This is a genomic window from Variovorax sp. Varisp36 (assembly GCF_047304235.1).
GTDB lineage: Bacteria > Pseudomonadota > Gammaproteobacteria > Burkholderiales > Burkholderiaceae_C > Variovorax.
This window is the reverse complement of record NZ_JBGLYU010000016.1, coordinates 1-54527: the sequence shown is the minus strand read 5'-3', so window position 1 is coordinate 54527 and position 54527 is coordinate 1. Positions and strand designations below refer to the sequence as shown.

The following is a 54527-nucleotide window of genomic DNA, read 5'->3' as shown; positions in this document are numbered from 1 at the left end:
GGACATCAAGGTCGACCAGTGGCGCCAGAACGATGTGGTGGCCTTCTACGGCCGCCCCTATGAAATCACCCGCGTCAGCTCCTTCGACGGTGTCGTCTGGACCTGGCGCTACAAGGCCGTGAACGAGCGCCGCATGCTGTACATCTACATCGATCCGACCGGCGTGGTCCGGCGCTATCACACGGGGGACGATCTCGAGCTCGATCGGATCCGCGATTGAGCCGCCTCAGAGTCGTTTTCGCGGGCACGCCCGAGTTCGCGCGCGTCGCGCTGGAGGCCATTGCCGCCGCCGGCCATGACGTGGTGCTGGTAATGAGCCAGCCCGACCGGCCCGCCGGCCGCGGCATGAAGCTGCAGGCGTCGCCCGTCAAGCAATGCGCGGTCGCCAACAATTGGCCCGTGGCCCAGCCGCGCAGCCTGCGGCTCGATGGCAAGTACCCCGACGAAGCCTCGGCCGCGCGCGACACCCTGCTGGCCGCCAGGCCCGACGTGATGGTGGTCGCGGCCTACGGCCTGATCCTGCCCCAGTGGGTGCTCGACCTGCCGGTGCACGGCTGCCTCAACATCCATGCGAGCCTGCTGCCGCGCTGGCGCGGCGCCGCGCCGATCCACCGCGCCATCGAGGCCGGCGACGCACGGACCGGCATCACCATCATGCAGATGGACGCCGGGCTCGACACCGGCGACATGCTGCTGCGCGAGGCCGTCGACATCGGCGACGACAACACCGACCGCCTGCACGACCGGCTGGCCGAACTGGGCGCAAGGATGATCGTCGAGGCGCTTGCGGATATCGGCGCGCTCGTGCGCGCGCCGCAGCCAGCCGAAGGCGTCACCTACGCCAGCAAGGTCGAGAAGCACGAGGCGCTGATCGACTGGGCCCAGCCGGCCGACGCCATCGTGCGCCGCATCCGCGCCTTCGACCCCTTCCCCGGCGCCAACAGCCCACTCGATGGCGAAACCATCAAGCTCTGGGCGGCCCATGCGGTGCCGTCACCCATGGCATCGGCCGCGCCAGGCACGATCCTCGCCGTCAGCGATGCCGGCGTGGCCGTGGCGGCGGCTGGCGATTCGGTTGTCGCCGTCACCGAACTCCAGCGGCCGGGCGGCAAGCGCCTCGCCGTGGCCGATTTCCTGCGCGGCTTCGACCTGAAGCCCGGGCAGGTGTTCGGCTGATGTTTCTCTCGCAAAGCATCCGCGGCCGACCGGAATTCCGCATCGGCATGCGCGACATGTCTCCGGTGGCGCTCGGCATCGGCGCCTGGGGGCTGATGACCGGCGTGGCCATGGTCAAGTCGAACATGAGCGTGCTCGAGGCCGTGGCGATGACCCTGCTGGTCTACGCGGGCAGCTCGCAGCTCGCGGCCATTCCGCTGTTGTTCGCGGGCGCGCCGGCCTGGGTGATCCTGGCCACGGGCTTCTGCGTCAACCTGCGCTTCGTGGTGTTCAGCCTGCACCTGCGCCCCTACCTCATGCACATGCCGCGCTGGCGCCGCATGCTGCACGGCTACCTTACGGCGGACATGAGCTACGCGCTCTTCACCAAGAAGTACCCGAAGCCACCGCTGACCATCGCCGAGCAGGAAGCCCAGGAGGCCTACCTCACCGGCAACTACTTCGTCACCTGGTGCGCCTGGATGGGCATGAGCCTGCTGGGCGTCGCGCTGGCCAACTTCATTCCGCAGAAATGGGGCCTGGGCTTCGCGGGCGTGCTGAGCCTGGTGGCCATCGTCTGCTCGATGGCGACCACGCGGCTGCGCGTGCTGGCCGGGCTGATCGCCGGCGCCACGGCCGTGGCGGCCTATGCGCTGCCGCTGAAGCTCAACATCGTGGCCGCCATCGGCGTGGCCGTGCTGCTGTGCTTCTGGCTCGAAAAGCAATTCGGCCTCGATCCCACGGCGGAGGACGACAAGTGAGCGCGACCACGGACTGGTGGACCCTGGGCGTGATCGTCGGGCTTGCGCTCGTCACCGTGCTCACGCGCTGCTTCTTCTTCATCCTCGACCGGCCCTGGGGCCTGCCCGATTGGGCGCACCGCGCGCTGCACTACGCGCCGGCCGCCGCGCTCGCGGGCGTGATTGCGCCCGAGATCGTCATGACGCAGGGCCACCTCATCACCACGCTGCACGACGCCCGCCTGTATGCGGCGGTGGTCGGCGCCGCGTACTTCTACTGGCGGCGCGGCGTGCTCGGCACGATGCTCGCGGGCATGGCTGTGTACCTGCCGCTGCACCTCGGGCGGGGGGGGGCCGCGCGCGGCGGGCCCCCCCCCCCCCCCCCCCGCGCCTCCCCCTCGGGGGTGGAGTTACACGTAGCGAAGCGAAGTGAAAAGCCGGGGCTCTCGGTTCGTCAATCGAGCTTCACGCCGGCCGTCTTGATGATGTTGCCCCAGCGCCCGCTCTCCGCGCGAGACAGCTTGTAGAAGTCCTGCGGCGTCCCCGGCAGCGCCTCGAAGCCGAAGTCCGCGAACAGCTTCACCACCTTCGGCGCCTTCATCGCCTTGTGCAGTTCGGCGTTGAGCCGCGCCACCGCTTCCGGCGGCATGCCGGCCGGACCGATCAGGCCGTGGAAGGCATAGGCGTTGACGTCGGGAAAGCCGGCCTCGACGAAGGTCGGCACCTCGGACAGGGCGCCCGCGCGCTGCGGCAGCGCAATGGCCAGCACCCGCACCTTGCCCGACTTGATGATCGGCAGGCCCGAGGCCAAGTCCAGCATCATCGTCGGCACCTGGCCGCCCATCACGTCGGTCATGGCCGGCGCGGCGCCCTTGTACGGCACGTGCGTGATGCTCAGGCCGGCCTTCTGCTTGAAGAGTTCCATCGCCATGTGGTGCGGCGAGCCGTTGCCGGGCGAGGCGTAGCTCACCTTGTCGGGGTTGGCCTTCACGTAGCGCACGAACTCCGCCACGTTCTTCGCGGGAAAGTCGGGGTGCACCACCAGCGCCACCGGAAAGCGGCCGATGGTGCCGATGTAGGTGAAGTCGCTCGCGGGCTTGTAGGGCAGCTTGGCGAACATGTGCTCGTTGAAGAGCAGCGCGGCGTTCTCCGCCTGCATGATGGTGTAGCCGTCGGGCTTGGCCTGCATCATCACGCCCACGCCGATGTTGGTGGAAGCGCCCGGCCGGTTGTCGATGATGAGCGGCTGCCCGAGCGACGGCTGCATCGCCTCGGCCAGCGTGCGCGCGAGGTTGTCGGTGCCGCCGCCGGCCACGTAGGGCACGATCCATTTGATCGGCTGGGCGGGATAGGCCGCCGGCTGCGCCGATGCGAGGCCGGCGGCCAGCGCGAAGGCCGAGGCCAGCAGGGGAAGAAAAAATCGCTTCATCGTCTCTTGTCTCCGTTGCTTGTTTTGAAATAGTTTCAGGTCATTCGCCGCGCAAGATTTGCCATAGCTCGCGGTCGCGTTCGGCGGTCCACACCACCGGGTGCTCGATGCCGCGCAGCTCGTCGTAGGCGCGCGAGACATCGAAGGGCAGCACGTGCTGGAACACCGGCCAGTCGCCGAAGCGCGGTGTCATCGCCGCCTCGGCGCGCGCGAAGCAGCCCTTGAGCGTCTCGCCCGCCGCGATGCCGGCCTTCACGCTCTCGAGCAGCGTCGAGAGGAATGCCTTGGTGAGCCCGATGGCCTCGACGCATGCGGCCTCGTCCTGCAGCACGGCGCCACGGCCGGGCACCAGCACGCGCGGCTTCAGAGCCGCCACCGCGTCGAGCGTGCCGGCCCAGTCGCCGATGTAGGCGTCGCCGGCATACACGCCGCAGCGGTTCTCGACCACGTCGCCCGAGAAGAGCACGCCGCAGTCGGGCAGCCACGCGACCGCGTCGCCGCCCGAATGGCCGCGGCCCAGCGACATCAGCCGCAGCTCGCGGCCGCCGCCCAGCGGCAGCGTGGTCTCGCGATCGAAGACCGTCGTGGGAATGGTCAGGCCCGGTATTTCCTCGACGCCCGCGAACAGGCGCGGAAAGCGGCCGACCTCCGAATCGAAATCGGCCTGGCCGCGCGTGCGAATCCAGTAGAGCGTGCCGCTGCTGGCGACGATGTCGCGCACCTCGTCGAAGGCGCTCGCGCCCATCACGCGCACCGCGTGGTAGTGCGTGAGCACGATGGTGCGGATCGGCTTGTCGGTCACCGTGCGGATGGCTGCGAGGAAGTCGCGCGCCATGCGCGGCGTGGGGCGCGTGTCGATCAGCACCACGTGCTCGTCGCCGACGACGAAGCCGCAGTTGGGATCGAAGTCGCTGATGTAGCCGTAGGCGCCGGGCCCGAGCTGCTGCAGCCGGGGCTTCTGCTCGCGCGTGTCGGAGGCGGATGCGAAGGAAACGGTCGTGGTCATGGGGTGTTGTCGTCGTCCGTTGTCGTCGTGGGTTCTTCTTCGGCTGCCGCGCGGATGCAGGCGAGCAGCACGTCCTGGTCGGCGCACTGGTTGGCCAGCAGCAGCACGAGGCGCGCGTTGAGGTCGGCGCTCTGCGCCTCGCTGCGGCCTTCGTGGGCGGCGAGCAGCGCGGCGTAGAAGCCGTCGGGGTCGGGGATGCGGGGCTCGGTGATCATGGGTTGCGCTCGTTGGCGGCCAGTGCGGTGCGCACGGCGGAGGCGATGGCCTGGGGCGTGGCGTTCGCCAGCACGGCGGCTCGGTAGGCGTCGGGACGCACGAGCACGAAGCTGCCCGCGTTGCCAGCGCCGAGATGGGCCGCGAGCTTCTCGTCGGCCTGCAGCGTGGGCAGGCCGCTGTCGCCGCCCACGGCCAGCAGGCGCAGCGGCAAGGAGGCCGTGGCGTCGAGCGCCGCCATCGCCTGCCCGCGCGTCGGCGCGAACCACAGGCCGATGCAATGCGTGCCCTCGGCCAGCAGCTGCATCAGCGTGGTCTCGCGGCCGTCGGACCAACACAGCGGCAGGTTCTGCACCGAGCGCGCGCCTTCGGGCAGCAGCGGCGCGGCGGGGTAGTCGTTGGCGACCGACATGCGGCCGGTGTTCACCAGCGCCCGCGCGAAAGGATGGCGCGCCGCCAGCGCGACCACGGCGCGGCGCAGCGTGTGCTCGGCCGGCGAGCGCGGCGCGAGGAAGCGCGCCGAGCGGCTCGTCACCTGCAGGTTCTGCTTCGCGGCGGGCTGGCGCTCGGCGTCGTAGCTGTCGAGCAGCGCGTCGCCGGCCTTGCCCTGCGCGACCAGCGCGAGCTTCCAGCCGAGGTTGGCCGCGTCCTGGATGCCGCTGTTGCCGCCGCGCGCGCCAAAGGGGCTCACCACGTGCGCCGCGTCGCCGATGAAGAACACGCGGCCGTGGCGGAAGCTGTCGAGCAGGTGGTCGCGGTAGCCGTAGGGGCCGATCCAGACGAACTCGAACTCCACGTCCGGCCCGAGCTGCTCGCGCAGCCGCGCCCCCGCCACCTCGGGCTTGCTGATGTAGGCGGTGTCGCAGTCCTCGGGCATCTGGTAGTCGATGCGCCACACGCCGTCGGCCATCAGGTGCTGCCACACGCCGCGGCCTTCGTTGAAGGGCGCATCCACCCAGGTCCAGCGCTCGGTGGGCAACGGCTTCTTGAAGCGCACGTCGCTGATGCACCAGCGGTCGGTGCTGCGCGAGGAGTGCGTCTCGATGTCGAGCTGCGTGCGGATCGCGCTGTTGGCACCGGTGGCGTCGATCAGCCGGTCGGCCTCGATGGTGTAGCTGCCGGCAGGCGTCTCGACTTCCAGGCGCACGCCGTCGGCGAGCTGCTCCACGCGCGTGACGCGGTTCTTCCAGCGCAGGTCGGTCAGTCCCAGTTCGATGATGCGCTCGACCAGGAACCACTCGATGTAGAACTGCTGCAGGTTGATGAAGGGCGGCTGCCTGGAGACGCTGTTGGCCTGCAGGTTGAAGTTGTAGACCTCCTGCTCGCCGGAGAAGGTGCGCCCGAAGGACCAGGTGATGCCCCTGGCCGCGATGCGCTCGTAGATGCCCAGGCGCTCGAAGATCTCCAGGCTCTTCTGCGCGTAGCAGATGCCGCGCGATGAGGCGCCGCGCACGCCGACGGTGTCGTCCTCGTCCAGCAGCACGGCGCGCACGCCGCGTTGCGCGAGGTCGCAGGCCAGCGTGAGGCCCGAGGGGCCGGCGCCGACGATCACGATCGGATGGCGCGCGGGCTTCGTGTTGCCCAACTCGGGCGGCGGGGTGAAGGGCCAGGCCGGCAGCTCGTAGGCCGGCGCGAAAGCGAAGTTTTCCATGCGTGCCCTACAGCGCGTGCGCGAACTCGGCGATGGCATCCGCCGCCTTCGGAACCAGCTCCGGCTGTCCCGCGAGATAGTGGTTGCCGCCGACGATGTCGACGTTGCGGATGCGCGAGCCGCCCGCGGCCATCCACGCACCGCGCGTGCTCGGGAAGGTGGACTGGTCGCCCGTGTAGGTCAGCAGCAGCTTCGGCACCGTGGTGCGCGCGAGATTCGTCGGCCCGTCGGCCTGCGAGCGCGAGGACCATTGCGAGAGAAAGGCCGTGAGCGAGGTGGTGCGCCCCATCGCGTTGGCCGAGTAGTTCACCTGCCGCGCGTCGCCCCACACGCTGCCGGGCAGGCGGTCGTTGGCGTCGAGCGAGAGGTCCACGCAGCGCGGATCGGCGTGCGTGCGGTAGACGATGAAGGTCTGGTCGCGCGGCGCGCCGGGCGTGTTGCGCAGCAGCGCGAGGCGGTCGAGGCACCACTGCTCGATGCGGTCGAGCCGCGCCTTCTGCGCGGCGCTGAAGCGCGCAAGGAAGTCGCTGTCGTAGGGCACGCGGTGGCGCGCGTCGTACATGTCGAGCTCGGGGTCGACCGAGAGCGGGTCGTGCTCGTCGGTGACCGAGGGGTCGATCCAGTCGCGCATCAGCCGGGTGCGGCCCAGGTGCGCGGCGCACAGGGCGATGCCGTCCACCGGCGGCAGGTCGCTCGGGTGCAGGTGCGTGGGGTCACCGTCGGGCAGGTGCGTGGCCGTGAGTTTTTCGGCCTGCGCCTGGTAGAAGGCCGAGAGCGCTGCGCCGCCCGAGTTGCCGACGAGGAACACCTTCTCGTAGCCGGCCGCGCGCAGGTACTGCACGCCTGCGCCCAGGTCCTGGATGGCGCGCTCCATCAGCAGCACGGTGTCGTTGCCCACGAAGCGCGAGTTGAGGCCCATGCAGCAGATGCCGCGCTCGGCCAGCGGGCCGATCAGGTAGTGGCCCATGAAGTTGCTCGTGGGGTGCATCACGATGGCGGCAATCTTCTTCGGGCCCTGCGGCGCGCGATAGGCGCCGTAGATGCGGGGGCGCAGCAGCTGCAGGCCCGACTGACTCTCCATGGCCGCGCCGGGCTTCACGTCGATGACGGCGAGTTGCAGATCAGGCATTCGATGCACCCCTCGCAGCACGCAGCTCGGCCTTGCGCGCGGTCCATGCATCGAGGTCCGCATGGGCGCGCAGCGCATGCGCGTCCATCTCGGCCTGCGGCACGGTCGGCGTGGTCAGCTCCACGCGGATGCCGTTGGGGTCGAAGAAGTAGATCGACTCGATGATGTGGTGGTCGGTCACGCCCAGCACCTCGACGCCCGCGCCTTCGAGCCGCGCCTTGGCGGCCAGCAGGTCGGCCACCGAGTCCACGCGCAGCGCGATGTGGTTCACCCACGAGGGCGTGTTGGGCGAGGGCAGCGCGGCGACGTCGTCGCCGAGATCGAAGAAGGCGATGTACGAGCCGTCGCGCATGCGGAAGAAGATGTGCACGTAGGGGCAGTACTCGCCCGTGCTCGGCACGTGGTCGCTCTTGATGACGTGGGCCAGCGGCAGGCCCAGCAGGTCTTCGTAGAAGCGGCGGGTTTCCTCGCTGTCGCGGCAGCGCCAGGCGAAATGGTGCAGCCCGCGCACGGGTGGTGGGGTCGGCATGGCTCGTGTTCTCCGGTAAGCCCCCGATTGGGCGATGCGGCGTCTTATGATGCAATCGAAATTAATTCATCAATTGATGAAATAACCATATATATGAACCTGACCCTGCGCCAGCTGCGAGCCTTCGCCGCCGTGGCCGAAAGCGGCAGCTTCACCGCCGCGGCGCAGCAGCTGCACCTCACGCAGTCGGCACTCAGCGTGCTGGTGCGCGAGCTCGAACGCGAAATGGGCGTGCAGCTGCTCGACCGCAACACCCGCAGCGTGCAGCTGTCCGAAGCCGGGCGTGAGTTCCTGCCGTCGGTGCACCGCCTGCTCGGCGACCTGACGAGCGCGGTGGCCGGCGTCACCGATCTTCGTGACAAGAAGAAAGGCTTGTTGCGGCTTGCGGCGCCGCAACTCATGGCCTGCACGCTGATGCCGCGCGTGATCGCGGTCTATCGCGCGCAGTACCCCGACGTCGATGTGCGCCTGGCCGACACGCTGCCCGAGAGCCTGCTGGTGGGCGTGATGGCCGGCGACGTGGAGCTGGCCGTGGGCCAGGACGTGGCCATGGACGGCGCCATCGAACGCCGCACCCTGTTCCGCGACCGCCACTGGCTGATCTGCCCGCCCGACCACGCCTTCGCCAAGCGTCGCAAGGTGCGCTGGCACGAGCTCGGCCCCTACACTTTCATCGCTCCCACACGCGACTTCCGCCAGCGCGTGCTGCCCGAACTGGCGCCGGCCGAGCGCGACTACATGCTGCGTCCCGGCACGCAAGAGGTGTCGTACATGACCACCGCGCTTGGGATGGTGGCCTCGGGGCTCGGGCTCACGGTGTGCCCGACCTACTCCGCGCCGCTGGTGCGCGCGCACGGCCTGCAGATGGTGCGGCTCGAATCGCCCGACTTCCACCGCGAGGTGTGCGTCTACAGCGCGGCGCGGCGCAGCCTTTCGCCGGCCGCCACGGGTTTTGTCGAGATCCTCGAACAGTTCGCCAGGGCGCAGCAAAAGGCCTGAAAAGCATCGGCCCGCGGTAACAGCCGCTCAGGGCGGCGACGGGGCCAAATCTACAATGCAGGCCGACCCGTCTTCCACCTCCTCCAGACCCATGAACGTCATTCGATTCACCGACCTCTGCGCACAGGGCAAGGCCGCCGGCCAGCGCGTCTTCATCCGTGCCGACCTCAACGTGCCGCAGGACGACGCCGGCAACATCACCGAAGACACGCGCGTGCGCGCTTCCGTGCCCTGCATCCAGCTGGCGCTCGACGCCGGCGCGGCCGTGATGGTCACCTCGCACCTGGGCCGCCCGACCGAAGGCGAGTTCAAGCCCGAGGACTCGCTGGCCCCCGTCGCCAGGCGCCTGGGCGAACTGCTCGGCCGCGATGTGCCGCTGGTGGCCAACTGGGTCGACGGCGTCGACGTCAAACCCGGCCAGGTCGTGCTGCTCGAGAACTGCCGCGTCAACAAGGGCGAGAAGAAGAACGACGAGGCGCTGTCCCGCAAGCTCGCCGCGCTCACCGACATCTACGTGAACGACGCCTTCGGCACCGCCCACCGCGCCGAAGCCACCACCTACGGCATCGCGCAGTTCGCCAAGGTGGCCGCGGCGGGCCCGCTGCTGGCGGCCGAGATGGACGCCATCAGCAAGGCGCTGGCGCAGCCCAAGCGGCCGCTGGTGGCCATCGTGGCAGGCTCGAAGGTCAGCACCAAGCTCACCATCCTCAAGAGCCTGTCGGCCAACGTCGATCAGCTGATCGTCGGCGGCGGCATCGCCAACACCTTCATGCTGGCGGCCGGCCTGAAGATCGGCAAGTCGCTGGCCGAGCCCGATCTGGTCGGCCAGGCCAAGGCGGTGATCGAGGCGATGCGTGCGCGCGGTGCCGACGTGCCGATCCCGGTGGACGTGGTCACGGCCAAGACCTTCGCGGCCGATGCGGCCGCCACCGTCAAGGATGCGAACGACGTGGCCGACGACGACCTGATCCTGGACATCGGCCCCAAGACCGCCGCGATCCTGGCCGCGCAACTGCGCGAAGCCGGCACCATCGTCTGGAACGGCCCCGTGGGCGTGTTCGAGTTCGACGCGTTCGCGGGCGGCACCAAGGCCATCGCGCAAGCCATCGCTGACAGCAGCGCCTTCTCGATCGCCGGCGGCGGCGACACGCTCGCGGCCATCGCCAAGTACGGCATCGAGAAGCAGGTCGGCTACATCTCGACCGGCGGCGGTGCCTTCCTCGAAGTGCTGGAAGGCAAGACCCTGCCGGCCTTCGAAATCCTGGCCAAGCGCGCGGCGGGTTGATCCCGGCGGGCGGGGAATCTCACGAGGGTGACTTCCGTCAGACACACAAAGTGTATACAGTAGCGAATACAAAACGGAGACTACCTTCATGAGCACGGACCGCATCCCCCGCCACGCCACCAAGATCGTTGCCACGCTCGGTCCGGCGTCCAACACGCCGGAACTGCTGGAAAAGATGATCCTGGCCAAGGTCAGCGTGGTGCGGCTGAACTTCAGCCACGGCACGGCGCAGGACCACATCGACCGCGCCGCAATGGTGCGCGAAGCCGCCCGCAAGACGGGCCGCGAAGTGGCCATCATGGCCGACCTGCAAGGCCCCAAGATCCGCGTCGGCAAGTTCGCGCAGGGCAAGGTCTGGCTGGAGCCGGGCGCCAAGTTCGTGCTCGACGCCTCGCGCACCGAGCCCGGCGACGCCGATGCCGTGGGCCTCGACTACAAGGACCTGCCGCGCGACGTGAAGCCAGGCGACAGGCTGCTGCTGAACGACGGCCTGATCGTGCTCACGGTGGACGCCGTCAAGGGCGAGGCCGTGCACACCACCGTCAAGCTGGGCGGCGAGCTGTCGAACAACAAGGGCATCAACAAGCAGGGCGGCGGCCTCACCGCCCCCGCGCTCACGGCCAAGGACATGGAGGACATCAAGACCGCGATGAGCTTCCAGGCCGACTACGTGGCCGTGAGCTTCCCGAAGAACGCCACCGACATGGAGATGGCGCGCCAGCTGTGCAACGTGGCGGCGGCCGAGTTCGGCCACAAGCCCGGCATGATCGCCAAGATCGAGCGCGCCGAGGCCATTCCGAAGCTGGAGGAAATCCTGCGCGCCAGCGACGGCATCATGGTCGCGCGCGGCGACCTCGCGGTGGAAGTCGGCAATGCCGCCGTGCCGGCGCTGCAGAAGAAGATGATCCGCATGGCGCGCGACATGGACAAGGTGGTGATCACCGCGACCCAGATGATGGAGTCGATGATCACCAACCCCGTGCCCACGCGCGCCGAGGTCAGCGACGTGGCCAACGCCGTGCTCGACGGCACCGACGCCGTGATGCTCTCGGCCGAGACCGCCTCGGGGCGCTATCCGCTCGAAACCGTGCAGGAGATGAGCCGCATCTGCGAAGCCGCCGAAGGGGCCGAGGACAAGACGCTCGACGCCGACTTCAGCGGCAAGACCTACAGCCGCATCGACCAGTCGATCGCCATGGGTGCGCTGTTCACGGCCCACCACCTGGGTGCCAAGGCCATCGTGGCGCTGACCGAATCGGGCGCCACGCTGCTGTGGATGAGCCGCCACCGCGCGCACATTCCCATGTACGCGCTGACCTCGCGGCTGGCCACGCAGCGCAAGCTGGCGCTGTACCGCAATGTGCGCCCGCTGCTGATGGACTCGCAGACCGACCGCGACACCGCGCTCGAACAGGCCGAGGCCCATCTGAAGAAGCGCGGCATCGTGCAGAGCGGCGACGTCTACGCGATCACCTGCGGCGAACCCATGGGTGCCCCGGGCGGCACCAACATGCTCAAGATCTGCAGGGCGAGCTAGGCACTCCCCCAGGCTTCGCGCCCTCGCCGGGGGCAACACCTGCGGCCCGGCAAAGCCGGTTCCGCGGTGTTCCTGGCGCTCAACCGTTTCTGAAGAGGAAGCTGTAGGCGTTCAGGGCCGGCACGCCGCCCAGGTGCGCGTACAGCACCTTCGAGCCGGCCGGGAATTCGCCCAGCCGCACCTTCTCGATCATCCCGTGCATCGACTTGCCCTCGTACACGGGGTCGGTCAGCATGCCTTCGAAGCGCGCGCACAGGCGGATGGCCTCCAGCGTGCCGTCATTCGGCAGCCCGTACTCGGGGCCGCCGAAGCGGCGGTCGAGCACCACGTCCTTTTCGGTGATGTCGCGGCCCAGCTCGACCAGCTCGGCCGTGTTCTTCGCAATGCGAAGGATCTGGTCGTAGGTCTGCTGCGGCTTGGCCGAGGCGTCGATGCCGATCACGCGGTCGGCGCGGCCGTCGGCCGCGAAGCCCACCACCATGCCGGCCTGCGTGCTGCCGGTGACCGAGCAGACCACGACGTAGTCGAACTTGAAGCCCAGCTCGGCTTCCTGCTGGCGTACTTCCTCGGCGAAGGCCACGAAGCCGAGCCCGCCGCGCGGGTGTTCCGAGCAGCCCGCGGGAATCGGGAACGGCTTGCCGCCGGCCTTGCGCACGCTTTCCATCGCGTCTTCCCAGCTCTTGCGGATGCCGATGTCGAAGCCCGCCGCATCGAGCCGCACGTCGGCACCGAGGATGCGTGACATCTCGATGTTGCCGACCCGGTCGTAGACCGCATCCGAGTAGTTGACCCAATTTTCCTGCACCAGCACGCATTTCATCCCGAGGTGCGCGGCCACGGCGGCGACCTGCCGCGTCTGGTTCGACTGGATGCCGCCGATGGACACCAGCGTGTCGTAGCCGCCCTCGAGCGCCTCGGGAATCAGGTACTCGAGCTTGCGCGTCTTGTTGCCGCCGAAGGCCAGGCCGCTGTTGCAGTCCTCGCGCTTGGCATACAGGTCGACCTTGCCGCCGAGGTGTGCGCTCAGCCGCTTCAGCGGGTGGATCGGCGAGGGGCCGAAGGTCAGGGCGTGGCGGGGAAACTTCTTGAGGTTCATGACGGAGGCTCCAGTGCGTTGAGGCCTTCGATCGTAGGAAGAACGGCTCGCAACGTGCTTGCGAAATTTTCTGGATTCGATCGACAAAAAAATGCACGATGACCAGATTGAATGTTTTTATTCGGTAGAAAAAGTAATGAACACAACAAAATTGCGTATTCCGTCGGAGCTGGATCGCACCGACCGTGCCATCCTTCGCGCCCTGCAGCGCGACGCCTCGCTGTCGAACGTGGCACTGGCCGCCAAGGTCAACCTCAGCGCCGCCGCCTGCCTGCGCCGCGTCGAGCGGCTCAAGGCGGCGGGGCTCATCAAGGGCATCGTCGCGCTGCTCGACCCCGACGCGCTCGACCTCGGCATGCTCGTGATGATCGGCGTGGTGCTCGACCGCTCCACGCCCGATTCCTTCGCCGACTTCGAGAAGGCCGCGCAGAAAGTGCCGGGCTGCCTCGAATGCCACGTGGTCACGGGCGAGTTCGACTACTTCATGCTCGTGCGCACGCGCGACAGCGACAGCTTCAACCGCCTGCATGCCGAGCAGCTGCTGTACTTGCCGGGCGTGCGGCAGATCAGGACCTTCGTGGTGCTCAAGCAGGTGCTGTCGACCACGCAGCTGCCGATCTGAGGTGCGGGCGCCAAATCGGCGTCAGTGCCGTCCCACAAGGGGGCTCGGTAGAATTGCGGCAGTTTTCTCTCGTCTTCCCGCCTTCTTCTTCCCCTAATTCCAGCGAGGTATTTCCCCATGGCACTCGTCTCGATGCGCGAACTGCTCGACCATGCCGCAGCCAATGGCTACGGCATTCCGGCCTTCAACGTCAACAACCTCGAACAGGTCCAGGCCGTGATGGAGGCCGCCAAGGAAACGGGCGCGCCCGTCATCCTTCAAGCCAGTGCAGGCGCGCGCAAGTACGCCGGCGAAGCCTTCATCAAGCACCTGATCCAGGCCGCCATCGAGCAGTACCCGAACATCCCGCTGGTGATGCACCAGGACCACGGCCAGAGCCCGGCCATCTGCCAGGGCGCCATCGACCTGGGCTTCTCCTCCGTCATGATGGACGGCTCGCTGCACGAGGACGGCAAGACGCCGGCCTCGTTCGACTACAACGTCGACGTGACCCGCAAGGTGGTCCAGCTGGCACACAAGGTCGGCGTGACCGTCGAGGGCGAGCTGGGTTGCCTGGGTTCGCTCGAAACCGGCCTGGCCGGTGAAGAAGACGGCATCGGCGCCGAAGGCGTGCTCGACCACTCGGCCCTGCTGACCGACCCGGAAGAAGCCGCCCAGTTCGTCAAGGCCACGCAGCTCGACGCGCTGGCCATCGCTATCGGCACCAGCCACGGCGCTTACAAGTTCACGCGCAAGCCCACGGGCGACATCCTGTCGATTTCGCGCGTGAAGGAAATCCACGCCCGCCTGCCCAACACCCACCTGGTGATGCACGGCTCGTCGTCGGTGCCGCAGGACCTGCTGGAAATCATCCGCAAGCACGGCGGCAACATGAAGGAAACCTACGGCGTGCCGGTCGAGGAAATCCAGGAAGCCATCAAGTACGGCGTGCGCAAGATCAACATCGACACCGACATCCGCCTGGCCATGACCGGCGCGGTGCGCAAGTTCCTGGCCGAGAACCCCGAGAAGTTCGACGCCCGCGAGTGGCTCAAGCCCGCGCGCGAAGCCGCCAAGCAGATCTGCAAGCAGCGCTACATCGAGTTCGGCTGCGAAGGCCAGGGCGCCAAGATCAAGGGCGACAGCCTGCAAGTCGTCGCTGCCAAGTACGCCAAGGGCGAACTGGCGCAAGAAGTCATTTAACCAAGCTCGCCCCCAGGCTGCGCGCACTTCGTGTCGCTTCGCCTACCCCCTACCGGGGGCGGCCGTGCGCGGCGGCCCTCCCGAATGATTGGGGGCTTTTTTCGCGATCTGCGGGCCACCGTCGATGGTGGCTTTTTTCTGCGCGCACAATCCGAATTCCGCTATCCCGTTTTCACCGCAACTGCCTCATGACCACCGTCCACACCTCCTCCATCCAGAGCCTGCCCCTGCTTGCGCGCGGCAAGGTGCGCGACAACTACGCCGTCGGCGAAGACCGCATCCTGATGGTCGCGAGCGACCGGCTCAGCGCCTTCGACGTGATCATGGGCGAGCCCATTCCCGGCAAGGGCGAGATCCTCACGCAGATGGCGCTGTGGTGGTTCGACCGGCTCGGCCAGCTGTGTCCCAACCACCTGACCGGTGATGCGCCCGAGAGCGCGGTCACGCCCGACGAGGTGCCGCAGGTCACGGGCCGCTCGATGCTGGTCAAGCGGCTGAAGCCGATCCCGGTCGAGGCCGTGGTGCGCGGCTACCTCGCCGGCAGCGGCTGGAAGGAATACCAGGAGAGCCGCTCGGTCTGCGGCGTGCCGCTGGCCGAAGGCCTGACCAACGCCAGCAAGCTGCCGCGCCCGATCTTCACGCCCGCAGCCAAGGCCGCGGCCGGCGAGCACGACGAGAACATCAGCTACGAGCGCGTGGTCGAGATCGTCGGCCCCAAGCTGGCCCAGCAGATCCGCGAGACCAGCATCGAGATCTACGAAACCGCCGCTCAGATCGCGCTGGCCAAGGGGATGATCATTGCCGACACCAAGTTCGAGTTCGGCCTGGACGAAGCCGGCACGCTGGTGCTGATGGACGAGGTGCTCACGCCCGACAGCTCGCGCTACTGGCCGGTCGAGGGCTACGAGGCCGCGCTGGCCGCCGGCACCAACCCGCCGAGCTACGACAAGCAGTTCGTGCGCGACTGGCTCGAAGCCACCAAGATCAACGGCAAGCCCTGGGACAAGACGCCCCCGGCGCCGCGCCTGCCGGCCGAGGTCATCGAGAAGACGGCGGCCAAGTACCGCGAGGCGCTGGAGCGCCTGACGGGCTGATTCCGGGCTTTTTCTTCTTTCAGCGCCCGCTGGTGCTCAGCGTTGCCACGGCGCGCCCGCTGGCGTTGAGCAGCGCAAGGCGTTCGGGGCCCGCAAGGCTGTAGCTCGCGGTGCTCTGCAGGGCGGAAATGAACTGCGCCTCGTTGGCGCCGCGTGCCGGGTCGGCGCAGGCCATGCGGGTCGAGGCCAGCTGGCCGATCTTCAGGGAGATGCCGCTGCGCGTGAACGTGCCCGAAAGGCGATTGCAGCCGCCCGAGCCGCTGAGGCGTCCGCTGCTGCGGTCGAACTGCACCTGCGCGCCGCTGCCGGGCGCGACGGGCTCGTCGCCCAGCTGAACCAGTTGCCAGGCGGGCCCTTCGATCGGCTCGTCGAGGCTGATGCCGCTCCCGCAGCCGGCCAACGCGGCCAGCAGCGCCGTCGCGGCGAGAACGGGGGGCGCGGTGCGGCGGGCGAGGCGGACGAAGGAACGCATGGCTGGTCTTTCCTTTTCGAATTTGCAACAAGTTGAATCGGGCGTGATCGTATGCGACGAGGCGCCGCTCGCCAATGCCGCTGCGTTCACAGGGAGGCCATGAAAAAAGCGGCCCGCAGGCCGCTTTCGCATCAGCTCAGCACCACGCTGCTCAGGCGGCGCCGGTAGGTTGCCACCACCGGATCGTCCGGCGGAATCTGCCCGTCGGCCACCTTCACCTTCGGCGGCTCGATCACATCGAGGATCGCGATGTAGGTCTTGCGGGCGAGGTCTTCGTTCCAGGTCTTGTCGCGCATCAGGATGTCGAGCAGCTCGTCCATGGCGTCGGTCCAGCGCTGCGCGGCCATCAGCAGGCGGGCGCGGCCGAAGCGAGCGTCGAAGTCGCGCTTGTTGGCGGCGATCTTCGCCTCGAAATCAGCCATCGCGGGCGCCGTGCCTGCAGGTGGTGCTGCGAAATCGATAGCGTCCATCCAGCGCTGCAGCGCATCGAGGCGGCGCACCAGCGTGGTCTTGGCGATCACCGGCGCAAAGGCCACCTTGGCGTCGTCGTGGCGGCCTTCCTGCAGCAGCAGCTTGATGTAGTCGAAGCGGGCGTCGTCGTTGGCCGGGTCGGTGGCCACGGCGTGCTGCAGTCTTTCGAGGGCGCCCCCGGTGTCGCCTTCGGCCAGAGCTTCCTGCGCGGCGGCTTCCTCCGAGGCGGCCTCGGCCTCGTCGGCGCCCGGCACGTGCTTGTCGAGGAACTCGCGGATCTTCTCGGCCGGGATGGCGCCGACGAAGCCGTCCACCGGCTGGCCGTCCTTGAACATCACGCAGAACGGGATGCTGCGCACGCCGAACATCTCCGACAACTGCGAAGAAATCTGCGGCACCTCGTCGGCGTCGAGCTTGGCCAGCGTGAAGCGGCCGGCGTACTCGACCTCGAGCTTTTCGAGCACCGGGCCGAGCTGTTTGCAGGGGCCGCACCATTCGGCCCAGATGTCCAGCAGCACCGGCGTGGCGACGGAGCCTTCGATCAGTTCGGCCTGGAAATTTTCGAGAGTGATGTCGATCATCGGAACCAACTGAGGGTGAAACGTAAAATTGAAACCATGAACGAAACCATTCAGGTCGGTGTAGTGATGGGCTCGAACTCCGATTGGGAGACGATGCGCAACGCGGTCGAGATTCTCCAGCAATTCGGAATCGGGCACGAAGCCAAGGTGGTCTCGGCCCACCGGATGCCCGATGCGCTGTTCGCATACGCCGAAAGCGCCGCCGGGCGCGGGCTCACGGCGATCATCGCGGGCGCGGGCGGCGCGGCGCACCTGCCGGGCATGCTGGCCTCGAAAACCACGGTGCCGGTACTCGGCGTGCCGGTGGCCAGCCGCCACCTGCAGGGCGTCGATTCGCTCTACAGCATCGTGCAGATGCCCAAGGGCGTGCCGGTGGCCACCTTCGCCATCGGCAATGCCGGCGCGGCCAACGCGGCGCTGTTCGCGGTGTCGATGCTGGCGGTGAACGATCCGGCTCTGCGCGCGAAGCTCGACGCCTTCCGCACGGCGCAGACCGCCGCCGCCGAGGCCATGACGCTGCCGCCGGCCCCCGCCGCGGAGACGCCCCCCGTTTCTCCTTTCTCGCCGCAAGGCGGAGGTGCCCTGTGAGCCAGAACGGCGACCTGCCCATTCTTCCGGGCGCCACGCTCGGCGTGCTCGGCGGCGGCCAGCTGGGGCGCATGTTCGCCCACGCGGCCCAGCGCATGGGCTACTTCACGGCGGTGCTCGACCCCGACACCGACAGCCCCGCCGGCCGCGTGAGCCACCATCACATCCACACCGACTACGACGACATCGACGGCCTCGCCCGGCTCGCGGGCCTGGCCGACGCGGTGACGACCGAGTTCGAGAACGTGCCGGCGCCCTCGTTGGAGCACCTCGCGGTCGCACGGCCGGTGTCGCCCGGCGCCTCGGCCATCGCCATCGCGCAGGACCGCATCGCCGAGAAGGCCCATTTCACCCGCTGCGGCGTGCCCTGCGCGCCTTACGCGGCCATCGAGACCGCGGCGCAGCTCGCTGCCGTCGACGACGGCCTGCTGCCCGGCATCCTGAAGACCGCGCGGCTGGGCTACGACGGCAAGGGCCAGCAGCGCGTGAAGACGCGCGCCGAACTGGTCGATGCCTGGCAGGCCACGGGCTGCGTGCCCTGCGTGCTCGAGAAGATGCTGCCGCTCGAATTCGAATGCTCGGTCATCCTCGCGCGCAGCCGCGACGGCCAGATCGTGCACTTCCCGCCGCAGCGCAACCTGCACCGCGACGGCATCCTCGCCGTCACCGAGGTGCATCCGCAGAACATGCCGAAGACGGTGGCGCAGGGCGCGGTCAATTCGGCCAAGAGCATCGCCAACGGTTTGGACTACGTCGGCGTGCTGTGCGTCGAGTTCTTCGCGCTGGCCGACGGCTCGCTGGTCGTCAACGAGATGGCACCGCGCCCGCACAACAGCGGCCACTACACGATGGAAGCCTGTGACGTGTCGCAGTTCGAGCTGCAGGTGCGCACGCTCGCCGGCCTGCCGCTGGCCGCGCCGCGCCAGCACAGTCCCGCGATCATGCTGAACCTGCTGGGCGACCTGTGGTTCCCCGCGGGCGATGACAAGTCCGCCAAGCCCGAATCGCCGCGCTGGAGCGAAGTGCTTGCGCTGCCGGGCGTGCATCTGCACCTCTACGGAAAGATCGACCCGCGGCGCGGCCGCAAGATGGGCCACCTCACGCTCACCGGCGCCACGCTCGAAGCCGTGCGCACCACGGCCTCGCAGGCCGCGCAGCTGCTGGGCCTGCCGGCGGTGATCACCGCCGACCTCGCATGATCCTCGACGGCCGCTCCACCGAAGCCATCGCCGAGGCCACGCGCGTGCTGCGCGCGGGCGGGCTGGTCGCGTTCCCGACCGAGACCGTCTACGGGCTGGGCGCAGACGCGAGCAGCGACATGGCCGTGGCCGGCATCTTCAAGGCCAAGGGGCGGCCCGCCGACCACCCGCTGATCGTCCACGTGGCGGCCGGCATCAAGGGCACCGAGTCGCTGTCGCGCTTCGCCCAGCCGCTGCCGCTTTTCGCGCAGAAGCTCGTGCAGGTCTTCTGGCCCGGTCCGCTCACGCTGATCGTCACGCGCCAGCCCGGCGTGGGCGCGGCGGCGGCGGGCGGGCAGGACACCATCGGCCTGCGCTGCCCTTCGCATCCCGTGGCGCAGGCGCTGCTCGAAGCCTGCGCCGAGCAGGGCGTGCCCGGCCTCGCGGGGCCGAGCGCCAACCGCTTCGGCCGGGTCAGCCCGACCACGGCGCAGCATGTGTTCGACGAGTTCGGCGATGCGCTGCTGGTTGTCGACGGCGGCGCGTGCGAGGTCGGCATCGAGTCGACCATCGTCGACTGCAGCCGCGGCGCGCCCGTGCTGCTGCGGCCGGGCGTGATCACGCGCGCGCAGATCGAGGCGGCTTGCGGCGAGAAGCTCGCCGACCGCGAAGTGCTCGAAACACCCGACCCGCGGGCCTCGGGCACGCTGGAGGCGCACTACGCCCCGAATGCCAAGGTGCGCCTGATGGACGCCAAGGCCATCCAGGCCGGCCTCGACGTGCTGGGCGCCAACGCCGCGCACATCGCCGTCTGGTCGCGAGCCCCGATGCGCAGCCGCTCGCAGCGCGTGCTGCTGCGGCGCATGCCCGACGACGCGGCGGCGAGCGCCCAGCTGCTGTTCGCGGTGCTGCGCGAGTTCGATGCGCAGGGTGTCAAGCTGATCTGGGTCGAGTCGCCGCCCGACACGCACGAGTGGGAAGGCGTGCGAGATCGCTTGCAGCGCGCATCTGCGGCCTGATCCAGGCTAACCCCTGCGGTCCGGCAAAGCCGGTTCCGCGGTATTCCTGGAAGGGGCCGGCTCTTCCTTTGCTCAGCCGCCGGCGGCCAGCACGCCCTGGAAGAAGCCTCGCGCCGATGCCAGGCAGAACGGCGGCGCCAGCGTGCCGTGGTACGCGAGCATGACCGCCTGCGCCTTGTCGGACGCGCTGCCCGGCGTGTTCTGCGCCAGCAGGTCCTTGGCCTGCGCGAAGCCGGCGCGCGCGGTCGAGTAGGCGTCGATCGCGGCCGAATCCTCCAGGTCCACCACTGCCAGCGCGGCGGCCGGCACGCCCTTGGCGCGGAAGTAGCCCGAGGTGGCGCGGGTGCTGAGGAAATTCACCGTCGGGTCGTTGGCGCCGCCGCACATCAGCATCGGCCGGGTCGGCACCCAGTTGCGCAGGTCGTTGGCGACGGCCGCCTTGCGGAAACCCGTCGCCGGCTTGCAGTCCAGCGGCGAGGTCGTGCTCAGCGACGCCGCTGTGGCCGGCAGTGCGTTGCCGGGGCAGGGCGCGGCCAGGATGTCGCCGGCCGCTTGCGTCAGGAAGCTCTGCTTGATCAGGTTGTTGGCGCCGTAGAAGATCGACAGCGAGGGGCTCACCGGCCCCGGCGTGGCATTCGCCGGGAACAGCGCCAGCTGCGGCAGCTTGCCGCTGGAGAACAGCGTGCCGGGCGTCAGGCTCGGCAGCAGGGTGTCGATGCCGGTGGCGTACTGCGCTTCGTAGATGTCGCTGGTGGCGTTGTAGACGTTGCCGAACTGCTGCTGCCAGCTGGTCGACAGCAGCGGCACGAACAGCGTGGAGCCCAGCGCCGGCCAGCCCAGGTAGGTGTAGTCGGACAACAGGCTGATGGCCGAGGGCGCCGACAGCGGCGCCGAGGCCGTCACCGTCTTGCCCGTTGCCTGCATCTCCCGGTGCGCCGCCATCGCGACATAGCCGCCCTGCGAATAGCCGGTGATGAACAGCGAGCCGGCGTCGTTCGCGTCGATGCCCGAGAAGGTCTTGCGCGCGGCCGTGAGCGCGTCGACCATGTCCTTGCCCTGCTGGTCGCCGTCGAGGTACGGGTGGTAGGGCAGCGTCGACTTGTCGTAGCCCGCGTAGTTGGGCGCCACCACGATGTAGCCCTGCGCCGCGAACATGGCGGCAATCATCAGGCCCTCGCCTGCGGCCGGCTGCGTGCTGTCGGTCCACTTGGCGAGGTTGTAGGCCTTGGCGGCGGTGGTGCCGTGGGCATAGAGCACCACGGGCCGCTGGCCGCCGCAGGCCACGTCGGTGCCCGTGGGCACCATGATCGCGGCGGTGGCGTTGGTCGCCTCGTTCTTCGCGCCGATGGTGCGGTATTCGAGGTAGCGCACGTCGATGCCGCACTTGGGCGTGCCGGCCACCTGCAGCACCGACCTGCCCTGGTCGCTGGCCTGGAGGTTGGCCTTGAACTGGTCGGCGGTCAGCTTGGCCGTCTGCTCGGGCGGGTTGGTGACCACCGAGCCCCGGCCGGTGTCGGTTACGGGCGGCGGAAAGCCAACGCCGATGCCTACTCCGCCACCATCCCCGCCGCCGCAGGCGGACAGCAGCAGCAAGGTTGCGCTTGCGAGCGCCGTCCAGGCGGCTGTCTTGCGCATCAGGACGAACGAGTGGGGGCGTGGCTTGGTCAAGGCATGTCTCCTGCGTTGGATTTGTACTGAATAGAACGGCCGTCCGATTCTGTGCAGTGCCATGGCCGCGCGCAAGCGGCATTTGCCATCAGAAGATTTCAGTACCTGGCAGGGTCGCGCAGGCCCGCCACCTGCCGTCAGTTGTCCTGCGAGGCCCAGTCGACCAGTGCGTCGAACGCGGCGCGCGCCGCCCCCGCGTTCTCGCCGTTGGCGATGGCCACCAGCACGTGGCGCCGGCCGCTCGCACCGTCCACGTAGCCGGCCACGCCGGAGGCATCGCGCAGCGTGCCCGTCTTCAGGTGGGCCGAGCCGCCCGAGCGCAGCGTGCGCTTCTTCAGCGTGCCGTCCACGCCCATGGCGGGCAGCGAGGACATCAGCTCCGGCATCACCGGCGAACGCCATGCCACCTGCAGCATCTTGCCGAGCGCAGCCGCGCTGATGCGCTCGTCGCGCGACAGGCCCGAGCCGTTCTCGAACACGGGCTGCGCCTCGCCCGTGCCGATGCGCTCGCGCCACCACTGGCCCAGCGCCGCGCGCGAAGCCTCGAAGGTGCCGCGGTTTTTCTGCGTGAGCCCGATCGTGAGGAACAACTGCTGCGCCATCACGTTGTTGCTGTACTTGTTGATGTCGCGGATCACTTCGGCCAGCGGCGGCGACTCGAACTCGAAGGCCGGCTTCAGCCCCGCCGGCGCGCGCCCTTCGCGCATCTGCCCGCCCACGCGCCCGCCCATCTCGGCCCACATGCCGCCGATGGCCCGCATGGCGTAGGTGCGCGGGTCGCCGTAGGCCACGGCCCAGCTCTTCTCGCCGCAGGCGGCCGGAAAGCCGCCGTTGAAGCGGATGCGGTTCACGTCGCTGAAGTCGGGCCGCAGCGCGGCGCGCCAGTCGCCGCATTCGCCGGGCACGAGCGCCACGGTCGGCGGCATCGCCACGCTCGCGAGCGGGGGCTCGTAGCTCACGCGCGCGATCTGGCCCGCGCGGTCGGGCGCGAAGCTCATGTTGACCGACTTGAAGTTCACGAGCAGCGCATCGGGCGAAGCGTTGTAGGGCCGCAGCGGCTCGCCGTCGAAGGCCGACGGGTCGCCCTCGACCGTAGTCTCGAACGCGCTGCGGTCGATCACGATGTCGCCGCTCACCGTGGTGATGCCCAGCCCCTGCACGTGGCGCAGCAGCAGCCACACGCGCTCCAGCACCAGCTTGGGGTCGCCCTGGCCCTTGATGTACAGGTTGCCGTTGAGCACGCCGTTGTTCACCGTGCCGTCGACATAGACCGGCGTGGTCCAGCTGTAGGCCGCGCCGAGCAGGTCCAGCGCGGCGTAGGTGGTCACCAGCTTCATGATCGACGCCGGATTCACCGGCGCCTGGGTGCGCCAGGCCAGCCGCGGCGGGCGTGTGCCGTCGGCTTCGGCCACCAGCATGGTCACGGATTCGCGCGGCACCTTGGCGCGGGCGAGGGCGGCGTCGACCTGGGTCGGGAGGGCCTGCTGGGCGGATGCGCCGGCCGAGGCCAGCGTTGCGAGCGTCAGTGCGAGGGCGGCGCGGCGGAAGGCAAAAGGCATCCGCCGATTATCCCGGCGGGAACAGGTGCAGCTTCGCGTGGTACAGCAGCATGACCGTCTTGGCGTCGGCGATGCGGCCGTCGGCCACCATGGCCAGCGCCTCGTCGATGCCGAGCTCCAGCACCTCGATGTCCTCGCCCTCTTCCGCCAGCCCGCCGCCTGCGCCGATGCGCATCGAGGACTCGTACGGCGCGACGAAGAAGTGCAGCTTCTCGGTGACCGAGCCCGGGCTCATGAAGCTCTCGAAGATCTTCTGCACCGCGCCGAGGCGGTAGCCGAGCTCTTCCTCGACCTCCGCGCGGATGCGCTCCTCGGGCGCGGCGTTGTCCAGCAGGCCGGCCGCGGCTTCGATCAGCAGGCCGTCGTGGCCGTTGACGAAGGCCGGGTAGCGGAACTGCCGCGTCAGCAGCACGCTGCGCTGCGCGAGGTTGTAGGGCAGCAGCGTGGCGCCGTTGCCGCGGTCGTAGGTCTCGCGGTGCATCCGCTGCCACTGGCCGTCGTTGCGGCGCCAGTCGAAGGCGGTGGTGCGCAGCGTGTACCAGTTGTCGGAAAGGAGGGTGACTTCGTGCACCCGGACGCGGTCTTGGATGGTCATGGCTGCGAGCATACGTGCATATTCGTGCAAAAACAATAAAAAACGTGCAGTCCATCGGCCACGCCGGTACCATCGGGCAATGCTCACCAGCCAGCGCAAGCAACACATCCTTTGGGTCCTGAAGCGCGACGGCAACGTCGTCGCGAAGGCGCTCAGCGACGAACTCGGCCTGTCGGAAGACACCATCCGCCGCGACCTGCGCGAGCTGGCGGCCGAAGGTTTGCTGCAGCGCGTGCACGGCGGTGCGTTGCCGGTCGCGGCGGCCGAAGCCGACTTCGCGCGGCGCCAGCAGCTCGCGCCCGACGAAAAGGTGGCCATCGGCCGCGCGGCCGCGCGCCTCGTGAAGCCGGGGCAGGTGGTGTTCATCGACGGCGGCACCACCGCCGTGCAGCTCGCGCGCCACCTGCCGGCGAGCCTGCAGGCCACCGTGGTCACGCACAGCCCGTCGGTGGCCGTCGAGCTGGTGGCGCATGCCGGCATCGAGGTGGTGCTGATCGGCGGGCGCCTCTTCAAGCATTCGGTGGTGGCGGTCGGCTCGGCGGCAATGGCGGCCATTGCGCGCATCCATGCCGACACGTACTTCATGGGTGTCACCGGCGTGCACGCCGAGGCGGGGCTGACCACGGGCGACCTGGAAGAGGCCGAGATCAAGCGCGCGCTGATGGCGTCGGCGGCCGAGACGGTGGTGCTGGCCTCGTCCGAAAAGATCGGGGCGGCGTCGGCGTGGGTGGTCAACCCGGTGGCCTCGGCCACCAGCCTGCTGGTGTCGCCGGACGTGCCGGCCCGGGCGCTGGCGCCGCTGCGCAAGGCGGGGCTGGCGATTCTGCGCAGCGATAACGGCGCGTGAGCCCGGGAATTGGCCGCCCCTCGATAATCGGCGGATGCCCCTCGCCTTACCCAAGCTGCTCGCCTTCGACACCAGCACTGAGCACCTGTCGGTGGCCGTGCTGCACGGCGACACGCTGCACGCCCACAACGGCGTGGGCGGCGCGCAAGCATCGACCACCCTGCTGCCGCTGATCCAGCAACTGCTGGGCGAAGCCGGGCTCGCGCTGGGCGAACTCGATGCCATCGTCTTCGGCCGGGGCCCCGGCTCTTTCACCGGCCTGCGCACCGCCTGCTCCGTGGCGCAGGGGCTGGCCTTCGGCGCCAACGTGCCGCTGCTGCCGGTCGACACGCTGCTCGCCGTGGCCGAAGAAGCGCGCCACGCCTTCGGCGCGAAGCAGGTGGTCGCCGTGCTCGATGCGCGCATGGACCAGCTTTACGCCGCGCGCTACGACTTCGAGGCCGACGGCCCGCTCGGCGGAAACGACGAGCCCCTGCTGCTGTCGCCCGAGGCACTTGAAGTGCCCGCCGGCTGGGCGCTCGCCGGCAATGCCTTCGCGGCCTACGGCCCGCGCCTGGCCCCGGCCGCCGCCCGCCACGACGCGCTGCCGAGCGCCACCGCGATGCTGCGGCTCGCCCCCGCGCTGCTCGCGGCCGGGCGCACCGTGCCGGCGGCACAGGCCTGGCCGCTCTATGTTCGCGATAAAGTGGCGCAAACCACCGAAGAGCGCGCCGCCATCAAGGCGGCCGCAGCCCATTGATCGCATGAGTGCCGTCCTCCAGCCCGTCGAAGCCCGCCTCGAACCGCTCACCGTCGAGCGGATCGATGCCGTCTGCGCGGTCGAGCAGACGGCCTACAGCCATCCGTGGACGCGCGCCAACTTCACCGACTCCATGGCCGTGGGCTACCACTGCCAGTGCCTGCTCGCGCCCGGCATGGCGCCCGGCGTGAGCTCGCCGCTCACCCAACTGGGCGAGACGCTGATCGGCTACTTCGTCGCCATGAAGGGCGTCGATGAAGTGCACCTGCTGAACATCACCGTCGCGCCGGCCTTCCAGCGCCAGGGCTGGGCGCCGCTCATGCTCGAGGCATTGGGCGGCTGGTCGCGGGCCGAGGGCGCGCAGTGGCTCTGGCTCGAAGTGCGCCGCAGCAACCAGCGCGCTCTCGACATCTACCTGCGCAACGGTTTTCGCAGCGTCGGCGTACGCAAGGGCTACTACCCGGCGCACGACGGCAAGCGCGAGGACGCGGTCGTCATGAGCCTGCGCTTGAATGAAACAGGCAGCGCCTGGGGAGCCTTGCGATGAGCGCGGTGCAGACATTGAAGCTCGACGCCCGCCAGCGCGCGATGCTCGACGAGATGGGCGTGAAGGTCTGGTGGCCGGTGCCCGAGGCCGCCGAGGCGGCGCCTGGAACGGCTTCCGCAGCAGCCACCGAAGAGGTGGCGGCGGTCGTCCGCGAGCGCGTGCAGGCTGAAATGCCGGTGGCCGCACCGCCGCCGCCCGCGGCCCGGTCCGTCGCGGCACCCGTGCCGCCCCCCGCACCGGTCGTTCGCCCGGCCGCTGCGCCACTGTCCGGAGGCGCCGCCGTGCTGGTAGAGGCGCCCTGCCGTCTCTATGCCGACGCCGGCACCGAATCGACGCAGGGCGGCTGGCTGGTCGTGGCCGACATGCCGCCCGAGCCCGACGGCCGCCACGGCGAACCCTTTGCGGGCGACGCCGGCCGCCTGCTCGACAACATGCTGCGTGCGCTGAAGCTGCACGACGGCAAGACCCCCGTGCACCTCATGCGCACCCACCGCGGCGTGGCCGCCGGCCAGCCCGGCAGCCCGCGCGCCATGGACGAGGCCTTCGACGAGCATGCCGCGGCGCTCGCACCGCGCATCGTGCTGGCAATGGGCCCGCTGGCCGCGCAAAGCCTGATGCGCAGCGGCGACCCGCTGGGCAAGCTGCGCGGCCGTGCCGTGCCGCTGGCTTCCGCCGGCGGCGCATCGGTGGTGGCGACTTATCACCCCGCCTACCTGTTGCGCAATCCCGCCGACAAGGCACGCGCCTGGACCGACCTCTGCCTGGCCGCTGAACAGGGCTAACCCCCAGGCTTCGCGCACTTCGTGTCGCTTCGCCAACCCCCTTGCAGGGGGCAACACCTGCGGCCCGGCGAAGCCGGTTCCGCGGTGTTCGCAGGCAGGTGGCGGGCGAGTGCGCGGGCATCCTTAAAATCGGACCCCATGACTTTCCTCGACAAGCTGGCCGCCGCACAGCAAAAAAACGGTTCCTTGCTCTGCGTGGGGCTCGATCCGGAGCCGGCCAAGTTCCCGGGGCATCTCAAGGGCGACGCCAGCCGCATCTATGACTTCTGTGCGCGCATCGTCGACGCGACGGCCGACCTGGTCATCGCCTTCAAGCCGCAGATCGCCTACTTCGCGGCGCACCGCGCCGAAGCCCAGCTCGAGCAGCTGATGGAGCACATGCGCCGCAATGCGCCCCACGTGCCCGTGATCCTCGACGCCAAGCGCGGCGACATCGGCTCCACCGCCGAGCAGTACGCCCTGGAGGCCTTCGAGCGCTACGGCGCCGATGCGGTGACGCTGTCGCCCTTCATGGGCTTCGACTCGGTGGCGCCGTACCTCAAGCACGAGGGCAAGGGCGCGTTCCTGCTGTGCCGCACCAGCAACCCCGGCGGTTCCGACCTGCAGGGCCAGCGGCTTGCGGATGTCGAGGGGCAGCCCTTCCTGTACGAACACGTTGCTCGCCTGGCGCAAGGCCCGTGGAACCTCAACGGCCAACTCGGACTGGTGGTGGGCGCGACCTACCCGGCGGAAATCGAGCGTGTGCGCGAACTCGCGCCAACCGTGCCGCTGCTGATTCCGGGCGTCGGCGCCCAGGGCGGCGATGCGGCCGCCACCGTGCGCGCCGGCTGGCGCGCCGATGCGCCGATCATCGTGAACTCGTCGCGGGCGATCATCTACGCGTCGTCGGGCGATGACTTCGCCGATGCGGCGAAGAGCGCCGCGCGCACGATGCGCGACACGCTCGAAGCCGCCAAGTAAGGCTCGCCCCCAGGCTGCGCGCACTTCGTGTCGCTTCGCCAACCGCCTACCGGGGGCAACACCTGAGGCCCGGCAAAGCCGGTTCCTCGGTGTTCCTGGATTGAGCCTCAGGCTCGGCGGAGGCGGGTAAAGGCTTCGAATTCCCAGTTCCGCATCCCCAGCAGCAGCGTGTAGCCCTCGCGGTCCTTGGCGGCCAGCTTCTGGTCGGTCTGGTGCTGCTGGGCGAAGTCCTGCGCCACGCGCTGCAGGCGTTCCAGGAAGGCCGGCGCCAGCGAGCGGCTGATCTGGCCGTGCACCAGCAGCAGGCCCTCGGCCGGGCCGTCGAAGCCGCCCTTGTAGTAGTCGAGCACCACGTTCTCGCGGAAGAACTCCATCACTGGGCCATGCGGCCGCCAGCGGAAGGTCTTGGCGAGCTTCAGGCGATACCGGTTGAGCGGGCGCAGCTCGATGATGCCGATGCGGTCCAGCTGAGCCAGGAAGCCGATGCACTCGGCCTCGCTCACGCGGTAGGCGGCCACGATCTGCTCCAGCGTCCACTGGCTCAGCACGCTGATGGCCACCAGCAGCAGCTTCTTGTCCCTGACCACGGCCTTTTCCTGCTCGTGCGTCAGCTCCTTCAGCAGCGGCTGGGCGTCGGCCACGCGGCGCGCCAGTTCGGCGAAATCGATCTTCAGCGCGCGGCAGATGGCGTCCACGCGCGACAGCGGCATGTCGCTCTTGGCCAGCATCCGCTTGACGCTGGATTCGGCCATGTCGAGCGACCGCGCCAGGTCGGCGTAGGTCATGCGGGCGCTCTTGAGTTCGTTCTTGAGGGCTTGGACGAGATCGACGGTGGTGCTCATGGCCCGGAAGCGTACACGGGCGCCTGCAAGTATCAATTGGAGATACCGGCAGGAGTGAATTAGTGTCTCGTATCGATTTTCGATGCCTGTGGAGCGGCCCGCGCCTAAATTCGCGGCCCGTACCGATCCACCCACCGAGGACCGCCATGCTCCTGTCTCTTGCCAGCCGACTCAGCCGCCGCGAACGCGGATTGCTTTTCACCTTCGCGCTGCTCACTCTGGTCGCCTTCTTCGGCCCCGCGCTGCCCGCCGCCGAGGTCGCCATCGCCTCGGTGTTCGCCGACAACCGCGCCTGGCACGGACTGCCCAACGCCATGGACGTGCTGAGCAACATCCCCTTCGTGGTGATCGGCCTGTGGGGCCTGTACCGGCTCAACCGCATCGACCGCTCGCACCAGGAGGCGCTGTCGCAGTTCCCGCTGGCCCCGCCCGCCAGCGATCCGCCGGACAACACGCTCGACTGCGCCTGGCTCTTCTTCGCCGGCCTGATCGCCACCGCCGCGGGCTCGGCCTTCTTCCACCTCGTGCCCGACGCCCCCCGGCTCGCCGCGGACCGCGCCGGCATGGCGGTGGCCTTCGCCGGGCTGATCGGTGTGGCGGTCTGCGAGCGGGTGAGCCAGCGCGCCGGCTGGCCCGCCGCCTGGTTCGCGCTGACGGCCGGCCTGCTCTCGGCCGAGGTGTTCCAGGAGACCGGCAACGTCATGCCCTGGGCGCTGGTGCAGTTCGGCGGCATGGCGCTGGTGGTGACACTGGCGCTGGCCACGCCGATGCGCAAGTCGGTCGGGCTGAAGCTGGGCTGGGTCATCTTCTTCTACGTGCTGGCCAAGGCTTTCGAACTGGCCGACCACCAGATTTATGAATTCACGCGGCACACGGTTTCGGGCCATACGCTGAAGCATCTGACGGCCTCGCTCGCCGGGCTGCCCGTGGTGCTCGCGCTCCACAAGCTCGAAATGCGCTGGGAAGCCGCACTACGGCACAATCCGGGCGCCGCCGCCGTGGCCGCCTGAGGAGCACTCTTCGAATGACAAATCCCGCCGCTGCCGCAGCCACACCCGTGGCCCACGAAGCGAACGCCCACGCCAACCAGTTCGCCCTCCTCAAGCAGCGGCGCTTCGCGCCTTTCTTCTGGACCCAGTTCGCGGGCGCGGCGAACGACAACCTGTTCAAGTTCGCCTTCACCGTCATGGTGACCTACCAGCTGCAGCTGGGCTGGATGCCGCCGGCCATGGCGGGGCTGGTGATCGGCGCGCTGTTCATCCTGCCGTTCCTGCTGTTCTCTGCCACGGCCGGCCAGCTCACCGACAAGTTCGACAAGACGAAGATGATCCGCTTCGTCAAGAACCTCGAGATTGCGATCATGGTGCTCGCGGCCTGGGGCTTCGTGCGGGCCGACGCGGTGGTGTTGCTGGGCTGCGTGTTCCTCATGGGTCTGCACTCCACGCTGTTCGGGCCCGTCAAGTTCGCCTACCTGCCGCAGGTGCTCGACGCGCGCGAACTCACGGGCGGCAATGGCATGGTCGAGATGGGCACCTTCGTCGCCATCCTGCTCGGGCAGGTGGCGGGCGGGCTGCTGGTGGCGGTGCCGCAGATCGGCCACATGAGCGTGGCCGTGGGTTGCGTGCTGCTGGCGCTGGTCGGCCGGGGCGTGGCGCAGGCCATACCAAAGGCGCCGGCCACCGACCCGGGGCTGGTCATCAATTGGAACCCGATCAGCGAAACCTGGCGCAACCTCAAGCTCGCGAACCAGAACGTGGTGGTGTTCCGCTCGCTGCTGGGCATCTCGTGGATGTGGTTTTTCGGGGCGGTGTTCCTGAGCCAGTTCCCGAGCTTCGCGAAGGAAGTGCTGCACGGCGACGAGCAGGTGGCCTCGCTGCTGCTGGTGGTGTTCTCGGTGGGCATCGGCGTCGGCTCGCTGCTGTGCGAGACGCTGAGCCGCCGGCAGGTGGAAATCGGCCTGGTGCCGCTGGGCGCCATCGGCATGAGCGTGTTCGCCGTCGACCTTTACTTTGCGTCGCGCGGCCTGCCGGCCGTGCCCGAGATGGGCATCGGCGCCTTCGTGCGCCAGGGCGCCCACTGGCGCGTGATGGCCGACCTGGCGCTGCTGTCGCTGTTCGCGGGCCTCTACAGCGTGCCGATGTACGCGCTGATCCAGCTGCGCAGCCAGCCCACGCACCGCGCGCGCATCATCGCGGCGAACAACATCCTCAATGCCCTGTTCATGATCGGCAGCTCGGTCATCGCGGGCGCGCTGCTGGGCGCGGGCTTCACCATTCCGCAGATCTTTTTGTTCACCGGCATCGCCAACGCGGTGGTGGCGTTCTACATCTTCATGCTGGTGCCCGAGTACCTGCTGCGCTTCGTGGCCTGGGTGCTGTCGCGCTTCGTCTACCGCTTCGACATCAAGGGCGAGTCGCACATTCCCACCGAGGGCGCGGCCGTGCTGGTGTGCAACCACGTGAGTTTCATAGACGCGGTGCTGCTGATGGCGGCAAGCCCGCGGCCGATCCGCTTCATCATGGACCACCGCATCTTCAAGGTGCCGGTGCTGGGCTGGCTGTTCAAGCTGGCCAAGGCCATTCCGATCGCGCCGCAGAAGGAAGACCCCGCGGCCTACGAAGCGGCTTTTGCCAAGGCGATCGGCGTGCTGCGCGAGGGCGATCTGCTCGCGATCTTCCCCGAGGGCGCGATCACGCGCGACGGCGAGCTGCAGCCGTTCAAGGGCGGCGTGATGAAGATCCTTGAAGGCGCGCGCGCCCAGGGCATCGAGCCGCCGGTGATCCCGATGGCGCTGACCAATCTCTGGGGCTCGTACTTCAGCCGCATCGAACTGCGCGGCGGCGAGCGCGTGGCCATGGCCAAGCCGTTTCGCCGCGGCTTCTTCAGCCGCGTGGGGCTTAACGTCGGCGGTCCTGTGCCGCCGGTGGAAGTGCAGCCCGAGTCGCTGCGCCAGCGTGTGAGCGCCCTGCTGGCCGCCTGAGGCGCAGCTCCTTTCCGGCGCGCAAGGCGCCGGAAAGTATTGGTTGCAGATACCGGCGGCGCTGAAAACCGCGACTGGTGCAAGCATTCAAGCCCCACGGTGCGGGAGCGAACCATCATTCGCCCACCTTCACTACGCCGCGAGGCACACATGCAACCCCTCTCATCGACCACGACCGTCTTCATCCAGCGCGACACGCGGGCCTGGCAGTTCCAGGCCTGGGCTTCGTTCGCGATCGCCGTCTTCCTGTGCGCCACCGGCCTGAGCTGGCTGCCGGGGGAGGCGCTGGACCGGGCGTTCATGGTGATGGGCTACGTGTTCTGCCTGAGCACCGCCTTCATGCTGGCCAAGTTCGTGCGCGACAGTCAGCAGGCCGCCGAGCGCAGCGCCGAAGCGACGCGCGACGTGCCCATGTGGAAGCTGGTCGTCTGGGGCAGCTTCTTCACCGCGATGGGCCTGACCGGCTGGGGCCTCGTGCGCATGGAGATCAACGAGGCCTACAAGGCCTTCCTGGGCGTGAGCTGGCTGTTCCTGATCAGCTCGGCCTTCACGCTGGCCAAGACGCTGCGCGACCGCCATGAAGCCGACATGGCTGAAGCCCGCCTGCAGGGCCGCCGCATGGCCCGTGCCGAAGCTGCTGCTTCTGCTGCCGAATAACCCGCGTCCGATCAACGAAAGCCCATCATGAAAAAGTCGATTGCCGCCGTTCTCGTCGCCGCCTGCACCGCCTTCGCGGGCATCTCGGCTCCCCTGCGTGCCCAGGCGCAGAGCGACGCCTCGGTCGCCCTCTCGCTGATGCCTGTGGCATCGGTGGTGGTCGCCGCCTCTGCGGTGGGGGCCTCGGCCACCGCGGCGGTCGCCGTGCCTGCCGCGCTGTCTGTGGGCGGCTCGACGCTCACCGTGATCGCGGTCGAAGCCTCTGCCGACGGCACGGTGTACCTGCTCGAACGCGCTTCGGACGGCGCGCGCGCCAGCATCAAGGTCGCGGGCCGCGCGGCTGACGGCGTGTCGAAAGCCGTGGGCACCAGCGTCCTCGTCAGCGTGATCGGCACCGGCGTGGTGCTGTCGGCCGCCGGCGAGGTGCTGGCCTTCGTGCCCAACGCCATCGGCCGCGCGCTGCTCCACAACGAGAGGTTGTCGTGAACCGGGCACTGCCGCTGCTGCTCGGGCTTGCGGTCTTGCTGCCGATGCAGGCGCAGGCCGGCCGCTCGTGCGAGCAAATCAAGCCAACGCCTGAAGTGATCGTCAAGGGCATGCAACTGGCCGAGCGCACCTCGCAGGCGCTCGACGCCAGCGGCGCGCGCGTCGTGATCCTGGCGCGCGCGGGGCAGGACCTGAGCAAGTACGGCCTGCGCTACTCGCACCTGGGCATCGCCTACAAGACGGATGCCGGCCCGTGGCGCGTGGTGCACAAGCTCAACCAGTGCGGGACCGCGGTGGCCGCCGTCTACCGCCAGGGGCTCGGCGAGTTCTTTCTCGACGACCCGTGGCGCTACGAGGCCGCCTGGGCCGTGCCCACGCCGCAGGTGCAGGCGCAGCTGCTGGCCGCGCTGAACGAACCGCCCGCGCGCATCGTGCGGCTGCACACCGCGCCCTACAGCATCGTGAGCTACGCCTGGGGCCAGAAGTACCAGCAGTCGAACCAGTGGGCCGTCGAGACGCTGGCCGCCGCCATGGAGCCCGCCACCATCGGCAGCCGCGCGCAGGCGCAGGCCTGGTTGCAGTTCAAAGGCTACGAGCCGACCGTGCTGAAGCTCGGCCCGCTCACCCGGCTGGGCGGGCGCGTAGGCTCGGCCAACGTGGCCTTCGACGACCATCCGAACGACAAGCGCTTCTCGGACCGCATCGAGACCGTGACGGTCGATTCTGTGTTCGCATGGTTGCCGCGTGCCGGGCTCGGCGCGGCGCCGGTGATCTTGAAGCTTCAATAAGAACGTGGAGAAAACAACATGAGCAAATCCTTGCGCCTTTCCGAAAAATGGTTCCGCCGCGGCCTCTGGCTGGTGGCGCTGGTGTTCGCGAGCTTCCTCATCGGGCTCGGCAGCACCGTCGTGAGCGACCTGCCCCAGGTCGAGCGCGTGCGCGGCATCGACGACTTCATCGACAAGCCGGCGGCCGAGCCGCTGCGCGCCACCGTCAAGGCCTCGGAAGCCGCCGAGCTGCAGGCCGCGCGCGACCTCGACCAGATCCGCCTGCAGCTCAACGCCGCGCAGCAGGCCAGCGCCAATGCGCGCGAGACCTTCGGCAACTGGATCTCCACGCGGCGCGCCACCGCGCAGCCCGATCAGGACACCGAGCTCATCGCGCGCACCAAGGCGCTCGACGCCTTCAAGCAGAAGGAGGAGGAGCTGCAGCGCAAGGTCAACGCGCAGCAGAAGATCGCGCTCGACGCGCGCCAGGCCGAGCAGCGCGCCTCCGAAGCGCTGTCGGTGCTGGAGCGCGACGCGCAGCTCAAGCTCGACGCCGAGTACCGCCGCATCGAACTGCGCGTATTCGCCTACCGGCTGGCGCTCACGCTGCCGCTGCTCGTCGTGGCCGGCTGGCTCTTCGTGAAGAAGCGCAAGAGCACCTGGTGGCCGTTCGTGTGGGGCTTCATCTTCTTCGCGCTGTTCGCCTTCTTCGTCGAGCTGGTGCCCTACCTGCCGAGCTACGGCGGCTATGTGCGCTACGTGGTGGGCATCCTGCTCACCGTGCTGGTGGGTCGCTACGCGATCATCGCGCTCAACCGCTACCTGGCGCGCCAGAAACTCGCCGAGCAACAGCCCGACCAGGTGCGCCGCGAGGAGCTGAGCTACGACGTCGCCCTGGCGCGCCTGGGCAAGAGCGTATGCCCCGGCTGCGAACGGCCGGTCGACCTGAAGAACAACGAGATCGACTTCTGCCCGCACTGCGGCATCGGCCTGTTCGACCACTGCGGCCAGTGCGAGACGCGCAAGAGCGCGTTCTCCAAGTTCTGCCATGCCTGCGGAACCTCGGCGGGCGCGCAGACGCAGTCGCCGCACACACCTGTGACCGGCACTGCGCAATCGGTCACGCCGGGTGCCCCGGTTCTGCCGGCCACGTAGCGGAACCGCCGCACGGGCGTGCTACAACCCCAGGGCTGCGGCACGCAACGCCGTGCCGCGGGTTTTCCCATTCACATTGACGGAGTACACCCATGAGCATTTTCGGCAAGATTTTTTCCAAGATTTTTCCGTCGGCCAACGCCGCTGAAGTCGTCGCCGCACCGCCGGCGGCTGCACCGGGCGCGCCGGCCGCGGCCGCACCGCCGCCTGCGATCCCGCTGGGCGATGTGCCCGCCGTCCTGGACGCGATGCCTGGTGCCGCCGGCCTGAACTGGCGCACCTCGATCGTCGACCTGCTCAAGTTGCTGGGCCTGGACAGCAGCCTCGCCGCGCGCAAAGAACTGGCCAGCGAAATTCTCTACAGCGATGGCGAGCCGGGTTCGGCCGAATGGAACATCGGCCTGCACAAGCAGGTGATGAGCCGCATCGCCGCCAATGGCGGCACGCTGCCAGCCGAACTGCGCGACTAAGAAGATCGGTACCCGGGAATTTTCTTTTTCCAGAAACACCGCGGAACCGGCTTCGCCGGGCCGCAGGTGTTGCCCCCGGTAGGGGGTTGGCGAAGCGACACGAAGTGCGCGTAGCCTGGGGGCGAGCCTGTTTCAGGTCCAGCCCGCATCCACCACGTAGTCCTGTGCGGTGCACATGCGCGAATCGTCGGCCGCGAGGAACAGCGCCATTGCCGCGATGTCTTCCGCCATCACGCGGCCCGGCAGGCACTGGGCCGCATCGATCTCCGCGCCCGATTCGGGCTTCACCCACAGCTTGATCTGCCGCTCGGTCATCACCCAGCCCGGCACGATCGAATTCACGCGGATGTTCTGCTTGCCCAGGTCGCGCGCCAGCGAGCGCGTGAGGCCGCGCGCCGCCGCCTTGCAGGCCTGGTACACCGGATAGCCCCGGCCCTTGATCATCCAGCTGATCGAGCCGAAGTTGATGATCGATCCGCCGCCCAGCGCACGCATGTCGTCCGCCACTGCCTGCGCGGCAAAGAACTGGTGCTTGAAGTTGACGGCCACGAGGCGGTCGAAGTCCTCGCTGGTCACGTCGGCCATCTCGTGGCGGCGGTCGTTGGCTGCGTTGTTCAGCAGCACGGCGATCGGGCCGAAGCGTTGGCGCACCGCGTCGATGGTGGCGCCGAGCGCGGCCGTGTCGGTCACGTCGCAGGCCTGGAACAGCGCAGGGTGCTCGCCTTGCAGCTGCGCCGCGAGCGCGTTGCCGGCGGCGGTGTCGAGATCGCAGAAGCCGACCCTCGCGCCCTGTGCGTTAAAGGCCCGCACCAGCGATTCGCCGATGCCGCTGGCGCCGCCGGAAATGAACACGGTGCGCCCGGCCAGCGACGGATAGCGGGCGGTGTAGGGAGAAGATGCGTTGGTCATGGGAATGCGGCAACAGCAGTGGAAACGGAAGGCAAGCGTAGCGGATGAGCGGGCCCCCGGCGAGCCCGGGGTTGCCGGTCGGCGTATGGCTTCCGGCGAATGGGCAGCGCCGACGGGCGTGGCTACGCTCCTGCCCCATGACGAACACCTTTCCCCGCCGCGCCGTCCTGGCGCTCGCGCTTCTTCCCGCCGCCCTGGCGGTGCGTTCCGTGCGCGCACAGGCGCCGGCGCCCGTGCAGCTCTTCAAGGTGGTCTCGCCGCGCGACGAGGTGATCGTGGGCGCCGACGCGGCGCTGCTCGGCGCGGGCTCCGGCCCCGCCGTGGAGCGGCTGGCCGCGCAGCTGGCCGCCAAGGGCCAGCTCACGCTGTGGCAGTACGCCTCGCACAAGGACTCGGGCGGCGCGCTGGTGCAGGCGCCGCTCAGGCAGATCGTGGTCTTCAAGAACGAGGCGCTGCGTATCGAGCCCTACGCCACCCCGCTGCCCATCCAGGCCCCGAAGTAAGAAGAAGCCTCAGACTCCTCGTGCCCGCTCCGACTTGAAGCGCGCGCGGAACTCGGTGAACGAGCCCGCGTCGAGCGACGCGCGGATCTCGCGCATAAGGTTCAGGTAATAGTGCAGGTTGTGGATGGTCGTGAGCATCGGTCCGAGCATTTCGCCGCAACGGTCGAGGTGATGCAGGTAGGCGCGGCTGAAGCCCTCGCGTCCGCCGTCGTTCCACGAAACGCCCGAGGTGCCGGCGCACGCATGGCAGGTGCAGCTGGGGTCGATGGGCTGCGGATCGCTCTTGTGGCGCGCGTTGCGCATCTTCAGGTCGCCGAAGCGCGTGAACAGCGTGCCATTGCGCGCATTGCGCGTGGGCATCACGCAGTCGAACATGTCCACGCCATCGGCCACGCCCTGCACCAGGTCCTCGGGCGTGCCCACGCCCATCAGGTAGCGCGGCTTGTTCGCGGGCAGCCGGTGCGGCGTGTGGCCCATGATGTGCAGCATCTCTTCCTTGGGCTCGCCCACGCTCACGCCGCCGATGGCGTAGCCCGGGAAGTCCATGTCGACCAGCGCGGCGAGCGACTCCTCGCGCAGGTTCTCGAACATGCCGCCCTGCACGATGCCGAACAGCGCGTTCGGGTTCTCCAGCCGTGCGAATTCGCTCTGGCAGCGCCTGGCCCAGCGCAGGCTCAGCTCCATCGAGATGCGCGCCTCGGCCTCCGTCGTGATATGGCCCTTGGTGTCATAGGGCGTGCACTCGTCGAACTGCATCACGATGTCGCTGTTCAGGATGGTCTGGATCTGCATCGAGACCTCGGGCGTGAGGAACAGCTTGTCGCCGTTGACGGGCGAGGCGAACTTCACGCCTTCCTCGCTGATCTTGCGCATCGCGCCCAGCGACCACACCTGGAAGCCGCCCGAGTCGGTGAGGATGGGCTTGTCCCACTTCTCGAACTGGTGCAGCCCGCCGAAGTTCGCCATCACGTCCAGGCCGGGGCGCATCCACAGGTGGAAGGTGTTGCCCAGGATGATCTGCGCGCCCATCTCCTCGAGGCTGCGCGGCATCACGCCCTTGACGGTGCCGTAGGTGCCCACGGGCATGAAGATCGGCGTCTGCACCTTGCCGTGGTTGAGCGTGAGCGTGGCGCGGCGCGCGTGGCTGTCGGGGTCGGTCTTGAGGAGTTCGAAGTTCAGCATGTCGTTCAGTCCGTTTGTCGCGCGAGCAGCATGGCGTCGCCATAGCTGAAGAAGCGGTAGCCGTTGGCGATGGCATGGGCATACAGCGCCATCACGTGCTCGTAGCCCGCGAAGGCCGAGACCAGCATCATCAGCGTGCTCTTCGGCAAGTGGAAGTTCGTCACCAGCAAGTCGACGTGTTCGAACACGAAGCCCGGCGTGATGAAGATGCGCGTGTCGCCCGTGGCTTCGCCGCTCTTGGCCCACGATTCGAGCGTGCGCACCGTGGTCGTGCCGACCGCAACGACACGGCCGCCGCGTGCCTTGCATTCGGCAATCGCGCGCTGCGTGGCCTCGGGCACCTCATAACGCTCGGCGTGCATCGTGTGTTCGGCGATGTTCTCGGTCTTCACCGGCTGGAAGGTGCCGGCGCCCACGTGCAGCGTGACGCTGGCGCGCTGCACGCCGTGCGCATCGAGTTCGGCCAGCAGTGCCTCGTCGAAATGCAGCGCGGCGGTGGGCGCGGCCACCGCGCCGGGCACGCGTGCGAACACGGTCTGGTAGCGGCTCTCGTCGTCGGCCGAATCGGTGTGCGTGATGTAGGGCGGCAGCGGCACGTGGCCGCAGCGGGCCATCAGCGCGTACGGGTCTTCGCCCGCGTCGCTCTCGAAGCCGAAGCGGAACAGCGCGCCGTCTTCGTCCGGCCAGCGGCCCAGCAGCGTGGCGCGAAAGCCGCCGACCATCTCGAGCGTGGTGCCCACGGGCGGCTTCTTGCTGACCTTCATGTGGGCGACCACTTCGTGGCCCTGCAGCACGCGCTCGACCAGCAGCTCGAGCTTGCCGCCGGTCGGCTTCTCGCCGAACAGGCGCGCCTTGACCACGCGCGTGTCGTTGAAGACGAGCAGGTCGCCCGCGCGCAGCAGCGAAGGCAGGTGTTTGAAGATGCGGTCGACTGGCGCGGGCCCCGTGCCGTCGAGCAGGCGGGAGGCGGTGCGTTCGGTGGCCGGGTGTTGCGCCACCAGCTCGGGCGGCAAGGCGAAATCGAAATCGGAAAGCGTGAAGGCGCGCATGGTGCTTGAGGGCCGGACGGGCCCGTGCCAAGGAGGCATGGGAAGAGAAGGATGCAGGAAGCGGGCGATTGTCCCATGGGCTGGAATCACGGGCCCGTCAGGGGGTTGCCGAGGCAGAATCGACGCATGGTCGATTCCTACGTCGCGCGCGTCCCGCCAGCCCCTGCTCCTCCTTCCGAAGGCGAGCTCTTCAAGAAGATCCTGGGCGGCGCCTGGATGGGACTGCACCCCGACATCCGCCGGCGCTTCGACAAGAACCCCTCGCCCGGCAAGGCGCTGCATTACCTGGGCGCGCTCAGCGAGTTGCGCTGCTCGCGCTTCGGCAAGCTGCTGGGGCACCTCACGCAGCCGATGATCCAGGGCGCGCTGATCCCCTACAGCGACAGCCACTTCCCGGTGGAGATCCAGGTCTACGCCAAGCCCGGCGACCCCGCCATCTACAAGCAGCGCATCTACCGCCTGCACGGGCGCAAGCCGATCCAGTTCACCAGCTTCATGCGCGAGAGCGAGCGCGGCGAGGTGCTGGAGTACGTCGGCATGGGCCTGGGCATGAAGCTGGTGCTGAGCGTGGAGAACGGCAGCCTGCATTTCCGGAGCGACGGCTATTTCTGGGACGTGTTCGGCTGGCGCATTCCGCTGCCGGGCCTCTTCACGCCGGGCAAGACTTTTCTCTGGCACCACAACGAGACGCCCGAGCGCTTCAACATCCGCATCGAGATCCGTCACTGGCTGATGGGCACCACCTTCACGCAGGTCGGCGTGTTCGAGGAAGTGGCCGAGCCGCAGGCGGTGGCCGCATGACGCTCGACACGCACCTGCTGGCCCTGCAGCTCATGGCGGCCCAGGGCGTGCTGGGCGCCTTCGACACGCTCTACCACCACGAGGGCACAGAGGCGCTGCCGCGGCGCGGCGCGGCGGCGCGCGAGCTGGCGATCCACGCGACGCGCTCGTCCATCTACTGCGCGCTGTTCCTCGGGCTGTCGGCGTGGGCCTGGCACGGCGCGTGGGCGTGGGTGCTGCTCGCGGTGTTCGGCGTCGAGATCGTGCTCACGCTGTGGGACTTCGTGGTCGAGGACGGCAGCCGCCTGCTGCCGCCCACCGAACGGGTCACGCACACGGTGCTGGCCATCAACGCCGGCGCGTTCATCGCGCTGCTGGCGATGAGCGCGGTCGGCTGGGCCGCGCAGCCGACCGCGATGGTGTGGCAGCCGCACGGCTGGCTCAGCGCGTTCCTGGCGTTGTGCGGCGTGGGCGTGGGTCTCTCGGGCCTGCGCGATGGCTTCGCGGCGCGCGCGCTGTTCGGGCAGCACAAGCAGGCGCAGGCGCGCGATGCCCTGGAGCCGGTGCGCTTCGGCACCAAGCCGCAGCATGTGCTGGTCACGGGCGGTACCGGCTTCATCGGCAAGATCCTCGTGCGCCACCTGTTGGCCGACGGCCATGCGGTGACGGTCTGGACGCGCAATGCGCGCTCGGCCGCCTGGGACTTCGGCGGCGCGGTGCGCTGCGTGCAATCGCTCCACCAGGTCCCGGCGGCCGACGATGTCGACGTGGTCGTCAACCTCGCGGGCGCGCGCATCCTGGGCATGCGCTGGAGCGAACGGCGACGCCAGCAGCTGCTCAGGAGCCGCGAAGGGCTGACGCAGCAGCTGGTGGCATGGATCGCCACGCGGCCACGCAAGCCGTGGCTGCTGCTCTCGGGCTCCGCCATCGGCTACTACGGCGTCCAGCCGCAGGGCCACGCCGCCGAACTCGCCGAAGATGCGCCGCCGCAAGAGATCTTCATGTCGCAGCTGTGCCAGCGCTGGGAGCAGGCGGCACGCGCCGCTGTCGCGCACGGTGTGCACGTGGCCTGCATGCGTTTCGGCTTCGTGCTCGGCCACCAGGGCTCGCTGCCGCAGTTGCTGATGCCGGTCCGGCTCGGCATGGGCGGGCGGCTGGGCAGCGGGCGGCAATGGCTGTCGTGGGTGCATGTGCATGACCTGGTCCGCGCGATGGCGCATGTGTGGAGCGTGGCCGAACGGGCCGCGGCCCCCGCGACGGCGCAGGCTTTCAACTTCACCGCGCCCGGTGCGCTGAGCCAGGAAGAATTCACCCGCGTCGCCGCCAGCGTGCTGCACCGCCCCTGCTGGATGCCGACTCCTGCGGCGCCCGTCAGGCTGCTGCTCGGCGAGCAGGCCGACCTGCTGCTCGAAGGCCAGCGCGTGGTGCCCGCGCAGTTGCTGCGCACCGGCTTCCAGTTCATGTTCCCCGATGCCCGCAGCGCCTTGGCGGACCTTTGCCGCCCGCGCTAGAAGCCCGTCCGTGCCTCCCAAGAAAGCCCCGTCCCCTGCAGCTTCCGCGAGTGCCGCCGCGCCGGTGCCCGCAGGCCCGCCCGGCAGCGGCCTGAGCCAGGTGCAGCGCGCCTTGCGCAAGCTGGGCCTCGTGCGCGACATCGACTTCGCGCTCTACCTGCCGATGCGCTACGAGGACGAGACGCGCATCGTGCGCCTGGCCGACACGCGCGACGGCGACATGGCGCAGGTCGAAGGCGTGATCACCGAATGCGAGGTGGTGTACCGCCCGCGCCGCCAACTGCTGGCGACCATCGACGACGGCAGCGACACCTGCCAGCTGCGCTTCTTCAACTTCTATCCCTCGCAGCAGAAGCAACTGGCGGTCGGCGCGCGGGTGCGGGTGCGCGGCGAGGTTCGCGGCGGCTTCGTGGGGCGGCAGATGATGCATCCGACCGTGAAGGCGGCCGGCACCGCATTGCCGAATGCGCTCACGCCGGTCTACTCCACCGTGGCCGGGCTCGCGCAGCCGGTGCTGCGGCGCGAGGTGCGTTCGGGCCTGGCGCGCGCGGTGCTCGACGAGACCATTCCGGTGCAGATCGGTCTGCGCGGCGCGTGGGATCTGCGCAGCGCACTGAGCTTCCTGCACTACCCGACGCCCGACGTGTCGATTGCCGCGCTCGAAGACCACAGCCACCCGGCATGGCAGCGCATCAAGGCTGAGGAACTGCTGGCGCAGCAGCTGTCGCAACTGCAGGCCCGGCTGGAGCGCGCGGCCCAGCGTGCGCCGGTGCTGCCTGCGCCGACCGAGCCGGTCGCCACTTCGCTGCATGCGCAGCTGCTCGCGGTGCTGCCCTTCGGCCTGACCGGTGCGCAGCAGCGCGTGGGCGAGGAGATCACGGCCGACCTGCACCGCCAGATCCCGATGCACCGCCTGCTGCAGGGCGACGTGGGCTCGGGCAAGACCGTGGTGGCGGCGCTGGCGGCGGCGCGCTGCATCGACGCGGGTTTCCAGTGCGCGCTGATGGCGCCCACCGAGATCCTCGCGGCCCAGCACTTCGGCAAGCTGGTCGGCTGGCTCGATCCGCTGCTCGCTGCGCGCGGCCTGCGCGTGGCGTGGCTCACGGGCAGCCAGAGGAAGAAGGAGCGCGACGAGATGTCGGCGGCGGTGGAGAGCGGCCAGGCCGCGTTGGTCATCGGCACGCACGCGGTCATTTCCGAGAAGGTTCGCTTCAAGAATCTTGCGCTGGCCATCATCGACGAGCAGCATCGCTTCGGCGTGGCGCAGCGCCTGGCCTTGCGCGGCAAGGCCGTCGGGCACCTGGAGCCGCATCTGCTGATGATGAGCGCCACGCCGATCCCGCGCACGCTCGCGATGAGCTACTACGCCGACCTCGACGTCTCCACGCTCGACGAGCTGCCGCCGGGCCGCACGCCCATCGTCACCAAGCTGGTGGCCGACCATCGGCGCGACGAGGTCATCGACCGCATCCACGCGCAGATCGCGCAGGGCCGGCAGGTGTACTGGGTGTGCCCGCTGATCGAGGAGAGCGAGGCGGTCGACCTGCGCAACGCGACCGAAACGCGCGACGAGCTGGCCGACACGCTCGGCGAGCCCATCCAGGTCGGCCTGCTGCATTCGCGCATGCCCACGGCCGAGAAGCAGGCGGTGATGGCGGCGTTCACCGCCAACGAGATCCAGGTGCTGGTGAGCACGACCGTGATCGAAGTGGGCGTCGACGTGCCCAACGCCTCGCTGATGGTGATCGAGCACGCCGAGCGCTTCGGCCTCTCGCAGCTGCACCAGCTGCGCGGCCGCGTGGGACGCGGCGCGGCAGCCTCGGCCTGCGTGCTGCTCTATGCGCCGGGCGACAGCGGCCGTGTCGGCGAAGCGGCGCGCGCGCGGCTCAAGGCAATGGCCGAGACCGGCGACGGCTTCGAGATCGCGCGGCGCGACCTGGAGATCCGTGGTCCCGGCGAGTTCCTGGGCGCGCGGCAGTCGGGCGCACCGCTGCTGCGTTTTGCCGACCTGACGACCGATACGCTGCTGCTCGACTGGGCGCGCGAACTGGCACCGGTGATGCTGCAGAAGCATCCCGAACTGGCACAGCGCCACATCGACCGCTGGCTCGGCACCAAGGCCGAGTATCTGAAAGCCTGAGGCGCTTCAGGCTGCGGGACGACGCGTGAAGGCCAGGATGAGCCCGAAGCCGACCATCATGCTGCCGCTCACCCGGTTGAACCAGCGCATCGCGCGGCTGCCGTCGGCCAGCCGGCGCATGCGCGCACCGAGCATCGCGTAGAGCGCGATAGCGACCAGCTCGAACACCAGGAAGGTCGCGCCCAGCAGCAGATAGCTGGAAGCGTAGGCACCGGGCACCACGAACTGCGGGAAGAAGGCAGTGAACACCAGGATGGCCTTCGGATTGCCCGCCGCCACGGTGAACTCCTGCCGCGCCAGCGCGCGCATGGAGGGCGGCGCGGATGCGTCGCGCGCCTGCACCTCGGCCGTGGGCGCCGGTGCGCGCAGCAGGCGGATGCCGATCCATACGAGATACGCCGCGCCGATGTACTTGATGACGTCGAAGGCCAGTTCCGACGCCACCAGCACCGCGCCCATGCCCAGCCCCGCGATGGCGATCATGATCGCGAAGGCCGCGAGCCGGCCGCTGGCCGCGATCACCGCCGGCGACACGCCGTGCCTGGCACCATTGGTCACCGACAGCAGGTTGTTGGGGCCGAAAGCCATGTTGATGGCGAAGCAGGCCGGCAGGAAGAGCAGGTAGGCAGACAGGGTCATGGCGTGTCCGTCGATGGAGGTGGGCTCGCCATTATCTGCAGGCTCTAGCTGTCGACGCCACCCTCGGGCATCCGCCGCGCGTAGACTGCCAGCACGATGCGCTCGGAGTGGATGAGGTAGTCGTTGAGAGCCGCCGCGCCCTCGGCGAACTTGCCGGCCTCGATGAGTTCGAGCAGCTTCGTGTTCATGTCCACGTAGGGCGCGTGCAGGAACTCCGGGTCCTTGAGCAGGCCGAAGGCCAGCCGCAGCTCGACGAGGATGTGCGCGAACAGGTTGTTCAGCCGCTCGCTGTCGGCCAGTTCCACGATCGCCATGTGGAACTCCATGTTGGCCGTGCCCACGCCCAGCCAGTCGCCTGCGTCGCGGCACTTCAGCGCCATCTCGACCGCGTCGCGCATGTGCTTCTTGGCCGGGTGGCGCGGGTAGGCCTGCGCCAGCGCCTGGCATTCGATGAGGCGGCGCACCCGGTAGATGTCGATGATCGACGCGATGCTCGGCACAGCCACGAACACGCCGCGGTTCGGCGCGTGCTTGAGCAGCCCTTCCTTGGTCAGCGTGCGGAACACCTCGCGCAGGGTGTTGCGCGAAATCTCGAAGCTGTCGGCCAGCGCGGCCTCCGACAGCCGCTGCCCCGGCGAGAACTCGCCCTTCACGATCTTCTGGCGGATGAGTTCCGCCACCCGGTCGTTGAGCGTCTGCGCGCCGACGGCTGGCGAAGCGGGTGAAGTCGGGGAGGCCAGTGGAGTCATGCCGGGAAGGGGTGAGAGGAGCGGGGAGTCCGGGCGTTTGTAGCAGGTTTTCCCCGTCGGACGGCACCCGCGCGGCCGCTGCCCGATGCACCAAGTGCTGACACGCTCAGGGTTTTCATGGGGTCAGTCAAGCACTGTTGTTGGGCACACTCACATAAATTGTTCAACAATTTATGAGAAATGAGTGGTTCAGATGATTTGAATTGCTCATTCATTGGCACGCAGTTTGCATGAAGCGGCTTGCCGGCGCCCCCGCGCAAGGTGTCTCCGAATCCAGAAACGAAAGACCAACATGACTTCTGACATCCCTCATCTGTGGCCGCTGATCGGCGTCGCCGTGATCATTGCGGGCTTCATCCTGCGCTTCAACCCGATGCTGGTGGTGATCGTCACGGCCATCGCCACGGCGATCGCCGCGGGCTTCGGCCCGATGGCGATCCTCACGGCCATCGGCACCGGGTTCATCAAGACCCGCAACCTGCCGCTGATCATTCTTCTGCCGCTGGCGGTGATCGGGCTGCTCGAGCGGCACGGCCTGCGCCAGCACGCGCAGAACTGGATCAGCCGCATCAAGTCGGCCACCGCCGGGCGCCTGCTGATCGTCTACCTCGCGGCGCGCGAACTCACGGCGGCAGTTGGCCTGACCAGCCTGGGCGGCCACCCGCAGATGGTTCGACCGCTGCTCGCGCCCATGGCCGAAGGCGCCACCGAAACCCGCTACGGCAAGCTGCCCGACCGCATCCGCCACAAGCTGCGCGCCTATGCGGCGGCCACCGACAACGTGGGCCTGTTCTTCGGCGAAGACATCTTCGTGGCCTTCGGCGCCATCGTGCTGATGAGCACCTTCCTGCACGAGGCCGGCATCGACGTCGAGCCGCTGCACATCGCGCTGTGGGGCATTCCGACCGCGATTGCCGCCTTCATCATCCACGCCTGGCGCCTGCGCCGGCTCGACCAGTCGTTGGCACGTGAACTGGGTGGTGCACCGGCGTCCGATGCGCCCGCCGTTCCGGCCACGCAGGAAGGCCGCTGATCATGATTCTCTCGATCCAGCACCTGTACATCCTGGTCGGCCTGATCCTCGCGATCACGGCGGTCATGACGCTGGCCGACCGCCAGCACCCCAAGCGCTACACCAGCGCGCTGTTCTGGGGGCTCTATTCGCTGGTCTTCCTGGTCGGCGACAAGCTGCCGCCCGCATGGGTCGGCGCGGGCGCCATCGGCATGGCCGTCATTGCCGGCCTGCGCGGCGTCGGCGCGGGCAAACACAAGGAGCCCACGCCGGCCGAGTACGAAACCAGCGCCAAGCGCCTGGGCAACAAGCTCTTCATGCCGGCGCTGGCGATTCCGCTGGTCACGGTGATCGGCACCGTGCTGATGAGCAAGGTGAAGATCGGCGACGCCTTCCTGCTCGACCCCAAGAACACCACGCTGGTGAGCCTTGGCGTGGGCTGCGTGGTGGCGCTGGCGCTGGCCTGCTGGCTGACGCGCGAGACGCCGGTGCAGGGCATGCGCGAGTCGCGCCGCCTGACCGACGCGCTGGGCTGGGCCGTGGTGCTGCCGCAGATGCTGGGCATGCTGGGCCTGGTGTTCTCCGACGCGGGCGTGGGCAAGGCCGTGGCGTACATCACCACGAGCTACATCAACATGGACGTCCGCTTTGTCGCCGTTGCGGTGTACGTGCTGGGCATGGCGCTGTTCACCATCATCATGGGCAACGGCTTCGCGGCCTTCCCGGTGATGACGGGCGGTGTCGGCGTGCCGGTGCTGGTGGGCGTGTACCACGGCGACCCGGCGGTGATGGCTGCCATCGGCATGTTCTCGGGCTACTGCGGGACGCTGATGACGCCGATGGCAGCCAACTTCAACATCGTGCCGGCGGCGCTGCTGGAGCTGCCCGACAAGAACGCGGTGATCAAGGTGCAGATACCGACCGCGGCCGCGCTGCTGGTGGTCAACATCTTCCTGATGTACTTCCTGATGTTCCGCTGAGGCGCCTGCATGACCACCGATGACAAGGCACCCCGGGTGCTGGTCGCGGGCTTCGAGCCTTTCGAAAACGATCCCGTCAACCCGGCGTGGGAAATCGCGCGATCGCTCGACGGCTGGACCTGCGAAGGCACCGTGGTGCAGGCGGTGCAGTTGCCCTGCGTGTTCGGCCGCGCCATCGACACGCTCGACGAGGCGCTGGTGGGGCCGGCGCCACGGCTGGTGCTGTGCATCGGCGCGGCAGGCGGGCGCACCGAGATCTCGCTGGAGCGCGCTGCGCTGAACGTCGACGACGCGCGCATCCCCGACAACGCCGGCTACCAGCCCATCGACACCGACGTGGTCGCGGGAGGTCCGGCGGCCTACTTCTCGACGCTGCCCATCAAGGCCATGGTGCGCGACATGCGCGCGGCGGGGTTGCCTGCGGCGGTGTCGAACAGCGCCGGCACCTTCGTGTGCAACCACATCTTCTATGCGCTGATGCACCGCATCGCGACGAGCCCGGCGCTCGCGCACACGCGCGGCGGATTCGTGCACGTGCCCTACCTGCCCGAGCAGGCGGCCTCCAGGCCGGGCGTGGCCAGCATGGCGCTGGCGACGCAGGTCGAAGCCTTCCACGTGGCGATACGCACCGCGCTCACCGTGCGCGACGACGTGCGCGAGACCGCCGGCCGCCTGCATTGATGACCCTGGGACTAACGATGAACATCGACTTGAACAGCGACCTCGGCGAGAGCCTGGGCGTATGGCGCATGGGCGACGACGCCGCCATGCTTTCCCTCGTGAGCAGCGCCAATGTGGCCTGCGGCTTCCATGCGGGCGACCCGGCCGGCATTTTGCGCACGCTGCGCCAGGCGAAGGAGCGCGGCGTTGCCGTCGGCGCCCACGTGGCCTACCGCGACCTCGTGGGGTTCGGGCGCCGCAATATGGACGTCGAGAGCGCCGACCTGCGCGCCGACGTCATCTACCAGATCGGCGCACTGAAAGGCCTTGCCGCCGCTGCCGGCACCACGGTGCGCTATGTGAAGCCGCATGGCGCGCTCTACAACACCATCGCCCACGACGAGCGCCAGGCGCGCGACGTGATCGCTGCCATCCGCGAGATCGATCCCGGCCTGTGCCTGGTGGCGCTGGCGGGCTCGCCGCTGCTGGGCTGGGCGCGCGGCGAAGGCCTGCGCGCCGTGGCCGAAGCCTTTGCCGACCGCGCCTACACGCCGCAGGGCACGCTGGTGTCGCGCCGTGAACCCGGTGCGGTGCTGCACGATGCCGACGAAGTGGCCGAGCGCATGCTGCGGCTGGCCACCGACGGCGTGTTCACGGCCATCGACGGCAGCACGGTGCGCATCGAGGCCGAGTCGGTCTGCGTGCACGGCGACAGCCCGGGCGCGGTCGAGATGGCGCGCCAGGTGCGCGCGCGGCTCGAACAGGCAGGCGTGACGATCCGCTCCTTCGTGGATTCAGCCGCATGACGATGCGCTTCCTGCCGGTCAACCTGAATGCGGTGCTGGTCGAACTCGACGACCTGCCGCAGACCCTCGCGCTGCTGGCCTCGTTGCGCGCCGAACCCGTCGCGGGCATCGAAGAATTGGTTCCTGCCGCGCGCACGCTGCTGATCACTTTCCGCCCGGCTGCGATTGCGGCCGATGAACTCGTGCGGCAGGTCGGCGGGCGCAGCCTCGACGCGCGCGAGACGCGCATCGACAAGCGCATCGAGATTCCCGTGCGCTACGACGGCGAAGACCTGGCCGAGGTGGCGAGCCTGCTGGGCATCTCGCCCGAGGAGGTGGTTCGCCGCCACACCGGCAGCGACTACACCGTCGCCTTCACCGGCTTCGCGCCGGGCTTTGCTTATCTTTCAGGCGGGCACCCGAGCCTGAACGTGCCGCGCCGCACGGTGCCGCGCACGCGCATTCCGGCGGGCGCGGTCGGCCTTGCGGGCAGCTTCAGCGGCGTCTACCCGCAGGCCAGCCCCGGCGGCTGGCAGATCATCGGCATCACCGATGCGCCGATGTGGGACCTGGCGCGCGAGACGCCGGCGCTGCTGCAGCCCGGCGACACGGTGCGCTTCGTGGATGTCACCGGATTGCCGCAGGCTGTGCCTGTGGCCGCGGCGTCCGCGCCTTCGCAACCCGCTGCTGTGGAAGGCGGCTGCGCCTTCGAGATTCGCGCTGCGGGGCTGCAGGCGCTGCTGCAGGATGGCGGCCGGCACGGCCAGGCCGGTCAGGGCGTGTCGGCCTCCGGCGCGATGGACCAGCGCTCGCTGCAGGCGGCCAACCGGCTGGTCGGCAACGCATCGGACATGGCCTGCGTGGAGATCGCCTATGGCGGCTTCCAGCTTGCATGCCGTGGCGACGCGGTGGTCGCCATCACCGGCGCGGACGGCCCCGTCACGCTGACCCGCGCCGATGGCGCGAAGTGGCCGCTGCCGCGCTACCAGCCCATCGCGCTGGCCGATGGCGACGTGCTGGCGCTGGGCGAGCCGCAGGCCGGCATCCGCAGCTACATCGCCGTGCGCGGCGGCTTCGACATCTCGCCCGTGCTCGGCAGTCTCTCGACCGACACGCTGGCCCGCGTCGGCCCGCCAGCCATTGCCACGGGCGACGTGCTGCCCGTGCGCACGGTGGCCACCGGCGCCGTGGTCGGTGCGCCCGAAACGCCGCCGGCGGACCTGCCCACCGTGCAGGAAGAAGTCGTGCTCGACATCGTGTTCGGCCCGCGCACCGACTGGTTCACGCCCGACGCGGTCGAGCTGCTGTGCAGCCAGTCATGGGCGGTCACGCCGCAATCGAACCGCGTCGGCATCCGGCTCGCGGGCGAGGTGCCGCTGGCGCGCGCCAATCACGCCGAGCTGCCCAGCGAGGGCACGGCGCGCGGCTCGATCCAGGTGCCGCCCAGCGGCCAGCCCGTGCTGTTCCTGGCCGACCATCCGCTGACCGGCGGCTATCCCGTGATCGCCTCCGTCGCCACCCATCACCTGGACCGCGCGGGGCAGATCCCCGTGAATGCGCGCGTCCGCTTCAAGCCCATTGCTCCAGTGAAAGCCTTCCGATGAAGAAAGTCCTGATCGCCAACCGAGGCGAAATCGCCGTGCGCATCGCGCGCGCCTGCGCAGACCACGGCGTGAAGTCCGTCGCCGTGTATGCCGACGCCGACCTGAATGCGCTGCACGCGCGCATGGCCGACGAGGCCTACGGGCTCGACGGCAACAAGCCCTCCGACACCTACCTCAACATCCCGAAGCTGCTCGACGTGGCCGCGCGCAGCGGCGCCGACGCGGTGCATCCGGGCTACGGCTTTCTTTCGGAGAGCGCGGCCTTCGCGCAGGCGGTCATCGACGCGGGCCTGACCTGGATCGGCCCGTCGCCGGCCGCCATCGCGATGCTGGGCGACAAGGTGCAGGCCCGCAAGCTCGCGATGAAGGTCGGCGCGCCGCTGGTCGCGGGCACGGCCGATCCGGTGAAGAACGCTGGCGAGGTGCTCGCCTTCGCCGAGAAGCACGGCCTGCCGGTCGCGATCAAGGCCGCGTTCGGCGGTGGCGGCCGCGGCATCAAGGTGGCGTGGCGGCTCGACGAGGTGGAAGGCCTCTACGAATCGGCGGTGCGCGAGGCGGTGACGGCGTTCGGCCGCGGCGAGTGCTATGTCGAGCAGTTCCTCGACCGCCCGCGCCACGTCGAGGCGCAGGTGCTGGCCGACACGCACGGCAACGTGGTGGTGCTCGGCACGCGCGACTGCTCGCTGCAGCGGCGCAACCAGAAGCTGGTCGAAGAGGCGCCCGCGCCCTTCCTGAGTGACGCGCAGCGCGAACGCATCCACCAGTCGGCGCGCGACATCTGCGCGGAGGCCGGCTACACGGGCGCAGGCACGGTCGAGTTCATGCTGAGCGCGAGCGGCGCGATCTCCTTCCTCGAGGTGAACACGCGGCTGCAGGTCGAGCATCCGGTGACCGAGGAAACCACGGGCATCGACCTCGTGATCGAGCAGCTGCGCATTGCCGAAGGCCTGCCGCTGTCGATCAAGCAGACACCGGTGCCGCGCGGCCATGCCTTCGAGTTCCGCATCAACGCCGAAGACGTGGGGCGCGGCTTCATGCCTTCGCCGGGGCCGGTCAAGGTCTTTGATGCGCCTTCGGGCCCCGGCGTGCGCGTCGACGCGGGCGTCGATGCCGGCTCGCAGGTGCCGGGCACCTTCGATTCGCTGATGGCCAAGCTCATCGTCACCGGCGCCACGCGCGAGCAGGCCGTCGCGCGGGCGCGCCGTGCGCTCAAGGAGTTCCGCATCGAGGGCCTGCCCACGGTGCTGCCGTTCCACCGCGCCGTGATGGCGCACCCCGACTTCGTGTCGGGCGATGCGTTCAAGGTGCACACGCGCTGGATCGAGACCGACTTCGCGAATGGCGAGGCCGCTGCGATGCGACCTGACCCGATGCCCGGCACGGCGCTGTTGCGCACGGCGATCGAAGTGGATGGGCGGCGGATGTCGCTGGGCTTGCCGGCCGTGCTGTTGAGTGGTTTGTCGTCTGCGGCTGCTGGCGGTGCGGGCATCGCAACGGCAGAACCGGCAGTGGCAGACGCCGCCGCCGTGGCCGCGCCGGTATCGGGCACGGTGCAAGGCTGGAAGGTGGCCGATGGCGACGAGGTCGCGGCAGGCAGCGTCATCGCCGTGATGGAGGCGATGAAGATGGAAATGCAGGTGCTCGCGCACCGGGCGGGGCGCATCGCTTTCTCGGTCGCCGCGGGTGGATACGTGGCCGCTGGCGCCGCCATTGCAACCATCGGCTGACATCGCGAGCCGGCTTGGGCAGTGATGAAAACCCTACTCGCCGCTGACGCAGTTGTTGCATCGAGCAATCCGTTTGACGACAAGAACGCCACCTTCCTCGTGCTGGTCAATGAAGAAGGGCAGCACTCGCTGTGGCCGAGCTTCATTGCAGTGCCCACCGGCTGGGAGATTGCGCTGGCCGCGACCGACAGGGCGGCCTGCAGCGCTTTCATCGAGGCGAACTGGATCGGCATGCGGCCGCGGTCCCTCGTGGCCGAGGACCGCGACGCCACCAAGGCATGAGGGCATTCGCCCTGCATCGGCGTGGTGCTGCCCAATATGGGGCGACGGTCCCCGAATCGGGGCGGCTCGCATCTTGCGCACCACATTTGTTTTCGACATGGGTGCATGAGCCTTGTATACCACTGGCATGATTCATGCGGCTCGGGGATGGCACGGCCTTTTGGCGACCAGGCGTGCGCTCGAGATCAAACCCACAACTACTCTTCTTTGTTCAGGAATCATGAAATTCAGCAGATTGCAAATCGTTCTGGGACTCGCGCTCAGCGGTCTCATGGCAACCGGCGCAGTCCATGCGCAAAGCGCGTTGGACACCATCCTGAAGAACAAGAAGATCGCAATCGGGGTGCCTCCTGATTTCCCGCCTTATGGATCCATGGACCGGGACTTCAAGATGCATGGCCTGGACATCGACATGGCCAACTACATCGGGGCCAAGCTCGGTGTGGAGGTCGACCTGATACCCGTGACCAGTGCCAATCGCATTCCATATCTGCAGAAAAGAAAAGCTGCATTGGTCATCGCCACCTTGGGCAAGAATCCGGATCGCGAGAAGCAGATCGACTTTGCCGCCGCGTATTCGCCTTTCTATCAAGCCATCTTCGGTGCGAAGACCTTGAGCATCAAGAACTTCGCCGACCTGTCGGGGAAGTCGATCGCAGTCACGCGCGGCTCGGTCGAAGACCAGGAACTCAACAAGGTTGCGCCAGCGGGTGCTGATATCAGGCGCTTCGACGACAACACCAGAACCGTCGCGGCCTTCGTGTCCGGACAGGCCCAATTGATCGCCACGGGGGCATCCGTCGCGAACACCGTCATGAGCAGCAATCCCTCGCTCGGCATCACCTACAAGCTGCTGTTGAAAGAGAGCCCGAACTACATCGGGGTGGCCAAGGGTGAGGATTCATTGCGGCTGAGGGTGAACGGCATCATCGACGAGGCGAAGAAGAACGGCGAACTGGACAAGTTGTCGATGAAATGGCTGGAGCGCCCGGCGGGCGAGCTGCCGCAGTAGATCCGAATCGCCACGACACGGTTGAAGATGCTCGTCGCCGAGCTCGGGCGCTTGTCCGTAACGGCGACGCGTCAGTCCAGGGCGAACTGACGCTGCTCCTTCGGCGCAATGCCGGCCTGGCTCACGACCCGACGCCAGCGCGCCAGATCCGATTGCATCCTTTGTGCGAGCGCGTCGGATCTGCCCGGTTCGGCCAGCGCTCCATGGCTTTCAAAGCGTTGGACAACTTCCGGATCGGTCAGCACCTTGTTGAGAGCTTGATTGAGGCGCTCGATGGCTGAAGGAGGCGTGCCGGCCGGAGCAAACAGCCCATACCATTGGACGACATCCACTCCCGCGATGCCCAGTTCCGCGAGTGTCGGCACGTCAGGAAGAGCGTCAAGGCGCTTCGGGCCTGCCACAGCCAAGGCACGCAGCTGACCCGTCCGGATGAACGGATACGCCGTGAACAAGCTGGGGAACATGATCTGCGAGCGGCCTTCGACCACTTCCGCGATTGCAGGTGCTGCACCCTCGTAGGTCGTGCTGGCCGTCGAAGTCCCGCTGCTGAGCTGAAAGAGCTCGGCAGCGAAATGCGGCGGCGTCCCGTCGCCGGCGGATGCGTAGCTCAGGCTGCGAGGCGTTTTCTTCAACTGCGCGACCAACTGGTGCGCGTCCAGTATTCCTCCGCCCGGGTGAGTGACCATCAAGGTCGAGGAAGAACCGACAAGCCCGACGGGTTCGAAGTCGGCGACCGGATCGTAGTCCAGCCTCTGCAGAGCGGGATTCATCGCGTGAGTGCCGACATAGCCGAACATCAGCGTGTGGCCGTCGGGCACCGCCTGGGCCACGTACTCGCTGGCGATGGCTCCGTTGGCTCCGGCGCGGTTGTCGACCAGGAAATCCTGACCGAGCAGCGGCCCCAGCTTCGACGCGATGATGCGAGCCATCGTGTCGTTGCCTCCACCGGCGCGCGTTGGGACGATGATCGTCAGAGCCCTGTGCGGGAACGTGGGCGGCTCGGCCCTCGGCGGTGTCGGCCGAGAAAACACGTAGTCGGGAAGATGGAGCTCGCCCTGCATGATCTTGCGCGCCGTCCGCACAAGGGCGGCGCGATCCACCGTCGCCATGTCTGCGCTGCCCTTCAGTTCGACTTCGATATCGATCTGTCCGGCAGGGTGCTGGACGATCAGGTTGTGTCGTCCCGCCGCCCGCGCGATCCCGCTCGCTACGGTTCCCGGCAGCGCGTACGCGCTCGCGACCCCGATGGCTCCGGTCACGGCGTGCGATGCATGGCACTTGCGCGGCGTGAAGTAGCGCGAGGTGACGCTGTCGTTTGAATCGCCCGCGCTCACGAGCACCGGCTTGGGAACGACGCTGTCGGACACGTCCCCGAGGCCCATCCTGCGTCCTGCTTCGAGCCGAAGCTTCTCCAGGCGATCGAGCAACCCGGTGTTCGCATCGAGCACAGCGGGCTTCTCACGCCCGGTGACGCCAAGATCGAGGGCGCGCACGATCATCAACGGCATGGCCGCGTCGATGCAGGTCACCTCTATGCCGTCGATCGTGTCGATGCGCCTGCCGGTTGGGAAGACATGTCCCGTGACTGCCCCCCATGCGTCCAGGAAGTTGAGCAAAATCGGCGCCGCCGTTCCGGCCACGCCGTCGATGCGAGCATCGCCCTCGTACGTCACGCGGCCGTCAGGGGTACGCACCGTCACGTCGATGCGCGAACCGGTATTGACGTTGTGGACTCGAACGATGGTCGTGCCGTCTTTTGCCGGAATCAGGCCCTGCTCGATCGCGAAGGGGGCGACGCCCGAAAGCATGTTTCCGCAGTTCGGTCGCGTATCCACGGATCGGTGTCCGACGCCCACCTGCGCGAAGAGATAGTCGATGTCGCATCCCGGCCGCGAGGAACGCGAGACGATGGCCACCTTGCTGTTCAGGGTGCTTCCGCCGCCCACGCCGTCGAGCTGGAGCGGGTCGGAGGC

The 54527-nt window shown here is 68.7% G+C and carries 55 protein-coding genes and 1 pseudogene (1 of these 56 running past the window's edge); 37 read left to right on the top strand and 19 right to left on the bottom strand.

Annotation, left to right across the window (positions count from 1 at the left end; all coding sequences use genetic code 11):
* The 4 genes and pseudogenes from ACCD11_RS12230 to ACCD11_RS12215 form a co-directional block, all read left to right on the top strand.
* On the top strand, window positions 1–220 hold the final stretch of the coding sequence (locus tag ACCD11_RS12230; RefSeq protein ID WP_413314049.1) for a hypothetical protein. It extends 290 nt beyond the left edge of the window; the window shows 220 of its 510 coding nt (coding positions 291–510); its start codon lies beyond the left edge, outside the window; the stop codon is at window positions 218–220.
* Complete coding sequence (fmt, locus tag ACCD11_RS12225) at window positions 217–1176, top strand: methionyl-tRNA formyltransferase (protein WP_413314048.1); 960 nt, start codon at window positions 217–219, stop codon at window positions 1174–1176. The genes ACCD11_RS12230 and fmt overlap by 4 nt, the downstream gene beginning before the upstream one ends.
* Window positions 1176–1916: an AzlC family ABC transporter permease gene (locus tag ACCD11_RS12220; protein WP_413314047.1), complete on the top strand. Its 741-nt coding sequence runs from the start codon at window positions 1176–1178 to the stop codon at window positions 1914–1916. The genes fmt and ACCD11_RS12220 overlap by 1 nt, the downstream gene beginning before the upstream one ends.
* Window positions 1913–2245, top strand: a pseudogene (locus ACCD11_RS12215) (AzlD domain-containing protein); the annotation flags it as partial. The gene ACCD11_RS12220 and the pseudogene ACCD11_RS12215, both read left to right, overlap by 4 nt.
* A 104-nt stretch (window positions 2246–2349) precedes the next feature.
* Here the strand turns inward: ACCD11_RS12215 and ACCD11_RS12210 are convergent.
* From ACCD11_RS12210 to ACCD11_RS12185, 6 genes are read right to left on the bottom strand one after another with little or no spacing between them, the layout of a single operon-like run.
* Complete coding sequence (locus ACCD11_RS12210; RefSeq protein ID WP_413314046.1) at window positions 2350–3324, bottom strand: Bug family tripartite tricarboxylate transporter substrate binding protein; 975 nt, start codon at window positions 3322–3324, stop codon at window positions 2350–2352.
* 40 nt (window positions 3325–3364) lie between these two features.
* Complete coding sequence (locus tag ACCD11_RS12205) at window positions 3365–4330, bottom strand: MBL fold metallo-hydrolase (RefSeq protein ID WP_413314045.1); 966 nt, start codon at window positions 4328–4330, stop codon at window positions 3365–3367.
* Window positions 4327–4545, bottom strand: coding sequence for a DUF2783 domain-containing protein (locus ACCD11_RS12200; protein WP_007829071.1), 219 nt, complete (start codon window positions 4543–4545; stop codon window positions 4327–4329). The genes ACCD11_RS12205 and ACCD11_RS12200 overlap by 4 nt, the downstream gene beginning before the upstream one ends.
* On the bottom strand, window positions 4542–6194 hold the full coding sequence (locus tag ACCD11_RS12195; RefSeq protein ID WP_413314044.1) for an FAD-dependent oxidoreductase: 1653 nt from the start codon (window positions 6192–6194) through the stop codon (window positions 4542–4544). The genes ACCD11_RS12200 and ACCD11_RS12195 overlap by 4 nt, the downstream gene beginning before the upstream one ends.
* 7 nt (window positions 6195–6201) lie before the next feature.
* Entirely contained in the window at window positions 6202–7323 is a 1122-nt protein-coding gene (locus tag ACCD11_RS12190; protein ID WP_413314043.1) for an alpha/beta hydrolase family protein, read from the bottom strand.
* On the bottom strand, window positions 7316–7852 hold the full coding sequence (locus ACCD11_RS12185; protein ID WP_413314042.1) for a VOC family protein: 537 nt from the start codon (window positions 7850–7852) through the stop codon (window positions 7316–7318). The genes ACCD11_RS12190 and ACCD11_RS12185 overlap by 8 nt, the downstream gene beginning before the upstream one ends.
* Before the next feature lie 93 nt (window positions 7853–7945).
* Here ACCD11_RS12185 and ACCD11_RS12180 point away from each other — a divergent pair, with 93 nt between their 5' ends.
* The 3 genes from ACCD11_RS12180 to pyk all read left to right on the top strand — a co-directional run bounded on the left by ACCD11_RS12180 (window position 7946) and on the right by pyk (window position 11673).
* On the top strand, window positions 7946–8851 hold the full coding sequence (locus ACCD11_RS12180; protein ID WP_413314041.1) for a LysR family transcriptional regulator: 906 nt from the start codon (window positions 7946–7948) through the stop codon (window positions 8849–8851).
* A 91-nt stretch (window positions 8852–8942) separates the two neighbouring features.
* Window positions 8943–10136: a phosphoglycerate kinase gene (locus ACCD11_RS12175; protein ID WP_413314040.1), complete on the top strand. Its 1194-nt coding sequence runs from the start codon at window positions 8943–8945 to the stop codon at window positions 10134–10136.
* An 88-nt stretch (window positions 10137–10224) separates the two neighbouring features.
* On the top strand, window positions 10225–11673 hold the full coding sequence (pyk, locus tag ACCD11_RS12170) for a pyruvate kinase (protein ID WP_007829060.1): 1449 nt from the start codon (window positions 10225–10227) through the stop codon (window positions 11671–11673).
* A gap of 79 nt (window positions 11674–11752) precedes the next feature.
* Here the strand turns inward: pyk and ACCD11_RS12165 are convergent, their stop codons facing one another.
* On the bottom strand, window positions 11753–12769 hold the full coding sequence (locus ACCD11_RS12165) for a 1-aminocyclopropane-1-carboxylate deaminase (protein ID WP_007829058.1): 1017 nt from the start codon (window positions 12767–12769) through the stop codon (window positions 11753–11755).
* Between the two features lie 136 nt (window positions 12770–12905).
* On the opposite strand from ACCD11_RS12165, the gene ACCD11_RS12160 reads away from it, so the two are divergent.
* The 3 genes from ACCD11_RS12160 (at window position 12906) to ACCD11_RS12150 (ending at window position 15667) form a co-directional block, all read left to right on the top strand.
* Window positions 12906–13391, top strand: coding sequence for an Lrp/AsnC family transcriptional regulator (locus ACCD11_RS12160; RefSeq protein ID WP_413314039.1), 486 nt, complete (start codon window positions 12906–12908; stop codon window positions 13389–13391).
* Between the two features lie 117 nt (window positions 13392–13508).
* On the top strand, window positions 13509–14573 hold the full coding sequence (gene fba / locus ACCD11_RS12155) for a class II fructose-bisphosphate aldolase (RefSeq protein ID WP_007829054.1): 1065 nt from the start codon (window positions 13509–13511) through the stop codon (window positions 14571–14573).
* A gap of 188 nt (window positions 14574–14761) precedes the next feature.
* Window positions 14762–15667 carry a phosphoribosylaminoimidazolesuccinocarboxamide synthase gene (locus tag ACCD11_RS12150; RefSeq protein WP_413314038.1) on the top strand — a complete coding sequence of 302 codons (906 nt, stop codon included), beginning with the start codon at window positions 14762–14764 and terminating at the stop codon, window positions 15665–15667.
* 19 nt (window positions 15668–15686) lie between these two features.
* On the opposite strand, the gene ACCD11_RS12145 is transcribed toward ACCD11_RS12150, so the two are convergent.
* Together ACCD11_RS12145 and ACCD11_RS12140 are read right to left on the bottom strand one after the other, a co-directional pair.
* A complete protein-coding gene (locus tag ACCD11_RS12145) occupies window positions 15687–16139 on the bottom strand; it encodes an META domain-containing protein (protein ID WP_413314037.1) in 453 nt (150 codons plus the stop codon).
* Window positions 16140–16270: 131 nt separating this feature from the next.
* Entirely contained in the window at window positions 16271–17191 is a 921-nt protein-coding gene (locus ACCD11_RS12140; protein ID WP_413314036.1) for a tetratricopeptide repeat protein, read from the bottom strand.
* Between the two features lie 36 nt (window positions 17192–17227).
* On the opposite strand from ACCD11_RS12140, the gene purE reads away from it, so the two are divergent.
* Genes purE through ACCD11_RS12125 form a run of 3 tightly spaced genes read left to right on the top strand, consistent with a single transcriptional unit; the run spans window position 17228 to window position 19976 of the window.
* Window positions 17228–17779, top strand: a complete 552-nt coding sequence (gene purE, locus ACCD11_RS12135; RefSeq protein ID WP_007829046.1) for a 5-(carboxyamino)imidazole ribonucleotide mutase — start codon at window positions 17228–17230, stop codon at window positions 17777–17779.
* Entirely contained in the window at window positions 17776–18978 is a 1203-nt protein-coding gene (locus tag ACCD11_RS12130; protein ID WP_413314035.1) for a 5-(carboxyamino)imidazole ribonucleotide synthase, read from the top strand. The genes purE and ACCD11_RS12130 overlap by 4 nt, the downstream gene beginning before the upstream one ends.
* Window positions 18975–19976, top strand: coding sequence for an L-threonylcarbamoyladenylate synthase (locus ACCD11_RS12125; protein WP_413314034.1), 1002 nt, complete (start codon window positions 18975–18977; stop codon window positions 19974–19976). Before ACCD11_RS12130 ends, ACCD11_RS12125 begins: the two co-directional genes overlap by 4 nt.
* Before the next feature lie 72 nt (window positions 19977–20048).
* Here the strand turns inward: ACCD11_RS12125 and ACCD11_RS12120 are convergent, their stop codons facing one another.
* The 3 genes from ACCD11_RS12120 to ACCD11_RS12110 all read right to left on the bottom strand — a co-directional run bounded on the left by ACCD11_RS12120 (window position 20049) and on the right by ACCD11_RS12110 (window position 23798).
* Complete coding sequence (locus ACCD11_RS12120; protein WP_413314078.1) at window positions 20049–21611, bottom strand: alpha/beta hydrolase family protein; 1563 nt, start codon at window positions 21609–21611, stop codon at window positions 20049–20051.
* Between the two features lie 170 nt (window positions 21612–21781).
* Window positions 21782–23203: a D-alanyl-D-alanine carboxypeptidase/D-alanyl-D-alanine-endopeptidase gene (gene dacB, locus ACCD11_RS12115; protein ID WP_413314033.1), complete on the bottom strand. Its 1422-nt coding sequence runs from the start codon at window positions 23201–23203 to the stop codon at window positions 21782–21784.
* Window positions 23204–23210: 7 nt separating this feature from the next.
* A complete protein-coding gene (locus tag ACCD11_RS12110) occupies window positions 23211–23798 on the bottom strand; it encodes a TrgB like protein (protein ID WP_009124720.1) in 588 nt (195 codons plus the stop codon).
* A 79-nt stretch (window positions 23799–23877) separates the two neighbouring features.
* Here ACCD11_RS12110 and ACCD11_RS12105 point away from each other — a divergent pair, with 79 nt between their 5' ends.
* From ACCD11_RS12105 to pyrF, 5 genes are all read left to right on the top strand, one after another.
* Complete coding sequence (locus ACCD11_RS12105; protein WP_413314032.1) at window positions 23878–24645, top strand: DeoR/GlpR family DNA-binding transcription regulator; 768 nt, start codon at window positions 23878–23880, stop codon at window positions 24643–24645.
* 34 nt (window positions 24646–24679) lie between these two features.
* A complete protein-coding gene (gene tsaB, locus ACCD11_RS12100; RefSeq protein ID WP_413314031.1) occupies window positions 24680–25384 on the top strand; it encodes a tRNA (adenosine(37)-N6)-threonylcarbamoyltransferase complex dimerization subunit type 1 TsaB in 705 nt (234 codons plus the stop codon).
* Window positions 25385–25388: 4 nt separating this feature from the next.
* On the top strand, window positions 25389–25931 hold the full coding sequence (rimI, locus tag ACCD11_RS12095; RefSeq protein WP_009124740.1) for a ribosomal protein S18-alanine N-acetyltransferase: 543 nt from the start codon (window positions 25389–25391) through the stop codon (window positions 25929–25931).
* Window positions 25928–26713: a uracil-DNA glycosylase family protein gene (locus tag ACCD11_RS12090; RefSeq protein WP_413314030.1), complete on the top strand. Its 786-nt coding sequence runs from the start codon at window positions 25928–25930 to the stop codon at window positions 26711–26713. The genes rimI and ACCD11_RS12090 overlap by 4 nt, the downstream gene beginning before the upstream one ends.
* A gap of 138 nt (window positions 26714–26851) precedes the next feature.
* Window positions 26852–27673: an orotidine-5'-phosphate decarboxylase gene (pyrF, locus tag ACCD11_RS12085; RefSeq protein WP_413314029.1), complete on the top strand. Its 822-nt coding sequence runs from the start codon at window positions 26852–26854 to the stop codon at window positions 27671–27673.
* Between the two features lie 107 nt (window positions 27674–27780).
* Here pyrF and ACCD11_RS12080 read toward each other — a convergent pair whose 3' ends face one another.
* Window positions 27781–28515: a helix-turn-helix domain-containing protein gene (locus tag ACCD11_RS12080; RefSeq protein WP_009124743.1), complete on the bottom strand. Its 735-nt coding sequence runs from the start codon at window positions 28513–28515 to the stop codon at window positions 27781–27783.
* A 146-nt stretch (window positions 28516–28661) separates the two neighbouring features.
* Here ACCD11_RS12080 and ACCD11_RS12075 point away from each other — a divergent pair, with 146 nt between their 5' ends.
* The 7 genes from ACCD11_RS12075 (at window position 28662) to ACCD11_RS12045 (ending at window position 35030) form a co-directional block, all read left to right on the top strand.
* Complete coding sequence (locus tag ACCD11_RS12075) at window positions 28662–29525, top strand: hypothetical protein (protein WP_413314027.1); 864 nt, start codon at window positions 28662–28664, stop codon at window positions 29523–29525.
* 14 nt (window positions 29526–29539) lie between these two features.
* The gene (locus ACCD11_RS12070) at window positions 29540–31495 is read left to right on the top strand and encodes an MFS transporter (protein ID WP_413314026.1); all 1956 of its coding nucleotides are present in this window, start codon (window positions 29540–29542) and stop codon (window positions 31493–31495) included.
* 150 nt (window positions 31496–31645) lie between these two features.
* Window positions 31646–32152: a YiaA/YiaB family inner membrane protein gene (locus tag ACCD11_RS12065; protein ID WP_009124752.1), complete on the top strand. Its 507-nt coding sequence runs from the start codon at window positions 31646–31648 to the stop codon at window positions 32150–32152.
* A gap of 27 nt (window positions 32153–32179) precedes the next feature.
* Window positions 32180–32638: a hypothetical protein gene (locus tag ACCD11_RS12060; RefSeq protein WP_413314025.1), complete on the top strand. Its 459-nt coding sequence runs from the start codon at window positions 32180–32182 to the stop codon at window positions 32636–32638.
* Window positions 32635–33426, top strand: coding sequence for a DUF2145 domain-containing protein (locus ACCD11_RS12055; RefSeq protein ID WP_413314024.1), 792 nt, complete (start codon window positions 32635–32637; stop codon window positions 33424–33426). The genes ACCD11_RS12060 and ACCD11_RS12055 overlap by 4 nt, the downstream gene beginning before the upstream one ends.
* Window positions 33427–33444: 18 nt before the next feature.
* Window positions 33445–34560: a K+ transporter gene (locus ACCD11_RS12050; protein WP_009124758.1), complete on the top strand. Its 1116-nt coding sequence runs from the start codon at window positions 33445–33447 to the stop codon at window positions 34558–34560.
* Between the two features lie 92 nt (window positions 34561–34652).
* The gene (locus ACCD11_RS12045; protein ID WP_009124759.1) at window positions 34653–35030 is read left to right on the top strand and encodes a DUF3597 domain-containing protein; all 378 of its coding nucleotides are present in this window, start codon (window positions 34653–34655) and stop codon (window positions 35028–35030) included.
* Window positions 35031–35162: 132 nt separating this feature from the next.
* Here ACCD11_RS12045 and ACCD11_RS12040 read toward each other — a convergent pair whose 3' ends face one another.
* The gene (locus tag ACCD11_RS12040) at window positions 35163–35939 is read right to left on the bottom strand and encodes an SDR family NAD(P)-dependent oxidoreductase (protein ID WP_413314023.1); all 777 of its coding nucleotides are present in this window, start codon (window positions 35937–35939) and stop codon (window positions 35163–35165) included.
* A 137-nt stretch (window positions 35940–36076) separates the two neighbouring features.
* Here ACCD11_RS12040 and ACCD11_RS12035 point away from each other — a divergent pair, with 137 nt between their 5' ends.
* Window positions 36077–36442: a hypothetical protein gene (locus ACCD11_RS12035; protein WP_413314022.1), complete on the top strand. Its 366-nt coding sequence runs from the start codon at window positions 36077–36079 to the stop codon at window positions 36440–36442.
* 9 nt (window positions 36443–36451) lie between these two features.
* On the opposite strand, the gene tgt is transcribed toward ACCD11_RS12035, so the two are convergent.
* Together tgt and queA are read right to left on the bottom strand one after the other, a co-directional pair.
* On the bottom strand, window positions 36452–37624 hold the full coding sequence (tgt, locus tag ACCD11_RS12030; protein WP_009124762.1) for a tRNA guanosine(34) transglycosylase Tgt: 1173 nt from the start codon (window positions 37622–37624) through the stop codon (window positions 36452–36454).
* Window positions 37625–37629: 5 nt separating this feature from the next.
* Window positions 37630–38673, bottom strand: coding sequence for a tRNA preQ1(34) S-adenosylmethionine ribosyltransferase-isomerase QueA (gene queA, locus ACCD11_RS12025; RefSeq protein ID WP_009124763.1), 1044 nt, complete (start codon window positions 38671–38673; stop codon window positions 37630–37632).
* A gap of 126 nt (window positions 38674–38799) precedes the next feature.
* Here queA and ACCD11_RS12020 point away from each other — a divergent pair, with 126 nt between their 5' ends.
* Genes ACCD11_RS12020 through recG form a run of 3 tightly spaced genes read left to right on the top strand, consistent with a single transcriptional unit; the run spans window position 38800 to window position 43104 of the window.
* The gene (locus tag ACCD11_RS12020) at window positions 38800–39474 is read left to right on the top strand and encodes a DUF4166 domain-containing protein (protein WP_413314020.1); all 675 of its coding nucleotides are present in this window, start codon (window positions 38800–38802) and stop codon (window positions 39472–39474) included.
* Complete coding sequence (locus ACCD11_RS12015; RefSeq protein WP_413314019.1) at window positions 39471–40964, top strand: TIGR01777 family oxidoreductase; 1494 nt, start codon at window positions 39471–39473, stop codon at window positions 40962–40964. Before ACCD11_RS12020 ends, ACCD11_RS12015 begins: the two co-directional genes overlap by 4 nt.
* Complete coding sequence (gene recG / locus ACCD11_RS12010; RefSeq protein ID WP_413314018.1) at window positions 40924–43104, top strand: ATP-dependent DNA helicase RecG; 2181 nt, start codon at window positions 40924–40926, stop codon at window positions 43102–43104. The genes ACCD11_RS12015 and recG overlap by 41 nt, the downstream gene beginning before the upstream one ends.
* Window positions 43105–43110: 6 nt before the next feature.
* On the opposite strand, the gene ACCD11_RS12005 is transcribed toward recG, so the two are convergent.
* Window positions 43111–43743, bottom strand: coding sequence for a LysE family translocator (locus tag ACCD11_RS12005; protein ID WP_413314017.1), 633 nt, complete (start codon window positions 43741–43743; stop codon window positions 43111–43113).
* Between the two features lie 44 nt (window positions 43744–43787).
* Window positions 43788–44492, bottom strand: a complete 705-nt coding sequence (locus ACCD11_RS12000) for a GntR family transcriptional regulator (protein WP_413314016.1) — start codon at window positions 44490–44492, stop codon at window positions 43788–43790.
* A 292-nt stretch (window positions 44493–44784) separates the two neighbouring features.
* Between ACCD11_RS12000 and ACCD11_RS11995 the strand changes: the two genes are divergently transcribed.
* The 8 genes from ACCD11_RS11995 (at window position 44785) to ACCD11_RS11960 (ending at window position 52554) form a co-directional block, all read left to right on the top strand.
* Window positions 44785–45525, top strand: a complete 741-nt coding sequence (locus tag ACCD11_RS11995; protein WP_413314015.1) for a DUF969 domain-containing protein — start codon at window positions 44785–44787, stop codon at window positions 45523–45525.
* A 2-nt stretch (window positions 45526–45527) separates the two neighbouring features.
* Window positions 45528–46484, top strand: coding sequence for a DUF979 domain-containing protein (locus ACCD11_RS11990; RefSeq protein WP_413314014.1), 957 nt, complete (start codon window positions 45528–45530; stop codon window positions 46482–46484).
* A gap of 9 nt (window positions 46485–46493) precedes the next feature.
* Window positions 46494–47165, top strand: a complete 672-nt coding sequence (gene pcp, locus ACCD11_RS11985) for a pyroglutamyl-peptidase I (protein WP_413314013.1) — start codon at window positions 46494–46496, stop codon at window positions 47163–47165.
* 17 nt (window positions 47166–47182) lie between these two features.
* On the top strand, window positions 47183–47950 hold the full coding sequence (locus tag ACCD11_RS11980; protein ID WP_413314012.1) for a LamB/YcsF family protein: 768 nt from the start codon (window positions 47183–47185) through the stop codon (window positions 47948–47950).
* Between the two features lie 2 nt (window positions 47951–47952).
* The gene (locus ACCD11_RS11975) at window positions 47953–49533 is read left to right on the top strand and encodes a 5-oxoprolinase/urea amidolyase family protein (protein ID WP_413314077.1); all 1581 of its coding nucleotides are present in this window, start codon (window positions 47953–47955) and stop codon (window positions 49531–49533) included.
* A complete protein-coding gene (locus tag ACCD11_RS11970; protein WP_413314011.1) occupies window positions 49530–51260 on the top strand; it encodes an acetyl/propionyl/methylcrotonyl-CoA carboxylase subunit alpha in 1731 nt (576 codons plus the stop codon). Before ACCD11_RS11975 ends, ACCD11_RS11970 begins: the two co-directional genes overlap by 4 nt.
* A gap of 24 nt (window positions 51261–51284) precedes the next feature.
* Window positions 51285–51542 carry an MbtH family protein gene (locus ACCD11_RS11965; protein ID WP_413314010.1) on the top strand — a complete coding sequence of 86 codons (258 nt, stop codon included), beginning with the start codon at window positions 51285–51287 and terminating at the stop codon, window positions 51540–51542.
* A 220-nt stretch (window positions 51543–51762) separates the two neighbouring features.
* Complete coding sequence (locus ACCD11_RS11960) at window positions 51763–52554, top strand: transporter substrate-binding domain-containing protein (protein ID WP_413314009.1); 792 nt, start codon at window positions 51763–51765, stop codon at window positions 52552–52554.
* Window positions 52555–52625: 71 nt separating this feature from the next.
* Here the strand turns inward: ACCD11_RS11960 and ACCD11_RS11955 are convergent.
* On the bottom strand, window positions 52626–54527 hold a 1902-nt coding region (locus tag ACCD11_RS11955), incomplete at its 5' end, for a 4-oxalomesaconate tautomerase (RefSeq protein ID WP_413314008.1).

Coding starts and splice junctions, on each gene's coding strand:
- ACCD11_RS12220 (WP_413314047.1), top strand. CDS start 1,176: ATGTTTCTCTCGCAAAGCATCCGCGGCCGACCGGAATTCCGCATCGGC.
- ACCD11_RS12210 (WP_413314046.1), bottom strand. CDS start 3,324: ATGAAGCGATTTTTTCTTCCCCTGCTGGCCTCGGCCTTCGCGCTGGCC.
- ACCD11_RS12205 (WP_413314045.1), bottom strand. CDS start 4,330: ATGACCACGACCGTTTCCTTCGCATCCGCCTCCGACACGCGCGAGCAG.
- ACCD11_RS12200 (WP_007829071.1), bottom strand. CDS start 4,545: ATGATCACCGAGCCCCGCATCCCCGACCCCGACGGCTTCTACGCCGCG.
- ACCD11_RS12195 (WP_413314044.1), bottom strand. CDS start 6,194: ATGGAAAACTTCGCTTTCGCGCCGGCCTACGAGCTGCCGGCCTGGCCC.
- ACCD11_RS12190 (WP_413314043.1), bottom strand. CDS start 7,323: ATGCCTGATCTGCAACTCGCCGTCATCGACGTGAAGCCCGGCGCGGCC.
- ACCD11_RS12185 (WP_413314042.1), bottom strand. CDS start 7,852: ATGCCGACCCCACCACCCGTGCGCGGGCTGCACCATTTCGCCTGGCGC.
- ACCD11_RS12180 (WP_413314041.1), top strand. CDS start 7,946: ATGAACCTGACCCTGCGCCAGCTGCGAGCCTTCGCCGCCGTGGCCGAA.
- ACCD11_RS12175 (WP_413314040.1), top strand. CDS start 8,943: ATGAACGTCATTCGATTCACCGACCTCTGCGCACAGGGCAAGGCCGCC.
- pyk (WP_007829060.1), top strand. CDS start 10,225: ATGAGCACGGACCGCATCCCCCGCCACGCCACCAAGATCGTTGCCACG.
- ACCD11_RS12165 (WP_007829058.1), bottom strand. CDS start 12,769: ATGAACCTCAAGAAGTTTCCCCGCCACGCCCTGACCTTCGGCCCCTCG.
- ACCD11_RS12160 (WP_413314039.1), top strand. CDS start 12,906: ATGAACACAACAAAATTGCGTATTCCGTCGGAGCTGGATCGCACCGAC.
- fba (WP_007829054.1), top strand. CDS start 13,509: ATGGCACTCGTCTCGATGCGCGAACTGCTCGACCATGCCGCAGCCAAT.
- ACCD11_RS12150 (WP_413314038.1), top strand. CDS start 14,762: ATGACCACCGTCCACACCTCCTCCATCCAGAGCCTGCCCCTGCTTGCG.
- ACCD11_RS12145 (WP_413314037.1), bottom strand. CDS start 16,139: ATGCGTTCCTTCGTCCGCCTCGCCCGCCGCACCGCGCCCCCCGTTCTC.
- ACCD11_RS12140 (WP_413314036.1), bottom strand. CDS start 17,191: ATGATCGACATCACTCTCGAAAATTTCCAGGCCGAACTGATCGAAGGC.
- purE (WP_007829046.1), top strand. CDS start 17,228: ATGAACGAAACCATTCAGGTCGGTGTAGTGATGGGCTCGAACTCCGAT.
- ACCD11_RS12125 (WP_413314034.1), top strand. CDS start 18,975: ATGATCCTCGACGGCCGCTCCACCGAAGCCATCGCCGAGGCCACGCGC.
- ACCD11_RS12120 (WP_413314078.1), bottom strand. CDS start 21,611: ATGCGCAAGACAGCCGCCTGGACGGCGCTCGCAAGCGCAACCTTGCTG.
- dacB (WP_413314033.1), bottom strand. CDS start 23,203: ATGCCTTTTGCCTTCCGCCGCGCCGCCCTCGCACTGACGCTCGCAACG.
- ACCD11_RS12110 (WP_009124720.1), bottom strand. CDS start 23,798: ATGACCATCCAAGACCGCGTCCGGGTGCACGAAGTCACCCTCCTTTCC.
- ACCD11_RS12105 (WP_413314032.1), top strand. CDS start 23,878: ATGCTCACCAGCCAGCGCAAGCAACACATCCTTTGGGTCCTGAAGCGC.
- tsaB (WP_413314031.1), top strand. CDS start 24,680: ATGCCCCTCGCCTTACCCAAGCTGCTCGCCTTCGACACCAGCACTGAG.
- rimI (WP_009124740.1), top strand. CDS start 25,389: ATGAGTGCCGTCCTCCAGCCCGTCGAAGCCCGCCTCGAACCGCTCACC.
- ACCD11_RS12090 (WP_413314030.1), top strand. CDS start 25,928: ATGAGCGCGGTGCAGACATTGAAGCTCGACGCCCGCCAGCGCGCGATG.
- pyrF (WP_413314029.1), top strand. CDS start 26,852: ATGACTTTCCTCGACAAGCTGGCCGCCGCACAGCAAAAAAACGGTTCC.
- ACCD11_RS12080 (WP_009124743.1), bottom strand. CDS start 28,515: ATGAGCACCACCGTCGATCTCGTCCAAGCCCTCAAGAACGAACTCAAG.
- ACCD11_RS12075 (WP_413314027.1), top strand. CDS start 28,662: ATGCTCCTGTCTCTTGCCAGCCGACTCAGCCGCCGCGAACGCGGATTG.
- ACCD11_RS12070 (WP_413314026.1), top strand. CDS start 29,540: ATGACAAATCCCGCCGCTGCCGCAGCCACACCCGTGGCCCACGAAGCG.
- ACCD11_RS12065 (WP_009124752.1), top strand. CDS start 31,646: ATGCAACCCCTCTCATCGACCACGACCGTCTTCATCCAGCGCGACACG.
- ACCD11_RS12060 (WP_413314025.1), top strand. CDS start 32,180: ATGAAAAAGTCGATTGCCGCCGTTCTCGTCGCCGCCTGCACCGCCTTC.
- ACCD11_RS12050 (WP_009124758.1), top strand. CDS start 33,445: ATGAGCAAATCCTTGCGCCTTTCCGAAAAATGGTTCCGCCGCGGCCTC.
- ACCD11_RS12045 (WP_009124759.1), top strand. CDS start 34,653: ATGAGCATTTTCGGCAAGATTTTTTCCAAGATTTTTCCGTCGGCCAAC.
- ACCD11_RS12040 (WP_413314023.1), bottom strand. CDS start 35,939: ATGACCAACGCATCTTCTCCCTACACCGCCCGCTATCCGTCGCTGGCC.
- ACCD11_RS12035 (WP_413314022.1), top strand. CDS start 36,077: ATGACGAACACCTTTCCCCGCCGCGCCGTCCTGGCGCTCGCGCTTCTT.
- tgt (WP_009124762.1), bottom strand. CDS start 37,624: ATGCTGAACTTCGAACTCCTCAAGACCGACCCCGACAGCCACGCGCGC.
- queA (WP_009124763.1), bottom strand. CDS start 38,673: ATGCGCGCCTTCACGCTTTCCGATTTCGATTTCGCCTTGCCGCCCGAG.
- ACCD11_RS12020 (WP_413314020.1), top strand. CDS start 38,800: ATGGTCGATTCCTACGTCGCGCGCGTCCCGCCAGCCCCTGCTCCTCCT.
- ACCD11_RS12015 (WP_413314019.1), top strand. CDS start 39,471: ATGACGCTCGACACGCACCTGCTGGCCCTGCAGCTCATGGCGGCCCAG.
- recG (WP_413314018.1), top strand. CDS start 40,924: ATGCCCGCAGCGCCTTGGCGGACCTTTGCCGCCCGCGCTAGAAGCCCG.
- ACCD11_RS12005 (WP_413314017.1), bottom strand. CDS start 43,743: ATGACCCTGTCTGCCTACCTGCTCTTCCTGCCGGCCTGCTTCGCCATC.
- ACCD11_RS12000 (WP_413314016.1), bottom strand. CDS start 44,492: ATGACTCCACTGGCCTCCCCGACTTCACCCGCTTCGCCAGCCGTCGGC.
- ACCD11_RS11995 (WP_413314015.1), top strand. CDS start 44,785: ATGACTTCTGACATCCCTCATCTGTGGCCGCTGATCGGCGTCGCCGTG.
- ACCD11_RS11990 (WP_413314014.1), top strand. CDS start 45,528: ATGATTCTCTCGATCCAGCACCTGTACATCCTGGTCGGCCTGATCCTC.
- pcp (WP_413314013.1), top strand. CDS start 46,494: ATGACCACCGATGACAAGGCACCCCGGGTGCTGGTCGCGGGCTTCGAG.
- ACCD11_RS11980 (WP_413314012.1), top strand. CDS start 47,183: ATGAACATCGACTTGAACAGCGACCTCGGCGAGAGCCTGGGCGTATGG.
- ACCD11_RS11975 (WP_413314077.1), top strand. CDS start 47,953: ATGCGCTTCCTGCCGGTCAACCTGAATGCGGTGCTGGTCGAACTCGAC.
- ACCD11_RS11970 (WP_413314011.1), top strand. CDS start 49,530: ATGAAGAAAGTCCTGATCGCCAACCGAGGCGAAATCGCCGTGCGCATC.
- ACCD11_RS11965 (WP_413314010.1), top strand. CDS start 51,285: ATGAAAACCCTACTCGCCGCTGACGCAGTTGTTGCATCGAGCAATCCG.
- ACCD11_RS11960 (WP_413314009.1), top strand. CDS start 51,763: ATGAAATTCAGCAGATTGCAAATCGTTCTGGGACTCGCGCTCAGCGGT.